Here is a 51049-nt window from a genome sequence, read left to right as displayed (position 1 = left end):
AGAACATCATTGCCGCTCGTCGCACCCGCCATGTCACCCTCGATTTCATCATACGATCTGATGATTCTCAGAGAGCCGCCTCTCTGTTGGGTGAGAGCCTTACGTCACAACTTGAAAGCGACATAAGAATTCATTCACCGAATTTCATCCAAAGGATTCACGTCTTCGTGATCCTGACGCGAACCTGCCGCATGGTCTCCCCGCGCTTCCCTTGTGCGGTGCAATGCGCTATCTCGGCCGCCCGTTTGCCATGAGCCCCGATGCCGCCCGCCGGCGTCGGGGCCTTCGTTTTGCGAGCCGCCTCCATGTCCCGTCTCTTCCCCGGCCTCGACTTCGGCACGACCAATTCCACGCTCTCGCTCTGCGCGCCGGGCGGGGCGCCGCGGCTTCTGCCGGTGGAGGGCGAGCACCTGACGATCCCTTCCGCGCTGTTCTTCAGCCTGGAGGACGGGCACACCTATTTCGGGCGTCAGGCCGTGTTCGAATATGTGGACGGGGCGGAAGGGCGCTTCATGCGCGCGCTCAAAAGCATTCTCGGCTCGACGCTGATGAAGGAGACGACGCAGGTCGGGCGCGAGCGCATGACCTTCGAGGACCTGATCGGGCGCTTCCTGAAGCATCTGCGCCAGACGCTGGAGCGCGAAACCGGCGAGGAGGCCGACCGCATCGTGCTCGGCCGCCCCGTGCGCTTCGTGGACGAAAGCGACGAGGCCGATCGCGCCGCCGAAGGCCAGCTGGAATCGGCGGCCCGCGCGCAGGGCTTCCGCCATGTGGAGTTCCAGTTCGAGCCGGTCGCCGCCGCGCTCTATTTCGAGAGCACGATCAACGCCGAACAACTGGCGCTGGTGGTGGATATCGGCGGCGGCACGTCGGACTTCTCGCTTCTGCGCCTGTCGCCCGAGCGCGCCCGCTCGACGGACCGCGCGGACGACATTCTGGGCACGACGGGCGTGCATGTCGGCGGCACGGATTTCGACCGGCTGCTCAACATCGCCAAGATGCAGCCGCTGCTCGGCCTCGGCTCCTCGACGGCCGACGGCAAGCGCCTGATGCCGGTCTGGTATTTCAACGACATGGCGACCTGGCACCGGATCAACACGCTCTATACGCCCAAAATCCTCTCCGACATCCGCGCCCTGCGCAAGGAAGCGGCCGAGCCGGAGAAGCTCGGGCGCATGGAGCATATGCTGACGCACCGCTCGGGCCACCGCCTGGCCGGCGCGGTGGAGCGCGCCAAGATCGCGCTGTCGGACGAGGCCGAAACGCCGATCGCCCTGAAGGAGCCGGGCCTCGCCTTGGAAACGCAGGTGACGCGGGCCGAATTCGAGGCGGCGACGGCTGAACTCGTGGCGCGGATCGAGGGCGCGATTGGCGAGGCCCTGGCGCTCGGCGGCATCGGGGCCGAGGCGGTAAACACGGTGATCCTGACCGGCGGCGGCGCGCAGGTGCCGGCCGTGCAGATGGCTGCGACGCGTCGCTTCCCCCAAGCGCGCATCGCCCATGCCGACGCCTTCGGCTCGGTCGGCCTCGGGCTCGGTCTGGACGCGGCGCGCCGCTTCGCGTGAGACGCAGGCCGGGCATTTCGAGCGGTCAGGTCACGAGGAATGCCGTTTTGCGAACCGAAGTCCGGCCGGCGGAACCCAGCCGGTGCGAAGAGACACCGGCAAGGCTTGGGCAAACGGGCATAGGATCGGGCGCATCACGACGCGGCGCTGAATGCTCACGAGGCGATCAGGCTCGCCCGTCGCGGTGGCGTCGTGACCGTGCAAGGCCCCACGCGCTGCGGCCCGCAAGGCGCTGTCGAACACCCTTTGCAAGACGCAAGCCTCGTTCGCCGCGCTTGACCGCAGCGTCATGTCATGAAATGGTTTCTTCGTGCATCCGCTCCGTAAGCGTTAACGTCAACCAACGCTCACGCTGGCCTTCGCCGTTCCGGCAGGCCGCAAGGAGTGTTGTCATGCCTGCTTTTCGCAAGCTTCCCACGCGCTATGCCTCGATCGTGGTTCCGTTTCTTCTCTCGATTATGATGTGCGGCGTGGTGTCGGCCATTTCCACGGCGCGCGCGCTCGGCCTGTCAGCCGATCTGCCCGCCCAATGGATGAAGGGCTGGGGCCTCTCCTGGCTCGTGGCTTTCCCGACGCTTCTCGTCGTCATGCCGCTGGTGCGCCGTCTCGCCGGCTGCCTCGTGGAAAGCCCCGCCGCGCGCTCTTGACTCGTACGCGGGAGCGTCATGCGCTCCCGCCTGCCCGCCGCGAGGATTTGCGAGCCGAGCCAGCCCGCGTTAGGACAGGCCTCCACCAAGGAGAGGCCGTTTCATGACGACGCTGACGCTCGACACCGCCCGCACCATCATCGCCGCCGCGCTCGCCAAGGGCGCGGAGCTGAAGCTGAAGCCGCTGACCGTCGCGGTGCTGGATGCCGGCGGCGCGCTGGTCGCGCTGGAGCGGCAGGACGGCGCCTCGCGGATGCGGCCCGACATCGCCATCGGCAAGGCCAACGGTGCGGTTCAGATGGGCATGGGCTCGCGCGCCCTGTGGAAGCGCGCCGAAGAGCAGCCCTATTTCATCCAGTCGATGAACGCGCTGGCCGGCGGCTCGCTCGTGCCCGTACCGGGCGGCGTGCTGATCCGCCAGGATGGCGCGATCCTCGGCGCGGTCGGCATCACCGGCGATACGTCGGACAATGACGAGACCGCCGCCGTCGCCGGCATCGAGGCCGCCGGCTTGACCGCCGACAAGGGCTGACACCGTTACGAACCGGGCGGTGTGGCGATGATTTTCGCCGCGCCGCAGCATATCGACCCTTGCCTCATTTGCCGGCTTGCGCAAAACATGGGCATATGGAGCCGAGCGCGCTTGCCGTTCTGATCGTCGACGAAAACCGGGCGCGGGCCGCCATCATCGAGGATGGGCTGCGTGAGGCCGGGCACGCGCGCGTGCATGTGGTCACAGCAATGAACGGTCTCGTGCGCGAGATCGAGCAGTTCCGGCCCGACGTGATCGTGGCCGATCTCGAAAATCCCAATCGCGACCGGCTGGAGCAGTTCTTCCAGGTGTCGCGCAGCGTCCAGCGCCCCATCGCCATGTTCGTGGATCGCTCCGATGCGGCCTCTATGGAAGCCGCGATCTCGGCAGGCGTCTCGGCCTATGTCGTGGACGGGCTGAAGAAGGAGCGCGTGAAGGCGATTCTCGACATGGCCGTCCTGCGCTTCCACGCCTATTCCCGGCTGGAGCGAGAACTCCACGAGGCGCGCTCGGAACTGGCCGATCGCAAGATCGTGGAAAAGGCCAAGGGCATCCTGATGCAGCGCCGGGGCCTGAGCGAGGACGAAAGCTACCGCCTCCTGCGCCAGACCGCGATGAACGAAAAGAAGAAGCTGGTGGAGATCGCGCGCAGCATCGTGACGGCGGCCGATCTTCTCGGCGGCGAGGTGAAGCGATGAGTTCGACCCCCTCCTCCCTGCCTGCGGTACGCTTGGGCTTCATTCCACTGGTGGACGCGGCGGTGCCGATCACTGCGGCGGCGCTCGGGCTCGACCGCGCGGAAGGGTTGCGGCTCGATCTCGTGCGAGATGTCTCCTGGTCCAATATCCGGGACCGGCTGGCCTTTCGCCAGTTCGACGCGGCGCATCTTCTGGGGCCCATGGCGATCGCCTCGCAACTCGGCCTCGGCTCCAATCCCTATCCCGTCATCGCCCCCTTCTCGCTTGGGCTCGGCGGCAATGCGGTGACGCTGTCGCTCCGATTGTTCGAGGAGATGCGCGAGGCGGCGGGCGAGGCGGATCGCGACGAGCCGGCCGCCCATGCGCGCGCGCTGGCCCGGGTGGTCAGACGGCGGGCGGCGGCGGGCCTGCCGTCGCTGACCTTCGGCGTGACCTATCCCTTCTCCTCGCACAATTACGAATTCCGCTTCTGGATGGCGGAAGCCGGGATCGACCCGGATCGCGACGTGGCCATGACCATCGTCCCGCCGCCGCTGACGGTAGACGCGCTGCGCTCGGGCGCGATCGACGGGTTCTGCGTCAACGCGCCCTGGAATGTCAGCGCGGTGGAAGCGGGCGTCGGGCGCATTGTCGCCGTCAAGGCCGACATCTCCCTCGCTTCGCCGGAAAAGGTGCTGGGCATCAGGCCGGACTGGTGGGCCGCGAACGCGGACTTGGGCGCGGCGCTTCTGCGCGCGCTGCGGCGCGCGGCGCTCTGGTGCGACCAGCCGGAGAACCGGGCAGAGCTGGCGTCGATCCTCGCGCGGCCGGAGCATCTGGGCAGCGACCCCGCCTCGCTGGCCGCGATCCTTGCCGGCGATCTCGCGGTGAGCCCGGAGGGGACGCGCCGCAACCTGCCGAACTATCTGACCTTCCATGGCGGCGAGGCCAATCGCCCACGCCCCTCCGAGGCGCTCTGGGTCTATAGCCAGATGGTGCGCTGGGGGCAGGTGCCTCTGGCCAACGAGTTCGCGCGGCGCGCCGCCAGCGCCTTCCGGCCCGATCTCTACGACGCCGTGTTCGGGGATTCACGTGAAACCAGTTCGGCGGGCGACCTGACGCCCGGCACAATCGCGGCCTATGTCGACGGCTTCACGATCAGACGCCGGCCGGACGACAACTCTTCGCAGGACTCGCCAGAATAACGCCCGGCTGGAAGGCACCCCGAACGAGGAGGTCTCGATGGTTCAGATCCGCCGAGACACCCAGGCTTGGCGTTGACCGGCGAGCCGATCGTTCGATCGCCGCTCCTTCGGCGGACTCCGCTGCTTTTCGAACTGCCTTTCATTTCCTCGTGCTGCACATGCGAAGGGCATCGACGGGAAGCAGTTTAAAACCCCTGTAAACTGGGCCTCGTGAGGCGATTGCCTGTTTATTGGGCGTGCCGCCATGCTGAACATTTGGACTTTCCAAACTCCGGTCCTTCCGCTTCAATAAGCCTCAGACCCGCCAAGGACGACGGGCCGAAAGACGCTTCCCGAGCGAAGCATCCGCGAAGACATCGACGTCGCGCGTTCTGCCGCCTCCCCATTCCCGATTGTCGGGGAGGCTTCAGACGGCGGCGTTTTTTCGTTTTTCCCCTTTGCATCCGATACGAGCTTTCACCGGAGGAATGGCATGTCCGACATCTCGAAGACTGGCATCAACCGTCGGCGCTTCCTTCAGGGCTCGGCGGCCAGCGCGGGAACGGCGGCGCTGTTTTCAGCCATCGGCGCGAGCTTTCCGGGCGGCGCCTTTGCGCAGACGGCAGGCCCCGAAACCACGAAGGCCATTCTCGGCTTCATCGCGCTGACCGACGCCTCGCCGCTGATCGTCGCCAAGGAAAAGGGCCTCTTCGCCAAGCACGGCATGGCGGATGTGGAGGTGGTGAAGCAGTCCTCCTGGGGCACGACGCGCGACAATCTCGTGCTCGGCTCGGCGGGCTCCGGCATCGACGGCGCGCATATCCTGACGCCCATGCCCTATCTCATGAGCGCGGGAAAGATCACGCAGGGCGGCCCGGTGCCGATGCAGATTCTCGCCCGCCTCAATCTCGACGGGCAGGGCATTTCGATCGCCAACGCCTTTGCCGATCTGAAGGTCGGGCTGGACGCCGGCGTGCTGCGCGAGAGCTTCGCCAAGGCCAAGGCCGCCGGCAAGACCTCAAAGGTTGCCGTCACCTTTCCCGGCGGCACGCACGATCTCTGGATGCGCTACTGGCTGGCCGCCGCCGGCATCGACCCGAACACCGACGTCGAGACCATCGTCGTGCCGCCACCGCAGATGGTGGCGAATCTCAAGGTCAACACGATGGACGCCTTCTGCGTGGGCGAGCCTTGGAACGAGCAGATGGTCGGCCAGAAGATCGGCTTCTCGGCGCTGACCACAGGCGAACTCTGGAACAACCATCCCGAAAAGTCGCTCGCCATGCGCGCCGACTGGGTGGCGGCCCATCCCAACAGCGCCAAGGCGCTGACCATGGCCGTCCTGGAAGCCCAGCAATGGTGCGATAAGGCCGAGAACAAGAAGGAGCTGGCCGAGATCGTCGGCAAGCGCGCCTGGTTCAACGTGCCGGCCAAGGACATCGTGAAGCGCCTGTCGGGCGAATACGACTACGGCAACGCCCGCCCGGTGGTCGAGAATTCGCCCCATATCATGAAGTTCTGGCGCGACAACGCCTCCTACCCGTTCAAGAGCCACGACCTCTGGTTCCTGACCGAGGACCAGCGCTGGGGCTACCTGCCGGCCGACGCCGACACGAAGGCCTTGGTGGAAGCCGTCAACCGCGAGGACATCTGGCGCGCGGCGGCCAAGGATCTGGGTGTCGCGCAGGCCGAGATTCCCACCAGCACCTCGCGCGGCGTCGAGACCTTCTTCGACGGCAAGAGCTTCGATCCGGCCAACCCGTCCGCCTATCTCGAAAGCCTCTCGATCAAGCGCGTCGCCTGATCCCTGCCGGGCGGCCCGCTCGAAGAGGCCGCCCCTTCGTCTTTTTAGCTTTGATCCGCCCGATGGCGCGAGGGTTCCATGTCCCAGACCGTTTCCAAGCTGCCTGCCGCGAAAGCGCCCGCCCCGGCCACCGCCGGCACGAAGGCCAAGATCGTCGCCCTGCCGCGCCCCCGCGCCTCGTTTGCGGCCGTGGCGGGTCGCCGGGTCCGCGAGATGGCCGCCAACATGCTGCCTTTTCTCGTCACGCTCGCCGTGCTTCTGGGGATATGGGAAGTCATCTGCTCCCAGCCGGGCGCGGCCCTTCCCGCGCCGACCCAGATCCTGTCGGACAGCTGGGACCTGATCGTCCATCCGTTCTACGTCAACTCAGGCAATGATGTCGGCCTCGGCTGGCAGATCTGGGCAAGCCTCCAGCGCGTGGCGGTCGGTTATGCGATCGCCGTCGTCGTCGGCATCTCGCTCGGGACGCTGGTCGGCCAGTCGACGCTCGCCATGCGCGGTCTCGACCCGATCTTCCAGGTGCTGCGCACCGTGCCGCCGCTCGCCTGGCTGCCGCTGTCGCTCGCCGCCTTCAAGGACGGCCAGCCCGCCGCGATCTTCGTGATCTTCATCACCGCCGTCTGGCCGATCATCATCAACACGGCGGTCGGCATCCGCAACATCCCGTCCGATTACCGCAATGTCGCGGCCGTGCTGCGCCTCAACGGCCTCGAATTCTTCGCCAAGATCATGCTGCCGGCGGCCGCCCCCTACATCTTCACCGGGCTTCGCATCGGCGTCGGCCTGTCCTGGCTCGCCATCGTCGCGGCCGAAATGCTGATCGGCGGTGTGGGCATCGGCTTCTTCATCTGGGACGCGTGGAACTCCTCCTTGATCTCCGACATCATCGTCGCGCTCGCCTATGTCGGTGTGGTCGGCTTCGTGCTCGACCGGATCGTGGCCCTGATCGGCCGCCTCGTCACCCGCGGCACCTCCGCCGCCTGACGCCTCTCCCCTCAGACTCGGAGCGAACCGCCATGACCCCCAAGCCGTTCCTGTCCATCGAAGGCGTCGATATGACCTTCAAGCGCGGCAGCGCCACGACCAATGTCCTGAAAGGCATCGACCTCACGGTCGCCAAGGGCGAATACATCTCGATCATCGGCCATTCCGGCTGCGGCAAGTCCACGCTTCTCAACATCGTGGCCGGTCTCACCATCGCCACATCAGGCGTCGTCCTCCTGGAGGATAAGGTGGTGGACCAGCCGGGGCCGGACCGGGGCGTGGTGTTCCAGAACCATTCGCTCCTGCCCTGGCTCACGGTCTATGAGAACGTGGCGCTCGCCGTGGACAAGGTGTTCTCGCGGACCAAGTCGGCGGCCGAGCGGCGCGAATGGGTCATGCGCAATCTGGAACTGGTCCACATGGGCCATGCCAAGGACAAGCGCCCGAGCGAGATTTCGGGCGGCATGAAACAGCGCGTCGGCATCGCCCGCGCGCTCGCCATGGAGCCGAAGATCCTGCTTCTGGACGAGCCCTTCGGCGCGCTGGACGCGCTGACCCGGGCTCATCTGCAGGATCAGGTCATGCAGATCCAGAACGATCTCGGCACCACGGTCATGATGATAACCCATGACGTGGACGAGGCCGTGCTCCTGTCGGACCGTATCGTCATGCTGACCAACGGCCCCTCGGCGCGGATCGGCGAAATCCTCGACGTGCCGCTCGCCCGCCCGCGCGACCGCATCAAGCTCGCCACCGACGCGACCTATCTCAAGTGCCGGCAGGCGGTGCTGAAGTTCCTCTACGAGCGCAACCGCTTCGTGGAAGCTGCGTGACGCTTCCCTGACCGCCCGGCGCGCCACCGACGCCGCGCCCGGCCTCCTATCTCACCTTTCCTTCTCGGGATGAGAATCATGACCCAGAAACTCGTCGTCGTCGGCAATGGCATGGCGCCCGGCCGCATGTTGGAACATCTGTTCGAGGCCGCCCCTGGCGCCTATGAGGTGACGATCTTCAACGCCGAACCCCGCGTGAACTACGACCGCATCATGCTGTCGCCGGTTCTCTCGGGCGAAAAGCAGTTCGACGACATCGTGATCCATGGCGACGGCTGGTACATCCAGCACGGCGTCACGCTCTACAAGGGGCACCGGATCGTCTCGATCGACCGCGCGGCCAAGACGGTGACGTCGGACCATGGCGTGACCGAATCCTACGATCATCTCGTCATCGCGACGGGCTCGACGCCGTTCATTCCGCCGGTTCCCGGCAAGGACCTGCCCGGCGTTCTCGCCTATCGCGATCTGGACGATGTGGAGGCGATGATTCTCGCCGCGCAGAGCCGCGCCAAGGCCGTGGTGATCGGCGGCGGCCTGCTGGGCCTCGAAGCGGCCGCCGGCCTGCGTGCGCAGGGGCTGGAGGTCACGGTTCTCCACCTGATGCCGACGCTGATGGAGCGACAGCTCGACCCCGCCGCCGGCTATCTCCTCCAGCGCGCGCTGGAAAAGCGCGGCATCGAGGTGATCTGCAACGCCAACACCGAGAGCATCCTCGGCACGGAGAAGGTGGAAGGCGTCCAGCTCAAGGACGGGCGCGTCATCCCCGCGACGCTGGTGGTCATGGCGGTCGGCATCCGCCCCTCGGCGGGTCTGGCGAAGGAAGCGGGTCTGGCCGTCGGACGCGGCATCCATGTGGACGACCAGCTTCTGACCTCCGACGAGAACATCTCGGCGCTCGGCGAATGCGTGGAACTCGACGGGCGCGTCTACGGCCTCGTCGCCCCGCTCTATCAGATGGCCGAGATCGCCGCGCGCCGCCTCGCCGGCCAGGCGGGAGAAGGCTTCCGCCATTCCGACACGCCGACCAAGCTCAAGGTCACGGGCATCAATCTCTATTCCGTCGGCGATTTCGCCGATGCGCCCGACCGCGAGGAGATCGTGCTGCGCGACGCCACGGCCGGCGTCTACAAGCGCCTTGTCCTGCAGGACAACAAGATCCTTGGCGCGGTTCTCTACGGCGAGACGGCCGATGGAGGCTGGTTCGCGGACTTGATGAAAAAGCAGTCCGACATCACCGAGATGCGCGACACGCTCATCTTCGGCCAGAGCTATCAGGGAGGGTCCCCGCTGGACCCTATGGCGGCCGTTGCAGCCTTGGGCGATGACGCAGAAATCTGCGGCTGCAACGGCGTCTGCAAGGGCAAGATCACCGGCACCATCACGGCCAAGGGCCTGACCACGCTGGACGAAGTGCGCGCCCACACCAAGGCGTCCGCCTCCTGCGGCTCCTGCACAGGGCTGGTCGAGCAGTTGATGAGCGTGACGCTCGGAACCAAGTTCAACGCCCAGGCCGTGAAGCCCATGTGCGGCTGCACCGATCTCGGCCATGGCGATGTCCGCCGCCTGATCCAGGCCAAGGGGCTGAAGAGCATTCCGGCCGTGATGCAGGAGCTGGAGTGGAAGACCTCCTGCGGCTGCGCCAAGTGCCGCCCCGCGCTGAACTATTACCTTTTGGCCGACTGGCCGGGCGAGTATCAGGACGACAAGCAGAGCCGCTTCATCAACGAGCGCGTCCACGCCAATATCCAGAAAGACGGCACCTATTCCGTCGTGCCCCGCATGTGGGGCGGCATGACATCATCCGCTGAATTGCGCGCCATCGCCGATGTCGTGGACAAGTTCGCGATTCCCGCTGTCAAATGCACGGGCGGCCAGCGCATCGACATGCTGGGCGTGAAGAAGGAAGACCTGCCCGCCGTCTGGGCCGATCTCAACGCCGCCGGCATGGTGTCCGGCGCGGCCTATGCCAAAGGCCTGCGCACGGTGAAGACCTGCGTCGGCTCCGACTGGTGCCGCTTCGGCACGCAGGATTCCACCGGCCTCGGCATTCGGCTCGAAAAGTTCATGTGGGGCTCCTGGACTCCGGCCAAGCTGAAGCTCGCCGTGTCCGGCTGCCCGCGCAACTGCGCCGAGGCGACCTGCAAGGACATCGGCGTCATCTGCGTGGATTCGGGCTACGACATCCACTTTGCAGGCGCCGCCGGGCTCGACATCCACGGAACGCAGGTCCTCTGCCATGTGGACACGGAGGACGAGGCGGTTGTAGTGATCGCGGCGCTGACCCAGCTCTATCGCGAGCAGGGCCATTATCTCGAGCGCATCTACAAGTGGCTGAAGCGCGTCGGCATGAACTCGATCAAGGCCGCGATCGTGGACGACGTCGAAAAGCGCCAGCACTATTTCGAGCGCTTCGTCTACTCGCAGCAGTTCGCGCAGATCGACCCTTGGGCTCAGCGCGCGTCGAAGGGCGTCGCCGCCCACGAGTTCAAGCCCATGGCCGACATCACCCCCTTCCGCGAGGCCGCAGAATGACTCCCGTTTCCGACTGGGTGGCGATCGGCCGCCTCGACGACATTCCTCGCCGCGGCGCGCGCTGCGTCAACTCCCCGCTCGGGCGCATCGCCGTGTTCCGCACGATGGACGATAAGGTCTTCGCCACGGAAGATCGCTGCCCGCACAAGGGCGGCCCGCTCAGTCAGGGCATCGTCCATGGCGGCTCCGTCACCTGCCCGCTCCACAATCAGGTCATCGCGCTCGACACCGGTCTCGTCCAGGGACCCGATGAGGGGCAGGTGCGTACCTTCCCGGTGCGTGTCGTCGAGGGCGGCGCGCTGGAGCTCCTGATCGAGCGGGTCAGCGCCTACGCGATGGCGGCGGAGTAGGAGAGACCCATGTTGTCGAAATCCGACGTCACCGACATGATCTACGAGAAGAAGCGCGGCGCGGGTCTCACCTGGGCTTCGATCGCCGAGGGGATCGGCATGAGCGAGGTCTTCGTGACCTCGGCGTGCCTGGGCATGAACGCCCTGCCGCGCGACAAGGCCGATCTCCTGACACGCCAGCTCGGCCTGCCGCAGGAGGCGGCCGTGGTGCTGGCGGAATTCCCGACCAAGCAATGGGACCGGCAGGTGCCGACCGACCCGTGCATCTACCGCCTCTACGAGATCGTCGGCGTCTATGGCGACACGTTGAAAGAGCTGATCCAGGAGAAATGCGGCAACGGGATCATGAGCGCGATCGACTTCTCCATGGAGGTCGAGAAGGTGCCCAATCCCAAGGGCGACCGGATCGAGATCCGCATGAGCGGCAAATATCTCGGCTACAACGCGTGGTAAGATGACCCAGAGCTTCGACACGCCCCAGGCGACGCGGACCACCTGCCCCTATTGCGGCGTCGGCTGCGGCGTGCTCGCAAGCCCTCAGCCCGACGGCACGGTCGCCATCTCCGGCGACCCGGAGCATCCCGCCAATTTCGGCCGGCTTTGCTCCAAGGGTTCGGCGCTGGCCGAGACGCTGATCCCCGATCGCCGGCTTCTTCACCCGGAAATCGGGGGTGCGCGCGTATCCTGGAATGCGGCGCTGGACCATGTGGCGGAGCGCTTCTGCGAGACGATCGCCCGCAAGGGACCGGACTCCGTCGCCTTCTACGTCTCCGGCCAGATCCTGACCGAAGACTATTACGTCGCCAACAAGCTGATGAAGGGCTTCATCGGCTCGGCCAATATCGACACCAATTCCCGTCTGTGCATGTCCTCGTCGGTGGCGGGTCATGTCCGGGCCTTCGGCTCGGACACGGTGCCGAACACCTATGAAGACCTGGAGGCGGCCGATCTTCTGGTTCTGGTCGGCTCCAATCTCGCCTGGTGCCACCCGGTCCTGTTCCAGCGCGTTCTGGCGGCCAAGGCGGCGCGCCCGTCGATGAAGCTCGTGACGATCGATCCGCGCCGCACCGTGACGGCGGCGGAAAGCGATCTTCATCTGCCGATCCGCTCGGACGGCGACACGGCCTTATTTCTGGGGCTCCTCGCCCATCTCAGCGAGACCGGCGGGATCGACCGCGCCTTTGTCGAAGCGCACACGCAGGGCTTCGAGGCCGCGCTCCGAGCCGCCCTGCCCTATGGCGATCTCGCGCGCCTCGCCGCCGAGACGGGGCTCGATGAGCCGGCTCTCCGGCGCTTCTTCGCGCTCTTTGCCGAGACCGAGCGCACCGTCACCGTCTATAGCCAGGGCGTCAACCAGTCGGCCGGGGGCACGGACAAGGTCAACGCGATCCTGAACTGTCATCTCGCGACGGGCCGCATCGGGCGCGAGGGCTGCGGTCCCTTCTCCGTCACCGGCCAGCCCAACGCCATGGGCGGGCGCGAGGTCGGCGGGCTCGCCAACCAGCTCGCCGCCCATATGGCCATCGGCAATCCAGCGCATGAGGACATCGTCAGCCGCTTCTGGAACGCGCCCGCTTTGCCGGCAAAGTCGGGGCTGAAGGCGGTCGATCTGTTCCGCGCCGTTCACGAGGGCCGGGTCGAAGCCATCTGGATCATGGGCACCAACCCGGTGGACTCGCTGCCCGAGGCCGATCTCGTGCGGCAGGCCCTGGCGCGCTGCCCCTTCGTGGTCGTGTCGGACGTGGTCCGTGACACCGACACGGTGCCCTACGCCCATGTTCTCCTGCCCTCCGCCGCTTGGGGCGAGAAGGCGGGCACGGTCACGAATTCCGAGCGCCGCATCTCGCGCCAGCGCGCCTTCCTGCCCGCCCCCGGCGAGGCGAAGGCGGACTGGTGGCAGATGGCGGAAGTCGGCCGGCGCATGGGGCATGAAGCCGCCTTCTCCTTCGAGGGAGCGGCGGCGATCTTCCGCGAGCACGCCGCGCTCTCCGCCTTCGAGAACGAGGGTACGAGGGACTTCGATCTCTCCGGCCTCGCAACGTTGGATGAGCCGGCTTACGAAGCGTTGACACCCGTTCAGTGGCCCGTTGCGGCCGATGGCACATCCAAGCGGCGCTTCTTCGCGGATGGCCGCTTCTTTACTCCAAACGGCAAGGCGCGTTTTCTCCTCGTCGCGCCCGCCGCCGCGCCCGCGACCTCGCCCGAGCGCCCCTTCGTGCTCAACACCGGGCGCATTCGTGACCAGTGGCACACGATGACCCGCACCGGCCGCTCGGCCCGCCTGTCGGCCCATCTCGCCGAGCCCTTCTGCGAGTTGCACCCGGACGACGCCGCGCGTATCAGGGTGTCCGAAGCCGATCTGGTCACGGTCGAAACCGACCATGGCAGCGTGATCCTGCGCGCCCTCCTGACCGATCGCGTTCGCCCCGGCACGCTGTTCGCACCCATGCACTGGACGGAGCAGTTCTCGGGGGCCGCTCGCATCAACGCCCTCGTGCCGGCGCGCACCGACCCCGTGTCCGGCCAGCCGGCCTCGAAGGCCGCGCCGGCCGCGCTCCGGCGCTTCGAAGCCGCGTGGCATGGCTTTGCCGTCTCGCTCCATGAGCTGGAGCCCGCCGGCAGTGCCTATTGGGCGCGCGCCCGCGCCTCGGGCGGCTGGCGCATGGAACTTGCCGGCACCGCGAAGGTGGAGAACACCGAGGCTTTCGCGCGGCAGGTTCTCGGCCTGCCGGAGACGGCCGAGCTTCTCCATTATGCCGACCGCGCGGGGCATCATCGCTTCGCCGCCTTCGAGGGCGGGCGCTTTCTCGGCGCGCTCTGGCTCTCGCCCGAGCCCGTCGCTGTCTCCCGCGCCTATGCCGTATCGTGCCTCTCGGGCGCGCCGATGGAGTCGGCCACGCGCTTCCGGCTTCTGGCCGGACGACCGGGCGCGGACAGGCCCGACCCCGGCGCGCTCGTGTGCTCTTGTTTTGGCGTCGGCGCCAACGACATCAGGCGGGCGATCCGCGAAAAGAACTGCACCAGCGTTTCGGCCATCGGCCGGGACTTGAAGGCCGGGACGAATTGTGGCTCCTGCCGTACGGAACTTCAGGGATTGATCGATGCCGAGCGCGTTCTCGAACTCCGCTGACGACACCGCCGCTGCCGGCGCCCGCACGCGCCCGCAGCGCATGGGCGAGCTTGCCACGCTGCCGGTCTTCTTCGACCTGAAGGGCAAGCGCGTCGCCATGGCGGGCGGCTCGGACGGCGCGGCCTGGAAGGCGGAACTTCTCGCCGCCTCCGGCGCGCGGGTCGATCTTTATTGCGAGGCCGAGCATCTCACGGACGAGATGCGCACCGTTCTCGCCCTTTCCTTCGCGGATGGCGAAATCCGGCATCACGACCGGCCTTGGGCGCTTGACTGTTTCGAGGGCGCGGCGCTGGCGGTGGCCGATTGCGAGAGCGAGGCTGAGGCCCAGAGCTTCTATTGCGCCGCCAAGGGCGCGGGCGTTCCCGTCAACGTCATCGACAAGCCGGCTTTCTGCCAGTTCCGCTTCGGTACGATCGTCAACCGCTCGCCCGTCGTGGTCGGCATCTCGACCGACGGCGCGGCTCCGATCCTTGGTCAGGCCATTCGCCGGCGCATCGAGACGCTTTTGCCCGCTACGCTCACCGGCTGGGCCAAGCTCGCCGCCAAGGTGCGCGCCGAGGTGATGGACCGGCTCCAGCCCGGCCCCGCCCGCCGCGCCTTCTGGGAGCGCTTTTCCGACGAGGCCTTCACCCGCAAGGCCCCCGACGACGTGGCCGAGGCCGATGCGCGCCGCTTCGTGCGCGATCTCGTCAACCGCCCGCAGGCGGGCGGCCGCGTGACGCTGGTGGGCGCCGGCCCCGGCGAGGCCGAGCTTCTGACGCTGAAAGCCGTGCGCGCGCTCCAGGCCGCCGACGTCATCCTGTTCGACGATCTCGTGTCCGACGACATTCTGGAACTCGCGCGCCGCGAGGCCAAGCGCATGCTGGTCGGCAAGCGCGCCAGCCGCGATAGCTGCCGGCAGGAAGACATCAACCGGATGATGGTGCAGTTCGCCAGAGCCGGAAAACATGTCGTGCGCCTGAAGTCGGGCGACGTCTCGGTCTTCGGCCGCTCGGGCGAGGAAATTGCCGAACTCAAGCGCGAGGGCATTCCGGTCGCCATCGTGCCGGGCATCACGGCCGCCTCCGCGCTCGCCGCCGGTTTCGGCGTGTCGCTGACGCACCGCGACCGCGCGCAGCAGGTGCGCTTCGTCACCGGCCATTCGCAGAAGGGCGGCTTGCCGGATGATCTCGACTGGCAGGCGCTGGCCGACGACCATGCCACGACGATCTTCTACATGGGCGGGCGCATGGCCCCGCGCATCGCGCAAGAACTGATCGCCCACGGCCTGCCTGCCGAGACGCCGGTGGCCGTCGCCGCCTCCATCTCGCGGCCCGAGGAAGCGCGCCTCGTCGGCACGTTGGCGACGCTCGCCGAGATCGTCGGGCGCATCGGCATCGAACGGCCCATCCTGATCGGCGTCGGCCGGGTCTTCAGCGATTGCGAGCCGGAAAGCTTGGCCGGCTTCGAGCCGGAGCGCGACCGGGGGGCTGGCGAAACCTCGCGCCTTCAGGCAAAGGCGTCCTGAACCGGGCGAGCCCTATTCCGCCCGGGCGGGAGGAATGACGATATGACGGAACGCTCCACGCTCGCGGCCCTGACCGACGCGCTCCTGAGCGAGGAAGGCGAGCGTCGGCGCATCGTCGCGATCGCCGGCTCGCCGGGCTCGGGCAAGTCCACCACGGCCGAGTCCCTGAAGGAGCGCCTCAACGCGCGCCGGCCGGGCGTCGCCGACATTCTGCCGATGGATGGCTACCACTTCGACGACATGGTGCTGAACGCGCGCGGCCATCGCCCCCGCAAGGGCGCGCCGCACACGTTCGATCTCGACGGGTTTCGCGCCATGCTGGAGCGCCTGCGGCGGGACGAAAAGCGCGAAGTCGCCGTGCCCGTCTTCGACCGCTCCATCGAGATCGCGCGGGCCGGCGCGCGCATCATCAACCCGGACGTGCGCGTCATCCTGGCCGAGGGCAATTACCTCCTCTTGGACGAGCCCGGCTGGCGCGAACTGGGCGAACTCTTCGACCTGACCGTGATGATCGAGGCGGGCGAGGACACGCTGGTGGAGCGTCTGACGCAGCGCTGGCTCGGCTTCAACTACGGGCCGGAAGCGCTTCTGGAAAAGCTCGAAGGCAACGACCTGCCCAATATGCGCCTTGTGCTCTCGAAAAGCCGTCCGGCCGACATAGCCATCCGCAGCGACGGCGGCGAGGCCTGAGACCAAGGCAGGCAAAGCACGGCGCGTCGGCTCACGCGCCGCCGAGCCAGAGCGCGAGCACGATCCAGAGCGGCAACGTCAGGATCGACAGAGCCGAGGAGGCGACGAGGACGCCTCCCGCTTCTTCCGCGCCCTCGCGGTAGACCGCCGACAGGATCGTGCCGACGAAGCCGGCGGGAATGGCCATGGCGATGATGGCCCGCGCTTCGAGATGCGCGGGCAGATGCAGCGCCAGGCAGGCCAGAAACGCCACGGCCGGCTGCACGATGTTGGAGGCGAGCGCGCCGAGCATCACGGCGCGGGTGGGGCGCAGACGCTGCGTGGACAGGATCACGCCCGTCAGGAACAGACCGGCCCCCGCCGTCGATTGCGCGAGCGGGCGCAGGGCCGAGACGAAGAGATCCGGGAAGGGAATATCCAGAAAGGCGACCACGAAGCCGAGCGTCGGCACGATCGTCATCGGCTTCAGAAGCGCGGCCGAGACGGCGCGCAGAGGATGCCCGCCGCCCTGCATTTCCAGCCGGATGAAACAGGCTAGGATCACCGTCAGCGTGCCGACCAGATTGGCGACGGCAAGCGAGACGGTCGCCTCCACGCCTTCCAGCGCCTGAAACAGGGCAATGCCGATGCCGCCCAGATTGGGCATTCCGACCGTCAGCGAATAGAGCGCGGCGGTAATGGGCGAGAAGCCGGCCCGGCGCGCATAGAGAAGCGCGATGGCAAAGCCCGACAGGAGCGCGGCGGCATAGGCAATGGTCGGCACGAGTTCGGGCGCCAGCAAATGGCGCGGGGCGGTGACGATCGCCAGAAACAGCGACACGGGCAGCGCGAACTTGGCGATGAAAGCGCCGAGCATCTCCGTTCCATGCGGATTGACCCAATGCCGTTTGCCGGACACGAAGCCCAGCCCCAGCATGAAGAAGACCGGCGTCAGCACGGAAACGAGCGTCTGGAGCATGAGAGCGGATCGCTTGGCGGATGGGAAGAACGGCGAAGGCCGGCGGGGATACCGCCGGCCTTTGGCAGGTTTGGGGAGCGATGAGAAGCGGCGGAGCCGAACCGGGGGCGCCGGCTTGGTGAGCCGGCTATGCCCTTGGCATAGAAGTCTCGCCCCGAATGCGCGGAACTGGGCTGTCAGCGGTTTGAGTTGGAGGTTTGACCGCCGACGCAACTGTGCAGCGGCCGCTGCCTTGAGCCAGACCCAAACCTCGCGGAATCATCTGGCCAACTTTTTCCACCGCTCGTCAGAATGAGCTACGCGGCTCGTCCGACCGCAAGGACCGGCGCGAAGGTTTGGTCCTGCCAGCCTCGCACCGATCGCGCTTCGCTCCTCGCGATCGAACGAAAACCTCTCGACCATCCTCCGGCCGTCGGTTTCGACCTCGGTCTTGAGCCGGGCGTCCGGGCCCGCTATGGGCGAGCCCTTCCCCCGGCTGGTCGCTCCGAAACCCCGACCTTATTTCATGACCGGCATGGAGAATTCCGCGCCCGACTTGATGCCCGAGGGCCAGCGGCTGGTGATCGTCTTGGTGCGGGTCCAGAACTTGATCGAGTCCGGGCCGTGCTGGTTGAGATCGCCGAAGGAGGAGCGCTTCCAGCCGCCGAAGGAATGGTAGGCAAGCGGCGTCGGAATCGGCACGTTGATGCCGATCATGCCGATCGGCACGCGCGAGGCGAAGTCGCGGGCCGCATCGCCGTCCCGCGTGAAGATGGCGACGCCATTGCCATATTCGTGCTGGGTCGGCAGCCGCAGCGCCTCTTCGTAATCCTTGGCGCGCACGACCGAGAGAACCGGGCCGAAAATCTCTTCCTTGTAGATGTCCATCTCGGGCGTGACGTGGTCGAACAGGCAGGCGCCGACGAAGAACCCGTCCTCGTAGCCCTGCATGGTGAAGCCGCGCCCGTCGACCGCGAGCGTCGCGCCCTCGGCAACGCCTTTTTCCACCAGGCCGAGAATCTTCTGCTGCGAGGCCTTGGTGACGACCGGGCCGAAATCGGCCGCGCTGTCGGTATAGGGGCCGATCTTGAGCGCCTCGACCTTGGGGATCAGCTTCTCGACCAGCGCATTGGCCGTCGCTTCGCCGACCGGCACCGCGACCGAGATCGCCATGCAGCGCTCGCCGGCCGAGCCGTAGCCCGCGCCGATCAGCGCGTCCGCCGCCTGATCGAGATCGGCGTCCGGCATGATGATCATGTGGTTCTTGGCGCCGCCGAAGCACTGGGCGCGTTTGCCGCGTGCCGTCGCGCCGGCATAGACATAGGCCGCGATCGGCGTCGAACCGACAAAGGAGACGGCCCCGATCTCGGGATGCTCCAGAATGCCGTCCACCGCATCCTTGTCGCCGTTGACGACCTGGAGCACGCCCTTGGGCAGGCCGGCTTCCATCATGAGTTCGGCGAGGCGCATCGGCAGGGACGGGTCGCGCTCGGAGGGCTTCAGGATGAAGGCGTTGCCGCAGGCGATGGCGGGCGCGAACATCCACATCGGGATCATGCCGGGGAAGTTGAAGGGCGTGATGCCCGCGCCGATGCCGACCGGCTGCCGGATCGAATACATGTCGATGCCGGGGCCCGCCCCTTCCGTGAACTCGCCTTTGGCCAGATGCGGAATGCCGATGACGAATTCGCAGACTTCCAGCCCGCGCACGATGTCGCCCTTGGAATCCTCGACCGTCTTGCCATGCTCGGAGGAAAGAAGCTCGGCCAGCTCCTGCATGTTGGCGTTGAGAAGCTCCACGAATTTGATGAAGACGCGGGCGCGGCGCTGCGGGTTGACCAGTGCCCACTTCGTCTGCGCGGCCTTGGCCGCGTCCACAGCCTTTTGAAGCTCTTCGCGGCTCGCCAGCGCGACGCGCGCCGTCACCTGCCCCGTGGCGGGGTTGAAGACATCGGCCGTGCGGCCCGAGGTGCCGGCGACGCGCGCGCCGTCGATGAAATGACCGATCTCGTTCATGGCGTCTCTCCCTGAGTTCTGCCGAGAGAAGGCCGCACGTCGGACTTGAAATCAAGCAAAACCCATGCGCATCCATTGTGCGCCAATTAATGCACCTCGGGGCGGCGATGAACTGGGACGACGTGCGGGTCTTTCTGGCCGTGGCGCGGGCCGGGCAGATCCTGGCCGCTTCCCGCCGGCTGGGGCTGAACCATGCGACGGTCGGCCGGCGGCTGGATGCGCTGGAGGACGCGCTCGGGGTGAAGCTCTTCGACCGCCGCCCGACGGGCTGCGAGGTCACGCGCGAGGGCGCGGGCTTTCTGGCGGCGGCCGAGCGGATGGAGGCCGAGATGCAAGGCGCGCGCGCCGCGCTGGAAGGGGCGGAAGCGCATCTCTCCGGCACCGTGCGCATCGGCGCGCCGGATGGCTTCGGCACGGCCTTTCTGGCGCCGCGCCTCGGCTCGCTCGCGGAGCGCCATCCGGGCCTGACGATCCAGCTCGTGCCCGTGCCCCGCGCCTTCTCGCTGTCGCGGCGCGAGGCCGATATCGCCATCACCGTGGAGCGGCCGGCGCAGGGGCGGCTCGTCGCGCGCCGGCTCGTGTCCTACGCGCTCGGGCTTTATGGCGCGGCCTCCTATCTCGATCGGTTCGGGCGGCCTTCGAGCGTCGAAGACCTGAAGCGCCACCGGCTCGTCGGCCATGTGGACGATCTCGTCTACTCCTCCTCGCTTCACTATACCGGCGAGATGGCGCCCGACTGGCAGAGCCGCTTCGAGATTTCCTCCGCGCTCGGCCAGACGGAGGCGGTTGCGGCGGGCGCGGGCATCGGCATTCTGCACGGCTTCATCGCGGCCGGGCGGCCGGGGCTGGAGCGCGTCCTGCCCGAGCGCACGATCCGGCGCGACTATTGGCTGGTGACGCACGAGACGGCGCGCGAAATGTCCCGCATCCGGGCCGTCGCCGATTTCATCGCCGAAACCGTGCAGCGGGAAAAGGCGATCTTCGGCTGACAATTTCCGGCTCAAACGAAAACGGCCGGAGGGGACGTCCCTCCGGCCGCTGCGATCAGTTGGCGGCGATCAGAAAAGAAGATCGTCGATGTCGTCGCTGGCGGCAGGCGCAGGCGCGGAGATGGCGGAGGCGGGCAGGCCGATGCCGCGGAAGGACGCTTCGAAGATCGCGCGCTCTTCGGCCATCGTATACTGGCCAGCGAGCAGCGAGTGGAGGCGCAGCGCCTCTTCCGGCGTGATCGGATCGTCCGGCAGATCGACCAGCATCGCCTGAAGCTGAGCGATCGTGCGGCGCATCAGGGCGCAGCCTTCCACATGGGGCGTCATCATGCTGGCGATCGCGCGGATGCGCTCGTCCAGCCCGCGCGCGTTCAGCGCGGCCTCGCGCAGACGATCGAGGCAGGCCGCCTCGATGCGCGCGAGGATTTCGGACGCCGTGTCGAAGCCTTGCGCGATCTGGGTCTCGAAACCCGCGATCTGCGGCAGGATCGTGCCTTCCAGCTCGCCCGTCGCCGAAACGGCCATCTCGATGCCTTCGCGCACGAGATCGGCCTGCGTCTTGGCGACGGTCGCCTGTTCGCGGATTTCGCGGGCGATATAGCCGATCGTCTCGTCGCCGGAGTCCACATGGGCGGCGCGCACGGCGGCATTGAAGCCGGCCAGACGCAGCGTGTGCTCCAGCGAGGCCAGCTCGTCCGTCATCGAGATCAGCGGGCCGGCGGCTTCGACGCATTCGTGCAGCGAAGCGTCGAGCTGGCGCCGGTCGTCCTCGCCGCGCTCGAAGCGCTCGCGCACCTTGGTGGCTTCCGCTTCCAGAACCGCGATCGCGCTCTTGCCCGTCTTGCCGACATCCTCGGAGAAGAGCGAGGACAGGATGCGGTCGCTCTCGACGATTTCGCCGGCGAGAACGTCCAGATTGGCGTGAACCTCGCCCATCTTGGTGTCGTAGAGCTCGGTCAGGCTCGACAGCTGGGCGATTTCCAGCTCCGCGATGCGACGCAGCGCCGTGGTGCGCGAGCGGCCTTCCATTGGCGCGCTGTCATGCGTCAGCTGCCCGGTTTCGGCCAGAAGGAACAGGCGCTCCAGATTGGTGATCGTGTGCTCCAGACGCTGGCGCGCGATGTCGTGGAACTGCAAGCCCATGACGATACCGCCGACCGCGTCTCGGATGACCGAGAAGGAGCGGTGCGCCGCCTCGCGGCTGGTGGCGGCCGAGTCGCGCTCCTGCGACAGGCGGCGGTTCAGCGAGCGGAACTGGAAGGCCAGGCTCGCCTCGCCCAGCATGGCCCGGCCGCCGACGCGCGCGTCGATGGCGCGGCTTTCGGCGATATGGCCCTGCACGGTGCGAACGCGCGCGTCGAGCGCGCGGGCGACCGTCTGGCCCGATCCGACGAGTTCATGGACATGCTCGGTGAAGGGCACGAGCACGTCGCGCGCCTGCGTCATGCCCTCGACATGGGTGCGCGCGACGAGCACGACATAGTCGAGAAGGCGGAACACGAGCGCGACGGCGGACGCCCCTTCCGAGGCGCGCGTGACGCCTTCGGCCAGAACGCGCAGGACGCGCGAGCGCTCGCCGGCCAGGGTTTCGAGCTGGCCCGCCGAGGACGCGGCCTCGCCGAGCAGCGTCTCGACCTTGTCGCCCTCGTTGGAGGACACGGCTTCGGTGGCCTGACGGATCGAGTCGCGCACGGTGCCGATGCGCCGGTGCAGCGTCTGGAGATCGTTGCCGGCGCCGAGATACACGGCTTCCGACGAGACGTTCCACTGGTGAACGAGGGCGAGAAGCTCGCGGAGCGAAGAGGTTTGAGTTTCGGTCAACATGGCTTCATCGAGATCGCGAGAGGCGGGGGACGGGGCGGTGCGAGCCATGATCGGCTCACCGTCCTTGAGCGGCGCGAGCCGCCGGACGGGACATCTGATCATGGCCGAAGCGCACGATCTCGGAGGGGATGCGATCGAGCGGAAGCTCGTGCTCCACCGCGCCGGCCTTCATGGCCTCCTTGGGCATGCCGTAGACGATGCAGGTGGCTTCGTCCTGGCCGAGCGTGTGCGCGCCGGTCTGACGCAGTTCCAGAAGCCCCTTGGCGCCGTCGTCGCCCATGCCCGTCATGATGATGCCGAGTGCGTTGGCGCCGGCCGAGCGCGCGGCGGAGCGGAAGAGCACGTCCACCGACGGGCGATGGCGCGTCACGAGCGGGCCGTCGCGCACCTCGACATGGTACTGCGCGCCCGAGCGCTGAAGCAGAAGATGCTGGTTGCCAGGCGCGATCAGCGCGAGGCCGGGCATGAGACGATCGCCCGTCACCGCTTCGCGCACCTCGATCTGGCACAGGCCGTCGAGACGCTTGGCGAAGGCGGAGGTGAAGCCGGCCGGCATGTGCTGAACGATGGCGATGCCCGGCGCGTCGGCCGGCAGCGCTTCCAGAATGCGGCGCAGCGCCTCGGTTCCTCCGGTGGATGCGCCGATCACCACGACCTTGTCGGTCGTGCGGTCGATCGGGCGGCCGTTGGAGGGCGGCAGCACGGCGTCGGCCGTCAGCTTCTCCTGCGGGACGAGGGGCTTGGCCGGCGCGCGGCGCGAGCGAACCGTGGCGTGCGAGGCGGCGCGTACGGCGTCGGCGATGCGGGTGCGCGATTCCAGAAGGAATTGCGGCGTGCCCATCTTGGGCTTGGCGATGATCTCGACCGCGCCCGCTTCCAGCGCCTGAAGCGCCATCTTGGAGCCCGCCTCGGCCAGCGACGAGCAGATCACGACCGGGATCGGCCGCTGGCTCATCAGCTTCTGGACAAAGGTGATGCCGTCCATGCGGGGCATTTCGATGTCGCAGATGATGACATCGGGCACTTCGTCGCGCATCCGCTCGGCGGCGAAATAGGGGTTGGAGGCGGTGCCCAGAACCTCCATGTCGGGCTCGGCCGCGACGATCTCGGAGAGGACCTGACGGACGCTGGCGCTGTCATCGACGATGAGGACGCGAATAGGCTTCATGGCAATCAGTCCTCCAGACGCTGATAGATATTGCCGCGAATGAGCCGCAGCGGCAGGCTGCCCGAACGGGTCGTGTCGGAATGGCCCAGGAACAGAAGGCCGCCGGGGCGCAAGTGGCGGCACAGCTTCGCCACCACCGCTTCCTGGGTCTTCGGCTCGAAATAGATGAGCACGTTGCGAAGGAAGATGAGGTCCATCTTCGTCTTCACGTGGTATTCGCTATGCATCAGGTTGAGCTGGCCGAACTGAACGCGCGAGCGCAGTTCCGGGGCCATGCGCACGGCTTCGCTCTGCGGATCGCGGGCGCGCAGGACATAGCGGTCCCGCAGGGCCGGCGGCACGCTGGCGACGTCCTCGGCGCGGTAGATCGCCTCGCGCGCGGCGGTCAGAACCTTGACCGAGATGTCGGTCGCCAGGATCTGCCAGTCCCACTTGGTCGCCCCGTCGGACGCTGCGTCCAGAACCATGGCGAGTGTGTAGACCTCCTGCCCCGACGAGCAGGCCGCGCTCCAGGCGCGCAGCTGGCGCGTACCGGCATTGGCCAGGAGCCGGTCCAGTTCGGCGGCGTCGAGATGGTCGAAATGCGCCCGTTCGCGAAAGAACGAGGTCTCGTTGGTGACCACCGTATCGACGAAGTTCTGCAACTCCTTGGCGCGCTCGGTGGGCGAGCGCAGAAGCGCGACGTAATCGTCGAAATTGTCGAGGCCATTGGCATGGAGGCGCCGGCGCAGCCGGGTCTCCAGCATGGTCTTCTTCACGGTCGAAAGCGTGATGCCGCAATGCTCGTGAACGAGGCGGACTAGGGCTTCGAAGGCACGATCGCCCAGCTCGACGCGAGTCCACTGGGGAATCGCTTCAGGCGCCGGATCGAGAAAGTTTTGATTACGAGCAGCGCCTTGCATGGGGTCAGGCCGCCTGTGCCATGAGGAGAGCACGATCGGAGGCGCCAAAGAGCTTTTCGACCTTGAGAAGGGTCAGGAACGAGTCGCCCCGACGCCCGAGCCCTTGAACGAAATCGTTGCTCCAGGCTTCGCCGACATGGGGCGGCGCTTCCAGCGTCTGGTCCGACATATCGGCGACTTCATGCACGGCGTCCGCGATGACGGCCAGCGTGTGCAGATGTTCGTCGGTCTCGAACTCGAGAACGACGATGCGGGTTTCGGGCCCGACCTCGCGATCCTCGCTCGGCGGCATGGCGAGCCGCCGCTTGAGATCGACCACCGGCACGCCGACGCCGCGCACGTCGATCATGCCCAGAAGGCTCGCCGGCGCATTGGCCATGCGCTGGATCGGCTTGTGATCGAGAACCTCGCGGACCTGGCGCACGTTGACGGCAAAGGCCGCCGAGCCGAGCTGGAAGGTCAGCATCTCGTTGTTGCCGTCGACATCCTCGTCTTCGAAACGGGAGGACTGGAAGGGCGTGTTCATGCTCTCATCCCTGTAAGTTCGGCTCGGCGCTGGATGGAAGGGGTGGGGCGGGTTCAGGCGTCTTCGAGAAGCCGCTCGACATCGAGCAGCACCACGAAGCGGTCATCCTGGCGCACCACGCCGTCGAGATAGCGGCTCGGCCAGCGCGTGCCGTATTCCGGCATGGCTTCCACCTCGCCGGTGCGCACATGAATGACCTCGAACACCGCGTCGGTCTTGATGCCGACATGGAAGGTCTCGCCCGAGGAGGAGACCTCCGAGACGATCACGCGGCTCGTCTCGGTGTCTTCGGTGGGCTCCATGCCGAAGCGGTTGCGAAGATCAATGAGCGGCAGGACATTGCCGCGCACGTTGATGAGGCCCGGCGCGAAGGACGGCGCGTTTGGAACGCGCGTCATGGCGGGGGGATCGAGGACCTCGTGCACCAGGGCGACCTTGATCCCGAAGAGATCGTTGCCGAGGGCGACGGTCAGATAGTCCTGCAGGGACGGATCGGCGGATTCGGTGATCTGCGACATGGGAGCGCTCCGTCAGGCGGCGATGCGGTCGGCGCGGGGCTGGGCCACGAACCGGGCAAGGGGATTCACATCGAGGATGAGCGCCACGGCGCCGTCACCCAGGATCGTCGCGCCGACAAGGCCGGGCGTCTTGGCATGGAGCGGCGAGAGCGGCTTGATAACCGTCTGGTGCTGGCCCACGACCTGATCCACGACGACGCCGAGCTTGCCGGAGTCGTTTTCGGTGACGACCACGATCGAGCCGCGCTCGCTCGTGCCGAACACTTCGTTCATCCACAGAAGCGGAACGAGCGTTCCGCGAATGTCGACGAAGTTGCGACCACCCGAGGCCCGCGATTCGACGGCGGCGAGTTCCACGCATTCCTCGACGCTGGTCAGCGGCAGGATGCACTGGGCATCGCCGATCGCGACCTGGAGGCCGTCGATGATGGCGAGCGTCAGCGGCAGGCGCAGCATGAAGCGCGTGCCCTCGCCCGGCCGCGAGTCGATCTCGATCGTGCCGTGCAGCTCGTTGATCGTGCGTCGCACCACGTCCATGCCCACGCCCCGGCCCGACAGGTTGGAGACGGCGGCGGCCGTGGAGAGGCCGGGATGGAAGATCAGCTCGTCGATCTCGCGATCGGGCGGGATCACGCCTTCCGGCACGATGCCGGCCGCATGAGCCTTTTCCAGGATGCGCGTGCGGTTGAGGCCGGCGCCGTCATCCTCGATCGTGATCACGACTTCGGTGCCCGCCTGGCGAGCCGACAGGCGCAGGAGGCCGCGCTTGGTCTTGCCGGCCGCTTCACGACGCTCGGCCGACTCGATGCCGTGGTCGCAGCTATTGCGGATGATATGGACCATGGGATCGCCGAGGCGGTCGAGCACAGTCTTGTCCAGCTCGGTTTCCTCGCCGGAGAACTGAAGGTCGATATCCTTGCCCAGATCCGACGAAATATCGCGCACGACGCGGCGATAGCGGCCGAACAGGGTTTCGATCGGCACCATGCGCATGCCCATGGCCGAGTCGCGCAGGTCCGAGGACAAGCGTTCGATTTCTTCGGCAACGGTGGTGAGAACGGGGTCGTGGCGGTTGCGCGCCAAGGCCGACAGACGGGCCTGGGCGATCACGAGTTCGCCGACCTGATCGAGAAGCATGTCGAGGCGCGAAGCCGAAACACGCACATTGGCTTCCGCCACAGCGGCCTTGGCTTCGTCCGCCTTGGCGGGCTTGGCAGAGGGCGCGACGGCGGCTTTGGGAGCCGCAGGGGCGGCGGCAGGCGGCGGCGCGGCGACAACCGGAGCCGGCGCAGCCGCGACAACGGGCGCGGCGGCCGGAGCGGCAACCGGCTCGACGCTCTGCGCTTCGTCGCTCAGCTCGTCGACACGAACCGCGTCCGGGCCATCCACGAAGATGAACACGTCGTCGATCGCCGAGCGGCCCTGCGAGGTGACCAGCTCCATCTCCCAGCTGATGTAAAGGTCGGTCGGCACCAGCTCTTCGAGCACGGGCACGCCGGACAGAACGCCCGTCACCTTCAGCTCGCCGAGATCGCGCAGCTCATCGAGAAGCGCCAGCGGATTGGTGCCGAAGGCCAGCGCGTTGCGCTCGAACTGAAGACGGATGCGGAAGCGCTGCATCGCCTTGGCGCTGGCAGCCACCGGGGCTGCGGCCTGGGGGGCGGCAGCGGACACAGCGCCCGCACCCGGCGCTTCGGCGACTTCCGCCAGCAGCGCGTCGGCCAGCCGGCGGCTTTCGGCCGAATGGTCGCCGTCGCTTTCGAACAAGAGCTTGCGGATCTGGTCGGCCGACTGGAGAAGGAGGCTGACGAGCTGCGGAGTGACCGGAGCCTTGTCCTGACGCACCTTCTCGAAGGCGTTTTCCAGCTCATGCGCAAACGCCGCCATGGCCGGCGGGCCGAACATGCCACCCGAACCCTTCAGCGTGTGAAGGGCGCGGAAAGTGGTGTTGATCAGCTCGCGGTCGGTGGGCCTGCTTTCCAGATCGAGCAGCGCTGCTTCGAGCTGTTCCAGAAGATCACGCGCTTCATTGAGGAATACTTCGAGCATATCGCCGCCCATGGACATCAGGCTCCGATCAGCTTGTTGACGACGGCGACGAGCTTCGTCTGGTCGAACGGCTTGACGATCCAGCCGGTGGCGCCGGCCGCTTTGCCTTCCTGCTTCTTGCCCTCGTCGGATTCGGTCGTGAGCATCACGATCGGAACGCCGGCGTGCTGGGGCATTTCGCGCACCTTCTTGATCATGCCGATCCCATCGAGATTGGGCATGTTCAGGTCGGTGATGATGAGCTGATACTTGTTCTGGTCCAGCTTCGTCAGCGCGTCGGCGCCATCCACGGCCGTGTCGGGCGCGTAGCCTGCACTTTCGAGGGTGAAGGACACCATCTGACGGATACTGGCGGAGTCATCGACGCAAAGGACGGACTTGGTCACGGACTGCACCTTTCTGGGTACGGGATTGAACGTTCGGGAGGAAAGGAGAATGCCGGCTCAACGGCCCGGCACGACGACCCCGGCGCGCTGAAACAGCTGCTCGACCGAGTCGGAGAGGGCGAGCGTCAGGCTGCGCCCCTTGGCGGACATCGAAGCCTGGAAGCTCACAAGGAACTGAACCAAGCCCACGTCCCCCCGATCCACCGCCGTCAGGTCGAGATGAACCGGACCTTCGGGATGGCGACGGGCGAAATCGAGAAGCTCTCCTTGCAACTCGCCAAGACGAGACAACTCGCAAGAGCCTGACAGGGCGAAGGCATTTTCTGAAGAAGACATCGCGACACGACCTCGCTTTCGGACAAGAACAAAATGTCTGAAACAGATTTCGCAGCCGTTAAATCCATCGGCCAGCCTGACAACTGAGTCCACAAGGTGAACAAAGCATTTTTCACCCGCACTCGAAGCCTTCATGACAAGGAGACTCTAGAGAGCACCGCAACCAAACCTTCCCATCGCAGACCAAGGGAGGGTGTCGGAGGTTACCGATGCATCAATATTAATAAATGCTTGCTTCGATATCCATTTGCTACTCAACACAATCTTATCGTTTCACTCGTTACAAATTGAGCGAAGACGATCGGTCCGTGCTGGATGCGATCGGCGAACCGGCCGGCGCCCGGACGCTCGGCCTCCTCCACCTTTCCCAGGTGACGGGTCGCCGATGCCAGGTTCAGCACCGCTCCGTTCGTTCAGCCCGTTTCGCCAATCGCGGTCGCCGCACGCGCCTGCTCCGGAGACGTCATGCTCGCGTTCAAGAACTTCCCCACCTCGCGCAAGCTCCTTCTTGCCTTCGCTGTGACGACGGCGGGCTTCGGCATGGGCGGCGCGGCCATTCATCAGAGCGTGAAGGACTCGCAGGCCGCAAATGCCGCCTACGACGCTCTGCTGGACCGTGCCCGCGCCACCGACGCTCTGGAACGCGCCGTTCTGGCGCGCAGCACCGCCGCGCTCACGCTTCTCCAGCAGCCCGGCAGCGAAGCAGCCAGCGCTTTCAAGAGCGCGGGTGTCGAGCTCGGCAGCGCGGTCGGCGCGCTTCAGGGCCGATTCGAAAGCGCGACCGACGCGGCCCGTCTGGAACGCCTGAAGACGCTCGACGCCGACTTCCGCGCTGATGTGGAACACGCCCTGTCTGCGGCTCCGGCCCCGGCTGCGGTTTCGCCCAAGACGCGCGCGGAGCTGGCCTTGCCGGCCGTGCAGACCGCGCCCGACGCCGCCCCGATGATCGCCCTCGCCCGCACGCTGAGCGACGGCGACGATGCGGCGCTGAGCGCCGCCGGAACGCGCCGCGAGGAAGCGCGCGCCACCTACGGCCTCACCTTCCCCTTCGCGCTCGGCCTGCCGCTCGCGTTTGCCGCGCTGTCCTGCGGGCTCCTCATGCGTGGCGTCGCCTCGCCGCTGCGCCGCACGGCCGACGAGATGAAGCGCCTCGCCGATGGCGAAACGGATGTGGTGATCGGCGCGGCCTCGCGCGGCGACGAGATCGGCACGATCGCCCAGCTCGGCGAAACGCTGCGCGGCGTCCGCCAGAAGGCCGCAACGCTCGAAACCCAGATCGGCTCGGTGCGCGCGGAGGCCGAGGCCAAGGCCTCGGAAGCGACGGCCGAGCGCCAGCGCATCGTCGATGAACAGACCCTCGTGACCGGCACCTTGCAGGACGCTCTGACGCGCCTGTCGGCCGGCGACCTCACCTGCCGCATCGAAGGCGAGTTCCCCTCGCGCTACACCAAGCTGCGCGACGAGTTCAACGCCGCCGTCAACCACCTGCACGACATGGTGGGCCGCGTCACGCAGTCCGTCTCCTCCATCTCCAACGGCACGAGCGAGATCGGCCATGCGGCCGACGATCTGTCGCGCCGCACCGAGCAGCAGGCCGCCAGCCTCGACAAGACGGCTTCGGCGCTGGACGAGATCACCGCGACCGTGAAGCACGCGGCCGAAAACGCCGCCTCCGTGGCCTCCTCCGTGGCGGTCGCCCGCCAGGATACGGAGCGCTCGGGCGAGGTCATGCGCGAGGCGGTGGAGGCGATGAACTCCATCCAGAAGTCCTCGCAGCAGATCGCCCGCATCATCGGCGTGATCGACGAGATCGCCTTCCAGACCAACCTTCTGGCGCTGAACGCCGGCGTCGAGGCGGCCCGCGCGGGCGACGCCGGCCGTGGCTTTGCGGTGGTGGCGCTCGAAGTGCGCGCGCTCGCCCAGCGCTCGTCGGAAGCGGCCAAGGAAATCAAGACGCTGATCAGCGCCTCGTCCGGCCATGTCGGCAACGGCGTGGATCTCGTCAACCGCTCGGGCGAGGTGCTCACCCGCATCGCCGCGCAGGTCACGCAGATCGACGCGCTGGTGCAGGAGATCGCCGGCTCGGCGCGCGAACAGTCGATCGGCATCGCCGACGTCAACGACGCCGTGAACAAGATGGACCGCGTAACGCAGCAGAACGCCGCGATGGTGGAGGAAACCACCGCCGCCACGTTGTCGCTGCGCAGCGAGACCGAAGAGCTCGGCCGCCTCGTGTCCTCGTTCCGCGTCGATGGAACCAATGGCGCGGTCGCCCAGCTTCGCTCGCTCTCCGCCGCCATGAAGACCGCGCCGAAGGCGCACGCCGCGCCCGCGTCGCGCCCGGTTGAAGCCGCGCCGGTGGCCAAGCCCGCGCTTGTCGCCATGGCCGCCTCGGCAGCCGCCGCAGCGCCCGCCGCCGCAGCTGCGGCCGAAGATATGGGTTGGGAGGAATTTTGATGGGTTCGAACCAGACGAACACCGGACCGAAGCCCGCCGCGCCGGCTCCCCAGGACGAACTCGTGGTCGCCCTGCCGCCTGAAATCCTCGCCATGATGGCGGCGAGCGAAGCGGCGATGGCCGACACGGACGAGACAGGCGAGCCTGAGCCCGCCGACCTCGCCCCGCCCGAGATGGCCGAGCCGAGCGCTGAGTCCGCCGAGAATGCGGCGAACGAGAGCGAAGCGGACGAGATTGAAGCGGTCGAGAGCGAAAGCGAGATCGTGTCGCTCGAGCCCGCGACCCTGGAACTCGGCGAGACCGAAGCCCTCGAAGACGAGCCGAACGCCGCTGCCGAGATCGAGCCGCTCGCCATGGCTGATATGGCCGAAGACAGCGGGAGCGACGACGAGACGGCCGACGAGACGCTGGCGGCCAGCGCCGCAAGCGCCGAGGACGCCGAGCCGGAGACCGGCGACGAACCCGAAGCCGGCGACGAGCCGGCCACGGCCGGAGATGCGCTGCCCGACTTCGTCCTGGCCATGATGGCCGAGGCGAGCGCGCCGGTGGAAGGCGAGGTCGTCTGCGCCCTGCCGGCGGTGCTCGACGTCACGGCGGCGAGCGGCCTGCACGGCACGCTTCTCGCCCATCGCGGCGCGCCGCTGGCTCTCGACGCCAGCGCCGTGAAGCGCCTGGGCGGCCAGTGTCTCCAGCTCCTGATCTCGGCCGGGCGCACCTGGGGCGCGGACGGCGTTCCCATTCGCCTGTCGGACAGTTCCGAGGCATTCCAGCGCGATCTCGCCCTCATGGGCCTTAGCTGCGACGAGTTGTTTGAAAGGGAGGCCGCGTGATGGGCAAGACCATCCTGACCATCGACGACTCGCGCACCATGCGCGAGCTGCTGCGCTCGGCCCTGGAGCCGGCCGGCTTCACCGTCATCCAGGCCGAGGACGGGCTGCACGGGCTGGAGGTGCTGGGCGCAAGCGAGCCCGACGCCATCATCACCGACATCAACATGCCCCGGATGAACGGGCTGGAATTCATCGAGGCCGTGCGCGTCGATGCCACCAAACGGGCGATCCCGATCATCGTCCTCACCACGGAAAGCGACACAGCCAAGAAGGACCGCGCCCGCAACGCCGGCGCCACGGGCTGGATCGTCAAGCCGTTCGATCCCGCCCGGCTGATCGCCGCCATCAACCGCGTCGTCGCCTGAGGACCATCCGCCCATGAGCGCACTCGACGAAATCAGAGTCGTCTTCTTTCAGGAATGCGACGACCAGCTTCAGGAGCTGGAAGACGGCCTCACCGCCATGGAAGGCGGCGAGACCGACGACGACACGGTGAACCGCGTCTTCCGCGCGGTGCACTCGATCAAGGGCGGCGCGGGCGCGTTCGACCTGCACAAGCTGGTCAAGTTCGCCCACACGTTCGAAACCGTTCTCGACGAGGTCCGCTCGCACCGTCTGGCGGCCGACGACACGGTCATGCCGGTCATGCTCCGCTCGGCCGACCATCTGCGCGACCTCGTGGCCGCCGGCCGCGACGGCGGCGATGGCGACCAGGAGCGCTCCAAGGAGCTGATCGTCGAACTCGAAACGCTGATCGGCGGCCCCAAGGGCGGCCATTCGGCGGCCGAGGACGGCGCGGACGAGGATGGCGGCCTGAGCTTGGCGGATTTTGAGTTCACGCCCGTGGCGATGGACTGGAGCGCGATGGGCTTTGGCGACGCGCCGGCCCTGGACGCCGACGAAGGCGGCCCGGCGGTTCGAATCTCCTTCCGCCCGCGCAAGGATCTCTACGCCAAGGCCAACGAGGCGGCCGTGCTCCTGCGCGAAGTCGCGGCGCTGGGCGAGGCCGTGGTGCGCTGCGACACATCCGACGTGCCGATGCTCGACACGATCGACCCCGAGGGCGCCTATCTCGCCTTCGAGATCGAACTCGACGGCGAGAATGCCAGCGAGGCGAAGGTTCGCGAAATCTTCGAATTCGCCGAATGGGACTGCGATCTCGAGATCAAGGCGCGCGGCGGCGCGATGCCTGATTTTTCGGCGATGGGCGATGACGATGCGGGCGGCCTGTCGGTCGCCGATCTCCTGGCGCGCCTCCAGAGCGAGATTTCGACCGAGCCGGCCGAGGGCGAGACCACCGGTCAGGCGGAGGGCTCCCCCCTCCCCTCTCTGAAGCCGGCCCCCGAAGCCTCTGAGCCCGCGAAAGCCGAGGGCAAGGAGGAAAAGGACAAGGCCGGCAACAAGGGCGAGGCCGAAGCGCCCGCCGTCGTCATTCGCGTCGAATTGCACCGGGTCGACAAGCTGATCGATCTCGTGGGCGAACTCGTCACCACTCAGACCATGCTGGCCCAGAAGGTCGAGGAAGCCGGGCTTCCCACCGGCTCCGAGGTCGTCAGCTCGATCGAGGAGTTGGATCGCCTGACCCGCACGCTGCAGGACAGCGTGATGGCCGTGCGCGCCCAGCCGGTGAAGTCGGTCTTCCAGCGGATGCCGCGCCTCGTGCGCGAAACCGCCTCCGCCACGGGCAAGAAGGTCAACTTCATCACTTATGGCGAGAACACCGAGGTCGACAAGACCGTGGTGGAACGCCTGTCAGACCCGCTGACGCACATGATCCGCAACGCGATCGACCATGGCTTGGAAAAGCCCGAGGATCGCGTGGCCAAGGGCAAGCCGGCCGAAGGCACGGTGACGCTCTCGGCCGCCCATCGCTCGGGCCGCATCATCATCGAGATCTCAGACAATGGCGGCGGCATCAACCGCCCCAAGGTGCGCCAGATCGCGATCGACAAGGGCCTCATCCCGGCCGACGCGGTTCTGTCGGACGAGGAAACGGACCAGCTCGTCATGCTGCCGGGCTTCTCGACGGCCACCACCGTTTCGGCGATTTCCGGCCGCGGCGTCGGCATGGACGTCGTGAAATCCTCGATCGAGGCGCTGGGCGGACGCTTGTCCATCTCCTCGCGCCCCGGCCTCGGCTCCTCCTTCACCATGAGCCTGCCGCTGACGCTGGCCGTGCTCGACGGCATGATCGTGCGGGTGGAGGACGAAACGCTGGTGGTGCCGCTGAGCGCCATCGTCTTCACCTTCCGGCCCCAGCCGGAAGACCTGCAACTGGTCGGCCAGGGCCGCGCGGTTCACGTGCGTGACCAGATCGTCCCCCTGATCGATGTGGGCGTTGCGCTCGGCTACCGCACGGAGCCGGTGGATCCGCTGACCTCCGTCGCCATCCTGGTGGATTGCGACAACAACCGGCGCGTGGCGCTCCTGGTGGACGACATCCGGGGCCAGCGGCAGGTCGTGATCAAGAGCCTGGAAAAGAACTACCGTCCCGTGCCGGGTATCTCGGCCGCGACGATCTCCGGCGAGGGGCGCGTGGCGCTGATCGTCGATGTCGATGCCATCGCGGGTGACCGGACGCTCGACAATTTCATCTTCGGTATCGACAACGTCGCGGCGGAGTAAGCATTCATGTCGAACACGGCCCGCAAATCCATCGGCTACGGCGTCGAGATGGTGGCCTTCCGCGTCGGTCCTCAGGAATTCTGCGTCGACATCAAGGCGGTGCGCGAAATCCGGGGCTGGACGCCAGCCACCACCCTCCCCCACGCCCCCCATTACATCATGGGCGTCATCAACCTGCGCGGCACGGTGCTGCCCGTGGTCAATCTGGCGGCCCGGCTCGGCCTGCATGTGGACGAGCCGACGCCGCGCCACGTCATCATCGTCGTTCAGGCCGAGGACCAGACCTTCGGCCTCCTGGTCGATGCCGTGTCGGACATCCTCTCGGTCTCGCCCGAGCTGATGCAGGGTGCGCCCGACCTCGCGCAGGACTCGGCCAAGGCCTTCGTGTCTTCGGTGATCGCGCTGGAAGATCGCATGATCGCCCGCGTCATTCCCGAGCGGATGCTGCCCGAGCGCCTCAGGCTGAACTGACATGGAGGCCGCGCGTCTTCTCGCCTCTGTCGCCAGCGACGACCCGGTCCTTTCCCCGAGGGATTTCGACCGCGTCGCCAAGATCATCCGCAAGGAAGCGGGCATCTATCTCGGCGATGCCAAGACGTCGCTCGTCTATTCGCGCTTGATCAAGCGTCTGCGCAATGTCGGCATCTCATCCTTTGCCGCCTATTGCGATCTCGTGGAATCGGCGGGCGGCGCGGTCGAACTGAAGAAGATGGTGGAGGCGCTGACCACCAACTATACGTTCTTTCTGCGCGAACCCCATCATTTCGAGCATCTGCGCCGCCAAGTCCTGCCCGATCTCCTCGCCCAGGCGGCCAAGGGCCGGCGCGTGCGTATCTGGAGCGCGGGCTGCTCGATGGGTCACGAGACCTATTCGATCGCCCTTTCGCTGCTGGCGGTGGAGCCCGAGATCGCGCGCTGCGACGTGAAGATTCTGGCGACCGACATCGATCGCAACGTGCTCGCCACCGCGCGCGCGGGGCGCTACGACGAGGCGACGCTGGCCGCGCTACCCAAGGCCGATCGCGAGCGCGGTTTCCTGCCGGCCGGCCCGGACGGATATTCCGTGGTGCGGCCCCAGATGCGCGAGTTGATCACGTTCCGGGAGTTGAACCTTCTCGACGACTGGCCGATGCGCGGCGGTTTCGACATCGTCTTCTTCCGCAACGTGGCGATCTATTTCGACCAGCCGCTGCGCGAGGCGCTCTGGGTCCGCATGGCCCAGCAGATTCCGGCGGGAGGCTGGATGTATGCCGGCCATTCGGAGCGCATCACCGGCGCGGCCGCCCAGCTCTTCAGCCATGAAGCCACCACCACCTATCGGAGGCACTCCAAATGACGCCCGTGCGGGTGCTGGTGATCGATGATTCCCCCACCATGCGCATGTTGATCAAGAACGCGCTGCGGGAGGAAGCCGACATCCAGGTGATCGGGGAAGCGGGCACCGCCGTTGAAGCACGCTCCGCCATCAAGGCGCTCGACCCGGATGTGGTGACGCTGGATGTCGAGATGCCGGGGATGCCGGGCATCGAGTTCCTGGAAAAGATCATGCGCCTGCGCCCGATGCCGGTGGTCATGGTGTCGAACCAGACCGGCCCGGGCACGGCGACCGCGATCGAGGCCCTGTCGATCGGCGCCTTCGACTGCCTGGCCAAGCCGCAGCGGGCGGGCGATCCCGCCTTTGCGCATCTGGGCGAGACGCTGCGCCAGGCAGCGGCGTCCAAGAAAGGGCTGATCGGGATTTCGGCCCGGCGCGCCAATGCGGCCATCGCAGCACAGGCCGCCGGAGCCCCTCTCGGCATCCGCCCGCGTATCTCGCGCGACGAGCCGAGCGTCATTGCCATCGGCGCCTCCACCGGCGGCATTGAGGCCTTGACGACATTGTTCTCCACCTGGCCGGCGGATGGGCCGCCGACGCTCGTCGTGCAGCATCTGCCGGCCGGCTTCACGCGTGGCTTCGCCCAGCGGCTCGCCCGCCTGTCCCCGGCCCAGGTCGTGGAAGCGGAAGACGCGATGCCGATCGAGCGCGGTCATATCTACATCGCGCCCGGCGGCCAGCGCCACCTCATGGCGCTGGGCTCCGAGCCCATGTGCTCCCTCGTGGAAGCGGCGACGGTGAGCGGGCATCGCCCGTCCGTTGACGTTCTCTTTCACTCCGTCGCCCGTCGTTTCGGAAAAAAAAGCCTTGCCGTCATTTTAACCGGCATGGGCAGCGACGGAGCGCAGGGCGCATTGGAGATTCGTAAAGCTGGAGGGAGGACAATAGGTCAGAATGAGGAATCCTCCCTCGTCTACGGAATGCCACGTGCCGCTTTCTCGCTCGGTGCCATCGACGAGGAACACCCGCTCGAATCCATACACCGCGCCGTGTTCGGTGCCTGAAACGAAAGCCTAACGCCGATGTCGCTCACAAAGCAGACGATTAAGATCCTGATCGTGGACGACCAGACCACGAGCCGTCTCCTGATGCGCGACGCGCTGCAGCAGATCGGATTTGCCAATATTCCGTTCGCCAAGGACGGCGAAGAAGCGCTCAAGATGATGATGTCGAGCCCGGCACATATCGTCGTGTCCGACTACAACATGCCCAAGCTCAACGGGCTTCAGCTGCTGCAGGCGATCCGCACCTATCCGGCAACCCGCATCACGCCCTTCATCCTCCTGACCGGTTCGGGCGATCGCGAAGTGCTCCAGCGCGCGGTGAAGCTCGGCGTTAACAACTACCTGCCCAAGCCCGTGCAGCCCGCAGCCCTTCAGAAGGCCATTCAGGCCGTCACAGGCAATCTGGCCTGATGACGCTGGCAGGCGGCCGAGCTCACGTCGCGCAAGGCGAGATCCGCGTGGAAACCCGCTCGGATGTCTGCCTGACGACGATTCTCGGCTCCTGCGTGGCGGCCTGCATCTTCGATCCGATCGCGCGGACGGGAGGGATGAACCACTTCATCCTTCCCGGCGACACCCAGCATCAAAGCGGGGCGGCCGAGCGCTACGGCGTCTATCTCATGGAAGTGCTGGTCAACGGGCTTCTGGAGAAGGGCGCCGAGCGTCAGAGGCTTCTGGGCAAACTGTTCGGAGGCGCCAAAACCACGATCGGGCGCGGCGAGATCGGCGCGGCCAATGCCGCCTTCGCCAAGCGCTTCCTGGCGATGGAGAACATTCCTCTCGTGAGCGTCAGCCTCGGCGGATTGCGAGTTCGCCGGGTGGAATTCTGGCCCTGCAGCGGCCGCGCGCGCCAGCTCTATATCGACGCGCCGGAGCCCGCTCCGCCCCCCGCGCCCGAGCCTTCGGCCTTGGGCCAGGTCGAGTTTTTCTAGCCCCCATCGCTCCATGAGGCGCGTCCGCCACCGGGCTGCCGCGACCTTCCACGCAAGATGTCGAGCCAGCGGCGAGGGTTTCCTCGAGCCAGTGGCCGAGCCACGAGCGAATGGATCGACCATTGCCTCCCGTTCTGGTGGCCAGGCGATGCGAAATCGCCTATCCGGCCCGCTCGCGCTGAAATCCGCGCTGGCCGCCTTCTTGATGCCGCGTTTGGGTTTCGATACCCGACCTGCTGAAAGCCACGCGCAGTCCCGGCAGAAAGGTTTCCATGCCCCATTCGCCCTCCCCCCTCCTGTCCGCCCTTCTCGAGCGGATCGGCCACGAACTCTCCGCCGAGGCGGCCAAGGTGCGCGATCTCCATGCCCTCGTGGAAGGCGGGCAAACCGCCCATGCCACCATGGTCACCGCACAGACGATCGACACGACCTCCCAGCATCTTGGTGAACTCTCGGCGCTTTTGACATGCGTCGCCGCCTCGGCGGGCGGAGCGGCCGTGCCGGCGGCCTGTTTCGAGGCGATGACCCTGTCGAGCCTGCGGTCGCGGCTGCTGGGCGAGAGCGAGACCGCCGCCGAGTCGGGCGAGGTCGACTTTTTCTAAAGGCCTCGTCGGCTTACGTCATGCGATACGCAAGCCATTGCGCTCATGCTCCGGGCGACCGTTGCATGGCTGGCGGCTGGGCCGCCAGCGGTTTATGCCCGCAAGGCCCACCGACGCGTCGGTGAAGGACGGGCAAGGCATACGCGCTCGAACGCGCGACACGAATGGCTGGCCCCAGGGCTTTTCCAACGAAAGCCGAGGCGGCGTTTGCGCCGGGACAACGCGGGAAACGATCGCGTCGCGCGCGAATCTATATTCGAAACATGTGATCCGACGCGGCTCCACATGGCAGATGGCCAAAGCAGAAGCGAACGTCGCTGCTTCCATCAATGCCCACATTTCTTATAAAATTCATTCAACCCAGGTTCTGGCGGGCGCAGGCCACAGCCTTTCCGGCGCTCTGGCGCACTGAGGTGAATTGAGGCTTTTTTGCATCTGCTCAGTGGCAGCGCCGCAACATGATGACTTGATTCCAGCGAATCAAAACCATAAAATTGGAACGATTACATTAACCTGACTTATCTTTTTTTCATCCTTCAGCTCGAAATTCCCTTGCTAAATCGTTTCAGACGCTAGGGCGTCACATTTCTTGATTTTTGACATCCCCTTAATGAGAAAAAATCGATCACCTTATATTTCAGAGATCACGATTTGCTGCAAAGCACAACGACGCGGAATGCGTCGCACAAGACAAAACGCCCAAGCACGTCCGTTACGATCGTGTCTTCACCATGCGGAACAACGAAACCACAAGAAAAAGAGCAACCACAGGACCATGTCGAATAGATTTTATCAGTTTTCATATTATTATTTCCAAGCATGTCGACGGAGAAAATTTCTGAATTCCCTGCCTTAAGCTTGTCGTAAAACCGCAGTAAAAGAAAACATCTCGGTTCCTTGCATAATTTTTCCATCAAAATTCCATCATAAAATACAAAAAACGAAAAATCACACAAACAACATTAGTATTATTCGATATTACTTCGCGTAGCTCGATCGACCCACGCACCTGGAAAAGCAAATTCCAAGAATGCAACCGAAAGGCGTAGATTCGGCACGGACTCGACAGGGAAAATTGACGGATGATCAAGGTTATCCAATCCTTAATGCCGCGATTCGGATTCGAGGGAGCTTGCTTGCCGTAACGACAGACTTGGCCATAAAGCTTCCCTATCACCGCCCCCGGTATCGAGGCCCTAGGTCATGACGAAGCTTTCTTCCCTGGCTGAGATCAGCAAGGACGTCCCAGCGCTCGGCTACGCCCCCGTGGGCGGCCACGCCAAGCGCAGCCTGGACATCCTGATCGCCGTCACGGCGTTGATCCTTCTCAGCCCGCTGATGCTTTTCATCATCGTTCTGATGAAGATCACCGATCCCGGTCCGATCTTCTTCGGACACAAGCGGGTCGGCTTCGACGGACAGCATTTCCCTTGCTACAAGTTCCGCTCCATGGCGACGAACTCGGCCGAGCTTCTTCAGAAGCTTCTCCAGAGCGATCCCGTCGCGAAGGCCGAGTGGGAAGCCTCGCAGAAGCTGCGCAACGACCCGCGCGTCACGCGAATCGGCCGCATTCTCCGCGAGACGAGCCTGGACGAGCTGCCGCAGCTGTTCAACGTGCTGAAGGGCGACATGAGCCTCGTCGGCCCGCGCCCGATCGTGGACGACGAGATTCCGCGCTACTCGCACCGCATCTCCGCCTACAAGCGCGTTCGCCCCGGCGTCACCGGCATGTGGCAGGTCAACGGCCGCTCGGACACCAGCTATGCCGCCCGCGTCAAGTTCGACAGCTACTATGTGCGCAACTGGTCCGTGCTTCTGGACCTGCGCATTCTGTTCAAGACCGTCGGCGTGGTTCTGAAGCGCGACGGCAGCTACTGAGACCGGACGGCGGGCTTCGGCCCGCCGCAGCATTCTCGATAAGGCTTGCACCTCCGCAGGCCAGCATGTGAAACGGGTCTTGAGCGCACTCAAGGCCCGTTTTTTCATGTCCGACCGTCTCGATCGCATCGTTTCCGCCGCCCTTCGCGCCGGCGCGGCCATCATGGCGATCTATGACGGCTGCATCGAAGCTGAGACCAAGAGCGACGGCTCGCCCGTGACGCAAGCGGATCGGCTGGCGGAAGCGATTCTTCTGGAAGCTCTCGGGGTCGACTTTCCGGATATCCCGGTGATCGCGGAAGAAGAGGCGGCGGCCGGGCGCATTCCCGATGTCGGCGAGCGCTTCTTTCTGGTGGACCCGCTGGATGGAACGCGCGAGTTCATCGGACGCAATGGCGAGTTCACGGTCAATGTCGGGCTGATCGAGGCGGGCGCGCCGCGCCTTGGCGTCATCTATGCCCCTTGCCTCAGCCGCGTTTTTGCAGCCGATGGCGCGTCATGCTGGCAGGGCGAGGTCTTGGATGGCGCCATCGTGGAGCGCCGCGCCATGCGGGTCCGAGCCGCACCGGCCGAGCCCGTCACCGTCGCCAGCCGCTCTCATGCAACGCCCGAAACTGCGCGCTGGCTGACGCGTCATGCCATCCGGCATGTCGCCTGTCGGGGCTCCTCCCTGAAATTCTGCCTGCTCGCCGCCGGGGAGGCCGACCTCTATCCGCGCTTCGGTCGGACGATGGAATGGGACATCGCGGCCGGACACGCGATCCTGAAAGGAGCAGGCGGCCTCGTCACGACACCGGAGGGAGAGCCCCTGCGCTACGGCAAGCGCGACCAGAATTTTGCCAATGGCGATTTCATCGCGCTGGGAGACCCCGCGCTTCTGAGGCTTTTGCGCTAACGCATCCCAGCTGCGGCGGGCACGCCGGGTCGAGGGTTCGATCGACCAAAATTACGGCGAGCGTCAGGCCAACGCCCAGACCGCAAGGCCCGCCCAGAAGCTGGACGAGATGGCAAGACCGAGGAGAATGCCGCGCGCCGGCGCCAGGCGTTCGCGCGCATCCGAGACATCGCGTTGCGACAGATCGATCGTGCCGGTCACCAGTTCAGCCTGGAAAGGGATCATTTCGATATCTCGCTGCTATCCGCCACCGACCCGCCCCTCGCATCTCGCGCGAAGGACCGATCCGGCGTCTTGTCTGCAGGACATTAAAAGCAGTGCTTGAAAGGAAGCTTGCGGCAATCGCTCAAATTGCGCCCAATTGACGGGAGCGACGTCAAAAATCCGCAAATGAGAGAATGTAGACAATAAAGGATAAACTTTTGCCGCGAGTCGGTTGCCGCCTTGCATCACCCAACGTACAAAGCCCTACCCATGCTGCACCGCAACGCGGCAGGGACCCTGACGACGACAGCGCCAAGAATGGACCCAAGACGATGGGCAACGTGCCGCCGCTCGAAAACACCGCTTCGAACCTTGCTGTGATCGGAACCGGCTATGTCGGCCTCGTGTCCGGCGCTTGTCTCGCCGAAGCCGGGCATCACGTCGTCTGCGTCGATCAGGTGCAGGCGAAGATCGACATGCTGCGCGCCGGTGCCATCCCGATCTACGAGCCGGGGCTGGATGAGGTGGTTCGGCGCAATGTCGAGGCGGGTCGCCTGCGCTTCACCACCGATCTGGCGGAAGCCGTGGCGGACGCGCAGATCGTCATGATCGCGGTGGGCACCCCCACTCGCAAGCTCGACGGCAATGCCGACCTTCAATATGTCTTCGCCGCCAGCCGCGACATCGCCCGCGCCCTGACCCATCCCGCCGTGATCGTCACCAAGTCCACCGTGCCGGCCGGCACAGGGCGCGAGATCCGGCGCATCATCGAGCGCGAGAACCCCTCGCTCGATTTCGACATCGCCTCGAACCCCGAGTTCCTGCGCGAAGGCAACGCCATTTCCGACTTCATGAAGCCGGACCGCATCGTCGTCGGCACGGAGTCGGCGCGCGCGAGAGACGTGATGGAGGCGCTTTACAAGCCCTTCACCGCCCAAGGCTTCGAGCTGATCTCGACCGACATCGTTTCGGCCGAACTCATCAAATATGCCGCCAACACGTTCCTTGCCACCAAGGTCTCCTTCATCAACGAAATGGCCGACATCTGCGAGAAGGTCGGCGGCAACATCGCCGACATTTCGCGCGGCATGGGGTCCGACAAGCGCATCGGGCGCGCCTTCCTCCAGCCGGGGCCGGGCTATGGGGGCTCCTGCTTCCCGAAGGACACGCTCGCGATGGTGCATATCGGCGAAAAGGCGCTGAGCCCGGCGACGATCGTCGAAGCGGTCATCGCGGTCAACCGCGCCCGGCCGCACCGCATGGTGGCCAAGGTCGTGGCGGCGGCGGGCGGCGATGTGCGCGGCAAGACCGTGGCGCTGCTCGGCCTTACCTTCAAACCCGAGACCGACGACGTGCGCGACAGCGTGGCGGTTCTGGTGGCCGAACAGCTCGCCGACGAGGGGGCGATCGTGCGCGCCTACGACCCGCAAGGGATGGGCCATGCCCGCGAGCTTCTGGGCGAGGCCGTCCAGTATGCGCCGAGCATGGACGCCGCGCTGGAGCGCGCCGACCTTTGCGTCATCGCGACCGAGTGGCGGGAATTTTCCGAGCGCCCGCTCGCCGACTACAAGCGCGCGCTCGCCGTGCCCATGATCGTCGATTTCCGCAATGTCTTCTCGCCGGCCGAGGCTGCGGCCGCCGGGCTGGGCTATATCTCGATCGGCCGCGCGAGCGTGCCCGCGCCCGAGCTTCTGCCGGCCTGACCGTCCCTGCCCCACATCCGGCCCGTCACGGCGGGCCGGTTGACAAAGCCGGGAGAGGCCGGCATCACTCATGCCATTCCGAGGGGTGTGCCTGATGGCGCTGAGATGGCGAAAGCCGAACCCTTGAACCTGATCCGGGTCATACCGGCGTAGGAACGGGAATGGGCGGCGCTTCAGTCGTCTTGGCACCTTCTTCGCTTCGCTCCGGATCTCTTGCGGCCCGTTCGGGCCTGAGGAGATCGCATGGGTTTCATTCGACTGAACGCCACTGAACCGCCCTCGCGGCCGAGTGCCGATGCAGGTTCTAGCGCTTGCGCGAAGCCGAGGGCGCGGGTCCCTCGGCGCAGGGACCCAGACAGTCCGCGAGGCCATGGCGCGGGACAGTCGGCGCTTCGTCTCCGCGCCTCCCTGCTCTGGGCCTCCCACAGTTCCTTGTCTCGCCATCCGCCCCGCGAGGCCTGAGGCCATGCGCGCGCTTCGCGCCACGCTGTTCGGACTTCTGGCGGTTCTTCTGATCTGGGCGGTCTTCGTCGCGCTGGCTGCGCCGCCGCCCTATATGCTGCCCTCGCCCGCGCGCGTCGCCGCAACGCTATGGGCGCGCTCCGGCTTTCTTCTGGCGCAAGGCTGGCTGACGCTGGTGGAGACGATCCTCGGGCTCGTTTTCGGCGCTTGTGCCGGCGCGCTGGCGGGGCTCGGCACCGTGCTCTGGCCGCGTCTCGGCCGTGTCGCCTGGCCGCTGCTCCTCGTGCTTCAGGCCATGCCCGTCTTCGCCCTCGCGCCGCTTCTGGTGCTCTGGTTCGGCTTCGGCCTCGTGTCCAAGGTCGTGATGGCGGCGCTCGTCATCTTCTTTCCCGTCGCCTCCGCCTTTGCCGACGGGCTGCGTCGCACCGAGCCCGAGCTTCTGGACGCCGCCGCCCTGACCACCGCCACCCATTGGCAGACGCTGCGCTTCGTGCGCATTCCGCTCGCCCTGCCGGCCCTCGTCACAGGCCTTCGCGTCGCCGCCCCGCTGGCCCCGCTCGGCGCGGTGATCGGCGAATGGGTCGGCGCGTCGGGCGGGCTCGGCTTCGTGATGATCCAGGCCAATGCCCGGATGCAGACCGATCTCATGTTCGCCGCCCTCGCGCTTCTGGCCGCCATGACGCTGGCGCTGCGCGCGCTGGTGGACGAGTTAGCGCCGCGTCTCGCCCCTTGGGCGGCCGAAAGCGGCCCCTCCCCCTTTCCCTCCCTCCTTCGAAGGAAATCGTCCTGATGCGTTCCCTCTTCGCGGCCGCCGCCCTTGCGGCCTCGCTTCTGGCGAGCCCCGCGCTCGCCGCCGACAAGCTGACCGTGCTTCTCGAATGGTTCGTCAACCCCGACCATGCGCCACTGGTGATCGCCAAGGAAAAGGGCATTTTCGAAAAGCACGGGCTCGATGTCGATCTGGTGCCTCCGGCCGACCCCTCCGCGCCGCCGCGCCTCGTGGCCGCCGGCCAGGCAGATGTCGCCCTGCACTACCAGCCCAATCTCATGCTGGATCAGGCCGGCGGCCTGCCGCTGGTGCGCTTCGGCACGTTGGTGGAAACGCCGCTCAACACGGTCGCGGTTCTCGCCAACGGGCCGGTGAAGAGCCTGGCCGACCTCAAGGGCAAGCGGATCGGCTATTCCGTGGCGGGCGTCGAGGAAGCGCTTCTCTCCGCCATGCTGGGCTCGGCCGGGCTGACGCTCGCCGACGTCACGCTCATCAATGTCAATTTCGCGCTGACCGCCTCGCTCGCCTCCGGCAATGTGGACGCCACGATCGGCTCCTATCGCAATTTCGAGGCGACGCAGATGCGCCTCGAACAGCATGAGGGCCGCTTCTTCTACCCCGAGGAAAACGGCGTCCCGGCCTATGACGAGCTGGTCTATGTCACGCGCCGCGATCTCCTGAACGATGCCCGCCTGCCGCGCTTCCTCGACGCTGTGGAGGAAGCGACGCTCTACCTCACCAACCATCCGGACGAGGCTCTTCGGCTCTTCCTGAAGGCCTATCCCGACCTGAACGACGAGTTGAACCGCACCGCCTTCGCCGACACGCTGCCGCGCTTCGCCAAGCGCCCCGGCGCGCTGGACATGGCGCGCATGGAGCGTTTCGCGGAGTTCCTGAAGGCCAAAGGCGTCATTCCGGCCGTTCCCCCTGTCTCCGATTACGCGGTGGAGCTGAAGCGATGATCCCGGTCGCGCTCACCATTGCGGGCTCGGATTCAGGCGGCGGTGCCGGCATTCAGGCCGACCTCAAGACCTTCTCGGCGCTCGGCACGTTCGGCACCAGCGTTCTCACCGCCGTCACCGCGCAGAACACGCGAGGCGTGACGGCAGTCGAAACGCTCTCGCCCGCCATCGTCGCGGCGCAGATCGACGCCGTGCTCGGGGATTTCCATGTCGGGGCCATCAAGATCGGCATGGTGTCGAGCGAGGCGGTGATCCGCGCCATTGCCGGGCGCCTGCGCGCCCATGGAAGGCACGCGGTCGTGGACCCCGTGATGATCGCGACCTCGGGCGATCGGCTGATCGACGAGGATGCGCTCGGTGCCTTGAAAGAGGAGCTTCTGCCGCTGGCCGAGGTTCTGACGCCGAACCTGCCGGAAGCCGCGCTGCTTCTGGGCGAGCGCGTGGCCGAGACGGAAGCGGAGATGCGCGAACAGGGCCAGCGCCTCCGCGCCCTTGGGCCGCGCGCCGTCCTGATGAAGGGCGGACACCGTCAGGAGGCCGAGAGCGTGGACTGGCTCCTGTCGGATGCCGGCGAGCTGCGCCTTGCCTTTCCCCGCGTCGAAACGATCAACGACCATGGCACCGGCTGCACGCTGGCCGCCGCCATCGCGGCGGAACTCGCCAAGGGCCATCAGCTGAACGAGGCGGTGCGCGAGGCACGAACCTATCTGCAAGGCGCGCTGCAATCCGCCAAGAGCTGGCGACTGGGCGGTGGGCGCGGGCCGGTGCATCATTTCCATGCCCTTTGGCCTGCGATCGCAGGGGAGCGCGCATCGTGAGCGCAGGCGCGCCTGAGCCGCAAGGCGTCGCTGAGCCGGCGAGGATCACGCAGGAGGAGCGCTTCAGCGAGCGGCTGCGCGCTGCCGCCGAGCCCGACTGGACGGCAGCCGTCACGCATCGTTTCACGCGAGAGCTGATGGCCGGCACGATCGCGCCGGACATCATGGCGCGCTATCTCGTTCAGGATCATCGCTTTCTCGATCCGTTCCTGATGCTGCTCGGCGCGGCCATGGCGACCAGCGACCGGTTCGAATCGCGCCTACGGCTCGCCCGCTTCGCCGGCCTCGTGGCGGGCGAGGAGAACACCTATTTCGAGCGCGCCTTCGAGGCGTTGGGCGTCTCCCCTGCCGAGCGCGAGGCCACGCCCGACACGGCGGCGACTTCGGGCTTCCAGGCGATCATGCGCGAGGCGGCCGAACGGCGCTCCTATGCGGCCGCGCTCAGCGTTCTCACCGTCGCCGAATGGCTCTATCTCGATTGGGCCTCGCGAGCGCCCCAGCCGCTTCCCGGCGATTTCGTGCACCGCGAATGGATCACGCTGCACGACAATCCAGGCTTTCGCGATTTCGTCGCCTTCCTGCGCTCCGAACTCGACCGGGTCGGGCCGGAGCATCACGCGCTCTGTGAGGATCTGTTTCGCCGGGCCGTCGCGCTGGAGCGCGCTTTTTTCGAAGCGGCCTATGGGGCGGAGGCTTCATGAGCGATGTGTTCGAGCGCTTGAAATCGGCCGCCCAAGAGGACTGGGACGCCTATGTGAACCACATGTTCGTCTTTCGCATGGGCATCGGTGCGCTGCCGCAAGCGGCCTTCCAGCGATACCTCGTGCAGGACTATCTCTTCCTCATCCAGTTCGCGCGGGCCAATGCGCTGGCCATCTACAAGAGCCGGACCCTCGCGGATATGCGCCGGGCGAAGGCGGCGCTGTCAGCCATTCTGGATGTGGAGCTGAACCTTCATATCCGCCTGTCGGAACGCTGGGGCCTCAGCTCCGGCGATCTGGAACAAGCGCGCGAGGAGCCGGCGACAACCGCCTACACGCGCTTCGTCCTGGACTGTGGAGCGTCGGGCGACCTTCTCGATCTGCACACGGCTCTCGCCCCGTGCGTCATCGGCTATGGCGAGATCGGCGCGCGGCTGGCCGATTCGCTGGGACCGGCCCATCTGGCCGAACATCCGTACCGCGAATGGATCGAGGAATATGCGGGTCCGGCCTATCAAGAGGTGGCGGCCGCAGCACGCCTGCATCTGAACGCCTTGGCGGAGCGCGCTCTGACGGAGCGGCGCTTCGGGGAACTGGCGGGACTCTTCGGCGAGGCCTGTCGCCTGGAGGCGGATTTCTGGCAGATGAGCCTAACGATCTAGAATTGGAAGTTCCCCTCTTCCAGCGCAGCCTCGCGCTGGAAGCGCAGCCCCGAACCGGCCTTGGCTTTCAGGTCTACCGGCGCAGGTTCGCATGGGTCCGGCAAGAGGCGGCTCGCCCGCTGGCCGCCTTCCTTCAAATCGGGCATAGGATTTCGAGGGGTCATTTGTTTCGATCGACTTCCTGCGCCAAATGAATGGACCGGTTTTCCGCCCGCCATTCATTGACCGTAAAATATGTGTTTTCCAGTCTTCTATAGATCCTGAATTTTATAAATCCCTCGCCAGCGCTGCCCATCATCCACCATCGCGCCATCCAGTCCTAGACATGGGACGCCCCACATTCCCTTGAGGAATAAAGGCCAGTATCAGCCAAGTTGCGTTGCCAGAAAATTCCTTTGCAAAGCAAAACAACCCAACATTGTCCCATGAACTTCAGGACAGGTTCGGAGCAGAAACGAAGATGGCCTCGCCAAATCGAGCGAAGCCTATTGATAGCCTGCCACAATCTCCGATTTCGCCAGTATGAAACAAGTGGCACGGGTGATTCGACGATGGAAATGACGGCGCCATGCAGATGAAATTTGCATGCAATTTGAATTATTGCGCTGCAAGACAGGAAAATCGCGTCACCCAATTCGAGTGTGCAACACCCTGAACCGATGGAATGTCTCGCCCCTGCGCTATTTCGACTTGAAAGAGAACGCCGTCACAGGCAAATACACGGGCAATTATTAGACAGCGGTGATCGCGGTATCACTCCAGCGTAATGAGGAGTCTGAAAGGGCATGGAAGATCATTCGGACCAGGTTTCGTCCCGTCGCTATCTCGCGGCGCAGATCGTCAAAGCCTATGTCAGCAACAACCATGTTCCGCGCGACGATCTTCCCAGCCTGATCGCGATCGTCTTCGACGCCCTGCAGTTCGACACGCCGACCGAGGCGCAGCAAGTCGAAGCGCAGCCGCTCGTGCCGGCCGTCCCCGTCAAGAAGTCCATCACACCGGACTATATCGTCTGCTTGGAAGACGGAAAGCAGTTCAAGTCGCTCAAGCGCCATCTGATGACGCATTACAATCTGACGCCGGAAGCCTACCGTCAGAAGTGGAACCTGCCGGCTGATTATCCCATGGTCGCAGCCAATTATGCGGCCAAGCGCTCCGAACTTGCCAAGAGCATCGGCCTCGGCCGGAAAATCGCGGCGCCGGAGGCCGAGATGCCGGAGCCCGAAGCGAGCGTCCCCGAAAGCGCGGCGGACAACGCCGGCAAGCGCCGCGGCCCGCGCAAGAAGGCAACGGCCGACACCGAAGCCTGATCGAAGCGGCATCTGCCCGCTTTCGCCATTCGCGCTCCCGCTGGCTCTGCCGGCGGGGGCGCTTTCGCGTCAGCGTCCCTCACAGCCCCTCCGGGGCTCAGACGTGACGAGCGATTTCGAATGGCGGCATCAAACCGAGCTTAATCTGCCTGATGTATGACACATCAAGATTTGCGATCGCCGGTGCCGATGTCCCTTCTCCCGCTTGCCCCACCTGCTCCTGTTCGGCTGACGGAGCTTCTGGGCGCCCTCAGCCACGCATTGGATCTCACGGAGGGTCAGCCGGCGGGCCATTGCGTCCGCTCGGCCTTTATCGGAACGTGGATCGGCCGGGAACTGGGGCTCGACGCGGGCGCGCTGGCGGATTTGCGCTACGCCATCACCCTCAAGGATCTCGGCTGCTCTTCCAACGCTGCGCGGCTTTGCCAGCTCTATCTGGCAGACGACCTCACCTTCAAGCGAAGCTTCAAGCGGCTGGACGACGGGCTGCCGCAGGTGCTGCGCTTTGTTATCGAACAGACGGGCCTGACGGCGGGTCTGGCCGAGCGGTTTCGCGCCATCGCCCATATCTTCCGCCATGGCGGCGACATCAGCCGGGAGCTGATCGAAACGCGCTGCGACCGGGGCGCGGGCATCGCGCGCCGTCTGCGCTTTTCCGAGCGGGTGGCGGGGGCCATTCTGGCCTTGGACGAACATTGGGACGGCAAGGGCCGGCCGCAGGGTCTTGCGGGCGAGGTGATCCCGCTCTTTGCCCGCATCGCGCTTCTGTCGCAGGTCGTGGATGTGTTTCATCGCGGCGAGGGCGCGGAAGCGGCCTTGAACGAGGTCGCGGCACGCAACGGCCGCTGGTTCGATCCGGCGCTGGTGTCCGCCTTTCGCCGTGCGAGCGCCCGGCCGGGTTTCTGGAGCCGGCTCGAAGGTCCTGAAGCCGATCTCTTCCCCGCCTGTGAAGAGGACGAGGGTTTCGTGGATGAAGACTATCTCGACGAGATCGCCGAGGCCTTCGCCGATGTGGTGGACTCCAAGAGTCCTTTCACCTCGGGCCATTGCAAGCGGGTCGCCCTGTTCACCGACCTGATCGGCGAAACGCTGGGCTTCACGCCCGAAAAACGCCGTTGGATGAAGCGCGCGGCGCTTCTGCACGATATCGGCAAGCTCGGTGTCTCCAACATGATTCTCGACAAGCCCGGCCCGCTGACGGACGACGAGGTCGCCCTGATGCGACTCCATGCGAGCCACAGCCGAACCATCCTGTCCCAGATCGGCGCCTTCGCGAGCCTCGCGGAGGTCGGCGGCGCGCATCACGAGCGGCTCGACGGCAAGGGCTACCCGGAGGGATTGAAGGGCGAAGCCATCAGCCTGGAAACGCGCATCGTGACGGTGGCCGATATCTTCGACGCGCTGACGGCCGACAGGCCCTATCGCGCGGCCATGCCCGTGTCGAAGGCGCTGGGTATTCTGGACGCGGAGACCGGCACGGCGGTGGATGCAACCTGCGTCGAAGCGCTGAAGGCCGGCCTTGCGCGAATCGATCCCGCGATGATCGGCGGTCCGGCGGCGGAGCCAAAGCGGAGCGATCGGGCGCTGGCGGCCGTCGCCTGAGTTCGCAAGCCGGCGCGAATCCATCTCGGAGAAAGAAGGGGCGGCGCAAGGCCGCCCGGTTCGGCGGAAAGGCGATCATGGCGTAAGCCATGAGACCCGATCCGCTCAGCCGCAGCTTTCCGCGCCCGAGCCGTCCGCCGGTTCGATCTGTACGCGGGCATGGCCGGCCGACACGAAGCCGAGCTTGGAGGCCGCCGCTTTTGAGAGATCGATCATCCGCCCCTTGATGAAGGGGCCGCGATCGTTGATGCGCACCACGACGGAACGCTTATTGTTGAGGTTCGTCACCTTGACCTTGGAGCCCAGCGGCAGCGTCTTGTGCGCAGCCGTGAGAGCGGAAGGATTCATGCGCTCGCCCGAGGCCGTCCGCGAATGGAGGGCGTACCAGGACGCGCCGCCGCAGGTGGTCCTGACGCCCGCCGCCTCGGCGGCATGAGGCGTTGCGAGGAGGAAAAGCGAGGTCAAGGCAGAGGCCGTCACAGCCAGCGTTCGTATGTGCAAAAGTCCGCACCCGATCCGTTTCATACGCGCGCGGGCCGAGCCTATTGAATTCCTTAACGAAATCCCCTCGTGGCCCCCGCCGTTCGATCCGGTGGGAATGAAGGCCGGAAAAGGCCAAAAAGGGACGGTTCCATCACGAAAAATAAATTACTGAAATCTTTACGAAATACTCCGTGATCGAATCCCCGAGGATTCAGGGCTTCAGCGCCCCCAGGCCTTCACGAAAGGTCGGGAAAAAAAATTCGTATCCGAGCGATTTGAGCCTCCGATTTCGCACTCTCTTGTTCTCCCCATAGAAAGAACGTGCCATCGGCGTGAGATCGGCTGATTCGAAATCCACCTCCGGCGGCAGGTCGAAGCCGCCAATTTCGGCCGCGAAGGCGACCACATCCTGCGGCGGCGCGGGCTCGTCATCGGTCACGTTGACGATGGCGTTTTCGTTGCGGGCGGCCAGCAGACGCAGCGCTCCGGCGATGTCGTCCACATGGATGCGGTTGAAGACCTGGCCCGGTTTCACCAGCCGCCGCGCCTTGCCCGATTTCAGATTCTCGAACGCGTTGCGCCCCGGCCCGTAGATGCCCGACAGGCGCAGGATCGAGAGTGGCACGCCGCGCCCGCGCGCCAGCCGCAGCCAGTCCGCCTCGGCCTCGACGCGCTCGCGCGAGCGC

Annotated in this window: 48 protein-coding genes, 1 pseudogene and 1 riboswitch; of the genes and pseudogenes, 36 read left to right on the top strand and 13 right to left on the bottom strand. The window is 66.1% G+C overall.

Annotated elements, in window-relative coordinates; genetic code table 11:
* The 15 genes from NS365_RS24755 to NS365_RS01845 all read left to right on the top strand — a co-directional run.
* Window positions 1-254, top strand: a 254-nt coding sequence (locus tag NS365_RS24755; RefSeq protein ID WP_206612111.1) for a hypothetical protein, incomplete at its 5' end; no start/stop codon positions are given.
* A gap of 51 nt (window positions 255-305) precedes the next feature.
* Window positions 306-1565, top strand: a complete 1260-nt coding sequence (locus tag NS365_RS01915; protein ID WP_058598591.1) for an Hsp70 family protein — start codon at window positions 306-308, stop codon at window positions 1563-1565.
* A gap of 392 nt (window positions 1566-1957) precedes the next feature.
* Window positions 1958-2212 carry a DUF2798 domain-containing protein gene (locus NS365_RS01905; RefSeq protein WP_058598589.1) on the top strand — a complete coding sequence of 85 codons (255 nt, stop codon included), beginning with the start codon at window positions 1958-1960 and terminating at the stop codon, window positions 2210-2212.
* A 103-nt stretch (window positions 2213-2315) separates the two neighbouring features.
* Window positions 2316-2744, top strand: coding sequence for a GlcG/HbpS family heme-binding protein (locus tag NS365_RS01900; protein WP_058598588.1), 429 nt, complete (start codon window positions 2316-2318; stop codon window positions 2742-2744).
* 95 nt (window positions 2745-2839) lie between these two features.
* Window positions 2840-3442 carry an ANTAR domain-containing response regulator gene (locus NS365_RS01895; RefSeq protein WP_058598587.1) on the top strand — a complete coding sequence of 201 codons (603 nt, stop codon included), beginning with the start codon at window positions 2840-2842 and terminating at the stop codon, window positions 3440-3442.
* Entirely contained in the window at window positions 3439-4626 is a 1188-nt protein-coding gene (locus tag NS365_RS01890) for a CmpA/NrtA family ABC transporter substrate-binding protein (protein WP_058598586.1), read from the top strand. The genes NS365_RS01895 and NS365_RS01890 overlap by 4 nt, the downstream gene beginning before the upstream one ends.
* A 472-nt stretch (window positions 4627-5098) precedes the next feature.
* Window positions 5099-6409, top strand: coding sequence for a CmpA/NrtA family ABC transporter substrate-binding protein (locus tag NS365_RS01885; RefSeq protein ID WP_058598585.1), 1311 nt, complete (start codon window positions 5099-5101; stop codon window positions 6407-6409).
* 78 nt (window positions 6410-6487) lie between these two features.
* Window positions 6488-7393 (top strand): nitrate ABC transporter permease, encoded by a 906-nt coding sequence (gene ntrB, locus NS365_RS01880; protein WP_058598584.1) that lies wholly within the window; start codon window positions 6488-6490, stop codon window positions 7391-7393.
* Window positions 7394-7425: 32 nt separating this feature from the next.
* The gene (locus NS365_RS01875; RefSeq protein WP_058598583.1) at window positions 7426-8226 is read left to right on the top strand and encodes an ABC transporter ATP-binding protein; all 801 of its coding nucleotides are present in this window, start codon (window positions 7426-7428) and stop codon (window positions 8224-8226) included.
* A 78-nt stretch (window positions 8227-8304) separates the two neighbouring features.
* Window positions 8305-10761 (top strand): nitrite reductase large subunit NirB, encoded by a 2457-nt coding sequence (gene nirB, locus NS365_RS01870; protein ID WP_058598582.1) that lies wholly within the window; start codon window positions 8305-8307, stop codon window positions 10759-10761.
* On the top strand, window positions 10758-11111 hold the full coding sequence (gene nirD / locus NS365_RS01865) for a nitrite reductase small subunit NirD (protein WP_058598581.1): 354 nt from the start codon (window positions 10758-10760) through the stop codon (window positions 11109-11111). Before nirB ends, nirD begins: the two co-directional genes overlap by 4 nt.
* 9 nt (window positions 11112-11120) lie before the next feature.
* Window positions 11121-11564 carry a cyanase gene (gene cynS / locus NS365_RS01860; RefSeq protein ID WP_058598580.1) on the top strand — a complete coding sequence of 148 codons (444 nt, stop codon included), beginning with the start codon at window positions 11121-11123 and terminating at the stop codon, window positions 11562-11564.
* A 1-nt stretch (window position 11565) separates the two neighbouring features.
* Window positions 11566-14241, top strand: a complete 2676-nt coding sequence (locus NS365_RS01855) for a nitrate reductase (RefSeq protein ID WP_058598579.1) — start codon at window positions 11566-11568, stop codon at window positions 14239-14241.
* A gap of 40 nt (window positions 14242-14281) precedes the next feature.
* Entirely contained in the window at window positions 14282-15748 is a 1467-nt protein-coding gene (gene cysG, locus NS365_RS01850; protein ID WP_244498330.1) for a siroheme synthase CysG, read from the top strand.
* 42 nt (window positions 15749-15790) lie between these two features.
* Window positions 15791-16438: a nucleoside triphosphate hydrolase gene (locus NS365_RS01845; protein ID WP_058598577.1), complete on the top strand. Its 648-nt coding sequence runs from the start codon at window positions 15791-15793 to the stop codon at window positions 16436-16438.
* A 31-nt stretch (window positions 16439-16469) separates the two neighbouring features.
* On the opposite strand, the gene NS365_RS01840 is transcribed toward NS365_RS01845, so the two are convergent.
* Together NS365_RS01840 and NS365_RS01835 are read right to left on the bottom strand one after the other, a co-directional pair.
* Complete coding sequence (locus NS365_RS01840) at window positions 16470-17396, bottom strand: AEC family transporter (protein ID WP_058598576.1); 927 nt, start codon at window positions 17394-17396, stop codon at window positions 16470-16472.
* 498 nt (window positions 17397-17894) lie between these two features.
* Entirely contained in the window at window positions 17895-19391 is a 1497-nt protein-coding gene (locus NS365_RS01835) for a CoA-acylating methylmalonate-semialdehyde dehydrogenase (protein ID WP_058598575.1), read from the bottom strand.
* 107 nt (window positions 19392-19498) lie between these two features.
* On the opposite strand from NS365_RS01835, the gene NS365_RS01830 reads away from it, so the two are divergent.
* Window positions 19499-20380: a LysR family transcriptional regulator gene (locus NS365_RS01830; protein WP_058598595.1), complete on the top strand. Its 882-nt coding sequence runs from the start codon at window positions 19499-19501 to the stop codon at window positions 20378-20380.
* 69 nt (window positions 20381-20449) lie between these two features.
* Here the strand turns inward: NS365_RS01830 and NS365_RS01825 are convergent, their stop codons facing one another.
* The 8 genes from NS365_RS01825 to NS365_RS01790 are packed head-to-tail and all read right to left on the bottom strand — an operon-like array spanning window position 20450 to window position 28089.
* A complete protein-coding gene (locus tag NS365_RS01825; protein ID WP_153003614.1) occupies window positions 20450-22252 on the bottom strand; it encodes a hypothetical protein in 1803 nt (600 codons plus the stop codon).
* Window positions 22253-22259: 7 nt separating this feature from the next.
* The gene (locus tag NS365_RS01820) at window positions 22260-23372 is read right to left on the bottom strand and encodes a protein-glutamate methylesterase/protein-glutamine glutaminase (protein WP_058598573.1); all 1113 of its coding nucleotides are present in this window, start codon (window positions 23370-23372) and stop codon (window positions 22260-22262) included.
* A gap of 5 nt (window positions 23373-23377) precedes the next feature.
* Window positions 23378-24274 carry a CheR family methyltransferase gene (locus tag NS365_RS01815; protein WP_058598572.1) on the bottom strand — a complete coding sequence of 299 codons (897 nt, stop codon included), beginning with the start codon at window positions 24272-24274 and terminating at the stop codon, window positions 23378-23380.
* A gap of 4 nt (window positions 24275-24278) precedes the next feature.
* On the bottom strand, window positions 24279-24800 hold the full coding sequence (locus NS365_RS01810) for a chemotaxis protein CheW (RefSeq protein ID WP_058598571.1): 522 nt from the start codon (window positions 24798-24800) through the stop codon (window positions 24279-24281).
* Window positions 24801-24853: 53 nt separating this feature from the next.
* On the bottom strand, window positions 24854-25318 hold the full coding sequence (locus tag NS365_RS01805; protein WP_058598570.1) for a chemotaxis protein CheW: 465 nt from the start codon (window positions 25316-25318) through the stop codon (window positions 24854-24856).
* 12 nt (window positions 25319-25330) lie between these two features.
* Window positions 25331-27367, bottom strand: a complete 2037-nt coding sequence (locus NS365_RS01800; protein WP_343286832.1) for a chemotaxis protein CheA — start codon at window positions 27365-27367, stop codon at window positions 25331-25333.
* A gap of 17 nt (window positions 27368-27384) precedes the next feature.
* A complete protein-coding gene (locus NS365_RS01795; protein WP_026358289.1) occupies window positions 27385-27753 on the bottom strand; it encodes a response regulator in 369 nt (122 codons plus the stop codon).
* A 57-nt stretch (window positions 27754-27810) separates the two neighbouring features.
* The gene (locus NS365_RS01790; protein WP_058598568.1) at window positions 27811-28089 is read right to left on the bottom strand and encodes an STAS domain-containing protein; all 279 of its coding nucleotides are present in this window, start codon (window positions 28087-28089) and stop codon (window positions 27811-27813) included.
* A 465-nt stretch (window positions 28090-28554) separates the two neighbouring features.
* Between NS365_RS01790 and NS365_RS01785 the strand changes: the two genes are divergently transcribed.
* The 12 genes from NS365_RS01785 to cysQ all read left to right on the top strand — a co-directional run bounded on the left by NS365_RS01785 (window position 28555) and on the right by cysQ (window position 40687).
* On the top strand, window positions 28555-30546 hold the full coding sequence (locus NS365_RS01785; protein ID WP_058598567.1) for a methyl-accepting chemotaxis protein: 1992 nt from the start codon (window positions 28555-28557) through the stop codon (window positions 30544-30546).
* Window positions 30546-31376 (top strand): STAS domain-containing protein, encoded by an 831-nt coding sequence (locus tag NS365_RS24875; RefSeq protein WP_244498329.1) that lies wholly within the window; start codon window positions 30546-30548, stop codon window positions 31374-31376. The genes NS365_RS01785 and NS365_RS24875 overlap by 1 nt, the downstream gene beginning before the upstream one ends.
* Window positions 31376-31741 carry a response regulator gene (locus NS365_RS01775; RefSeq protein ID WP_058598566.1) on the top strand — a complete coding sequence of 122 codons (366 nt, stop codon included), beginning with the start codon at window positions 31376-31378 and terminating at the stop codon, window positions 31739-31741. The genes NS365_RS24875 and NS365_RS01775 overlap by 1 nt, the downstream gene beginning before the upstream one ends.
* 13 nt (window positions 31742-31754) lie before the next feature.
* Window positions 31755-34001 carry a chemotaxis protein CheA gene (locus NS365_RS01770; RefSeq protein ID WP_058598565.1) on the top strand — a complete coding sequence of 749 codons (2247 nt, stop codon included), beginning with the start codon at window positions 31755-31757 and terminating at the stop codon, window positions 33999-34001.
* Window positions 34002-34007: 6 nt separating this feature from the next.
* On the top strand, window positions 34008-34472 hold the full coding sequence (locus NS365_RS01765) for a chemotaxis protein CheW (protein WP_058598564.1): 465 nt from the start codon (window positions 34008-34010) through the stop codon (window positions 34470-34472).
* Between the two features lies 1 nt (window position 34473).
* Window positions 34474-35337, top strand: coding sequence for a CheR family methyltransferase (locus tag NS365_RS01760; protein ID WP_058598563.1), 864 nt, complete (start codon window positions 34474-34476; stop codon window positions 35335-35337).
* A complete protein-coding gene (locus tag NS365_RS01755; RefSeq protein ID WP_058598562.1) occupies window positions 35334-36380 on the top strand; it encodes a protein-glutamate methylesterase/protein-glutamine glutaminase in 1047 nt (348 codons plus the stop codon). Before NS365_RS01760 ends, NS365_RS01755 begins: the two co-directional genes overlap by 4 nt.
* 18 nt (window positions 36381-36398) lie before the next feature.
* A complete protein-coding gene (locus NS365_RS01750) occupies window positions 36399-36791 on the top strand; it encodes a response regulator (RefSeq protein WP_058598561.1) in 393 nt (130 codons plus the stop codon).
* Window positions 36788-37312 carry a chemotaxis protein CheD gene (locus NS365_RS01745; protein ID WP_058598560.1) on the top strand — a complete coding sequence of 175 codons (525 nt, stop codon included), beginning with the start codon at window positions 36788-36790 and terminating at the stop codon, window positions 37310-37312. The genes NS365_RS01750 and NS365_RS01745 overlap by 4 nt, the downstream gene beginning before the upstream one ends.
* Window positions 37313-37584: 272 nt before the next feature.
* Window positions 37585-37914, top strand: a complete 330-nt coding sequence (locus tag NS365_RS01740; protein ID WP_058598559.1) for a hypothetical protein — start codon at window positions 37585-37587, stop codon at window positions 37912-37914.
* Window positions 37915-39117: 1203 nt separating this feature from the next.
* Window positions 39118-39792 (top strand): exopolysaccharide biosynthesis polyprenyl glycosylphosphotransferase, encoded by a 675-nt coding sequence (locus NS365_RS01730; protein ID WP_058598557.1) that lies wholly within the window; start codon window positions 39118-39120, stop codon window positions 39790-39792.
* A gap of 106 nt (window positions 39793-39898) precedes the next feature.
* Window positions 39899-40687: a 3'(2'),5'-bisphosphate nucleotidase CysQ gene (cysQ, locus tag NS365_RS01725; protein WP_058598556.1), complete on the top strand. Its 789-nt coding sequence runs from the start codon at window positions 39899-39901 to the stop codon at window positions 40685-40687.
* Window positions 40688-40750: 63 nt separating this feature from the next.
* On the opposite strand, the gene NS365_RS24365 is transcribed toward cysQ, so the two are convergent.
* Window positions 40751-40912 carry a hypothetical protein gene (locus NS365_RS24365; protein ID WP_156418401.1) on the bottom strand — a complete coding sequence of 54 codons (162 nt, stop codon included), beginning with the start codon at window positions 40910-40912 and terminating at the stop codon, window positions 40751-40753.
* Window positions 40913-41223: 311 nt separating this feature from the next.
* Here NS365_RS24365 and NS365_RS01720 point away from each other — a divergent pair, with 311 nt between their 5' ends.
* From NS365_RS01720 to NS365_RS01685, 8 genes are all read left to right on the top strand, one after another.
* Window positions 41224-42594: a UDP-glucose dehydrogenase family protein gene (locus NS365_RS01720; protein WP_058598555.1), complete on the top strand. Its 1371-nt coding sequence runs from the start codon at window positions 41224-41226 to the stop codon at window positions 42592-42594.
* Between the two features lie 71 nt (window positions 42595-42665).
* Window positions 42666-42767: riboswitch (TPP riboswitch) on the top strand.
* Window positions 42768-43060: 293 nt separating this feature from the next.
* Window positions 43061-43846, top strand: a complete 786-nt coding sequence (locus NS365_RS01715) for an ABC transporter permease (RefSeq protein ID WP_058598554.1) — start codon at window positions 43061-43063, stop codon at window positions 43844-43846.
* The gene (locus tag NS365_RS01710; RefSeq protein WP_153003612.1) at window positions 43846-44787 is read left to right on the top strand and encodes an ABC transporter substrate-binding protein; all 942 of its coding nucleotides are present in this window, start codon (window positions 43846-43848) and stop codon (window positions 44785-44787) included. The genes NS365_RS01715 and NS365_RS01710 overlap by 1 nt, the downstream gene beginning before the upstream one ends.
* A complete protein-coding gene (thiD, locus tag NS365_RS01705; RefSeq protein WP_058598553.1) occupies window positions 44784-45605 on the top strand; it encodes a bifunctional hydroxymethylpyrimidine kinase/phosphomethylpyrimidine kinase in 822 nt (273 codons plus the stop codon). Before NS365_RS01710 ends, thiD begins: the two co-directional genes overlap by 4 nt.
* Window positions 45602-46306: a TenA family protein gene (locus NS365_RS01700; RefSeq protein ID WP_244498328.1), complete on the top strand. Its 705-nt coding sequence runs from the start codon at window positions 45602-45604 to the stop codon at window positions 46304-46306. The genes thiD and NS365_RS01700 overlap by 4 nt, the downstream gene beginning before the upstream one ends.
* A complete protein-coding gene (gene tenA, locus NS365_RS01695; RefSeq protein ID WP_058598552.1) occupies window positions 46303-46968 on the top strand; it encodes a thiaminase II in 666 nt (221 codons plus the stop codon). The genes NS365_RS01700 and tenA overlap by 4 nt, the downstream gene beginning before the upstream one ends.
* Window positions 46969-47753: 785 nt before the next feature.
* A complete protein-coding gene (locus NS365_RS01690) occupies window positions 47754-48278 on the top strand; it encodes a MucR family transcriptional regulator (protein WP_058598551.1) in 525 nt (174 codons plus the stop codon).
* A 189-nt stretch (window positions 48279-48467) separates the two neighbouring features.
* Window positions 48468-49880, top strand: a complete 1413-nt coding sequence (locus NS365_RS01685) for an HD-GYP domain-containing protein (RefSeq protein WP_058598550.1) — start codon at window positions 48468-48470, stop codon at window positions 49878-49880.
* 105 nt (window positions 49881-49985) lie between these two features.
* Here NS365_RS01685 and NS365_RS01680 read toward each other — a convergent pair whose 3' ends face one another.
* Together NS365_RS01680 and NS365_RS01675 are read right to left on the bottom strand one after the other, a co-directional pair.
* Window positions 49986-50381 carry a septal ring lytic transglycosylase RlpA family protein gene (locus tag NS365_RS01680; RefSeq protein WP_058598549.1) on the bottom strand — a complete coding sequence of 132 codons (396 nt, stop codon included), beginning with the start codon at window positions 50379-50381 and terminating at the stop codon, window positions 49986-49988.
* 193 nt (window positions 50382-50574) lie between these two features.
* Window positions 50575-51049: pseudogene (locus NS365_RS01675) on the bottom strand (NAD(P)-dependent oxidoreductase); the annotation flags it as partial.

Origin of the sequence: Aureimonas ureilytica (assembly GCF_001475935.1) — a bacterium.
In the GTDB taxonomy this organism is placed as follows: domain Bacteria; phylum Pseudomonadota; class Alphaproteobacteria; order Rhizobiales; family Rhizobiaceae; genus Aureimonas; species Aureimonas ureilytica_A.
The sequence above is the reverse complement of the archived record's forward strand: the minus strand, read 5'-3'. Positions and strand labels throughout refer to the sequence as shown.

Coding starts and splice junctions, on each gene's coding strand:
- NS365_RS01785 (WP_058598567.1), top strand. CDS start 28,555: ATGCTCGCGTTCAAGAACTTCCCCACCTCGCGCAAGCTCCTTCTTGCC.
- NS365_RS01845 (WP_058598577.1), top strand. CDS start 15,791: ATGACGGAACGCTCCACGCTCGCGGCCCTGACCGACGCGCTCCTGAGC.
- NS365_RS01805 (WP_058598570.1), bottom strand. CDS start 25,318: ATGTCGCAGATCACCGAATCCGCCGATCCGTCCCTGCAGGACTATCTG.
- NS365_RS01690 (WP_058598551.1), top strand. CDS start 47,754: ATGGAAGATCATTCGGACCAGGTTTCGTCCCGTCGCTATCTCGCGGCG.
- NS365_RS01905 (WP_058598589.1), top strand. CDS start 1,958: ATGCCTGCTTTTCGCAAGCTTCCCACGCGCTATGCCTCGATCGTGGTT.
- NS365_RS01830 (WP_058598595.1), top strand. CDS start 19,499: ATGAACTGGGACGACGTGCGGGTCTTTCTGGCCGTGGCGCGGGCCGGG.
- NS365_RS01895 (WP_058598587.1), top strand. CDS start 2,840: ATGGAGCCGAGCGCGCTTGCCGTTCTGATCGTCGACGAAAACCGGGCG.
- NS365_RS01815 (WP_058598572.1), bottom strand. CDS start 24,274: ATGCAAGGCGCTGCTCGTAATCAAAACTTTCTCGATCCGGCGCCTGAA.
- NS365_RS01775 (WP_058598566.1), top strand. CDS start 31,376: ATGGGCAAGACCATCCTGACCATCGACGACTCGCGCACCATGCGCGAG.
- NS365_RS01790 (WP_058598568.1), bottom strand. CDS start 28,089: ATGTCTTCTTCAGAAAATGCCTTCGCCCTGTCAGGCTCTTGCGAGTTG.
- NS365_RS01825 (WP_153003614.1), bottom strand. CDS start 22,252: ATGGCTCGCACCGCCCCGTCCCCCGCCTCTCGCGATCTCGATGAAGCC.
- NS365_RS01885 (WP_058598585.1), top strand. CDS start 5,099: ATGTCCGACATCTCGAAGACTGGCATCAACCGTCGGCGCTTCCTTCAG.
- cynS (WP_058598580.1), top strand. CDS start 11,121: ATGTTGTCGAAATCCGACGTCACCGACATGATCTACGAGAAGAAGCGC.
- cysQ (WP_058598556.1), top strand. CDS start 39,899: ATGTCCGACCGTCTCGATCGCATCGTTTCCGCCGCCCTTCGCGCCGGC.
- NS365_RS01710 (WP_153003612.1), top strand. CDS start 43,846: ATGCGTTCCCTCTTCGCGGCCGCCGCCCTTGCGGCCTCGCTTCTGGCG.
- NS365_RS24365 (WP_156418401.1), bottom strand. CDS start 40,912: ATGATCCCTTTCCAGGCTGAACTGGTGACCGGCACGATCGATCTGTCG.
- ntrB (WP_058598584.1), top strand. CDS start 6,488: ATGTCCCAGACCGTTTCCAAGCTGCCTGCCGCGAAAGCGCCCGCCCCG.
- NS365_RS01840 (WP_058598576.1), bottom strand. CDS start 17,396: ATGCTCCAGACGCTCGTTTCCGTGCTGACGCCGGTCTTCTTCATGCTG.
- cysG (WP_244498330.1), top strand. CDS start 14,282: ATGGGCGAGCTTGCCACGCTGCCGGTCTTCTTCGACCTGAAGGGCAAG.
- NS365_RS01875 (WP_058598583.1), top strand. CDS start 7,426: ATGACCCCCAAGCCGTTCCTGTCCATCGAAGGCGTCGATATGACCTTC.
- NS365_RS01730 (WP_058598557.1), top strand. CDS start 39,118: ATGACGAAGCTTTCTTCCCTGGCTGAGATCAGCAAGGACGTCCCAGCG.
- NS365_RS01765 (WP_058598564.1), top strand. CDS start 34,008: ATGTCGAACACGGCCCGCAAATCCATCGGCTACGGCGTCGAGATGGTG.
- NS365_RS01855 (WP_058598579.1), top strand. CDS start 11,566: ATGACCCAGAGCTTCGACACGCCCCAGGCGACGCGGACCACCTGCCCC.
- NS365_RS01750 (WP_058598561.1), top strand. CDS start 36,399: ATGTCGCTCACAAAGCAGACGATTAAGATCCTGATCGTGGACGACCAG.
- NS365_RS01820 (WP_058598573.1), bottom strand. CDS start 23,372: ATGAAGCCTATTCGCGTCCTCATCGTCGATGACAGCGCCAGCGTCCGT.
- NS365_RS01810 (WP_058598571.1), bottom strand. CDS start 24,800: ATGAACACGCCCTTCCAGTCCTCCCGTTTCGAAGACGAGGATGTCGAC.
- thiD (WP_058598553.1), top strand. CDS start 44,784: ATGATCCCGGTCGCGCTCACCATTGCGGGCTCGGATTCAGGCGGCGGT.
- NS365_RS01760 (WP_058598563.1), top strand. CDS start 34,474: ATGGAGGCCGCGCGTCTTCTCGCCTCTGTCGCCAGCGACGACCCGGTC.
- NS365_RS01685 (WP_058598550.1), top strand. CDS start 48,468: ATGTCCCTTCTCCCGCTTGCCCCACCTGCTCCTGTTCGGCTGACGGAG.
- NS365_RS01800 (WP_343286832.1), bottom strand. CDS start 27,367: ATGCTCGAAGTATTCCTCAATGAAGCGCGTGATCTTCTGGAACAGCTC.
- nirD (WP_058598581.1), top strand. CDS start 10,758: ATGACTCCCGTTTCCGACTGGGTGGCGATCGGCCGCCTCGACGACATT.
- tenA (WP_058598552.1), top strand. CDS start 46,303: ATGAGCGATGTGTTCGAGCGCTTGAAATCGGCCGCCCAAGAGGACTGG.
- NS365_RS24875 (WP_244498329.1), top strand. CDS start 30,546: ATGGGTTCGAACCAGACGAACACCGGACCGAAGCCCGCCGCGCCGGCT.
- NS365_RS01915 (WP_058598591.1), top strand. CDS start 306: ATGTCCCGTCTCTTCCCCGGCCTCGACTTCGGCACGACCAATTCCACG.
- NS365_RS01900 (WP_058598588.1), top strand. CDS start 2,316: ATGACGACGCTGACGCTCGACACCGCCCGCACCATCATCGCCGCCGCG.
- NS365_RS01770 (WP_058598565.1), top strand. CDS start 31,755: ATGAGCGCACTCGACGAAATCAGAGTCGTCTTCTTTCAGGAATGCGAC.
- NS365_RS01720 (WP_058598555.1), top strand. CDS start 41,224: ATGGGCAACGTGCCGCCGCTCGAAAACACCGCTTCGAACCTTGCTGTG.
- NS365_RS01835 (WP_058598575.1), bottom strand. CDS start 19,391: ATGAACGAGATCGGTCATTTCATCGACGGCGCGCGCGTCGCCGGCACC.
- NS365_RS01715 (WP_058598554.1), top strand. CDS start 43,061: ATGCGCGCGCTTCGCGCCACGCTGTTCGGACTTCTGGCGGTTCTTCTG.
- NS365_RS01740 (WP_058598559.1), top strand. CDS start 37,585: ATGCCCCATTCGCCCTCCCCCCTCCTGTCCGCCCTTCTCGAGCGGATC.
- nirB (WP_058598582.1), top strand. CDS start 8,305: ATGACCCAGAAACTCGTCGTCGTCGGCAATGGCATGGCGCCCGGCCGC.
- NS365_RS01755 (WP_058598562.1), top strand. CDS start 35,334: ATGACGCCCGTGCGGGTGCTGGTGATCGATGATTCCCCCACCATGCGC.
- NS365_RS01890 (WP_058598586.1), top strand. CDS start 3,439: ATGAGTTCGACCCCCTCCTCCCTGCCTGCGGTACGCTTGGGCTTCATT.